Genomic DNA, 57,671 nt, shown 5'->3' on the forward strand with positions numbered 1-57,671 from the left:
AGCACCAGACCGCGTTCAACCTGGTCATCGCGCTCATCGCCTCGCTCGGCATCGTGCTGTTCCTGGTGGCGGTCGTCGTCCGGCCGGACACCACGGTCGACCGCACCGTCGACTACCAGCAGATCGCGGCGAAGGCGAACGTCGACGACGTCACCCTGGTGGCGCCGCCGCTTCCGGACGGCTACAGCGCCAACCGCGCGGACTTCGCGAGCAAGACCACCGACGGCGTGGACGTCTGGACCGTCGGTTTCGTGACGCCGGACAAGCAGTACCTCGGCATGCAGCAGGGCATCGACGCCAACGCCTCGTGGGTGTCGAACCAGCTCGACCAGCGGCCGTCCACCGGTGACCGCACGATCGGTGACACGGAGTGGACCGTCTACGACCGCCGCACCGAGGGCACCGACGCCGGCAACCACGCGTACTCGCTCGTCTCGACGTTCGGCAAGAACACGATCGTGCTCTCCGGCACCGCCGACGACAAGGCCTTCCGGACCGTCGCGACCGCCGTCTCCCGAGAACTGACCGAGTAGACGACGGGCACCGCCCCGCCAGTCACCACCCCGTCCCACCCGAACCGAGGAGTCCAATGCCCGACCGCGCCGCCTCCACCCCGTCCGACGCCCTGCGCCTGCTCGTCGACGGCAACGCCCGCTTCGCCGCCGACAAGCGCCGGATGGGCCGCGTGGACCCGGATCGCCGCACCGAGCTCGAAGGATCGCAGTCGCCGTTCGCGACCGTCCTCGGCTGCTCGGACTCGCGGGTGCCGTTCGAGCACGTCTTCGACGCCGGCATCGGCGACCTGTTCGCCATCCGCAACGCCGGGCAGATCGTCGACGACGTCGTGCTCGGCTCGATCGAGTTCGCGGTCGTCGCCCTGGGCACACCGCTGGTCGTCGTGCTCCGGCACACGCGGTGCGGTGCCGTCGCGGCAGCCCGCTCCGGTGAGCCCGTCCCCGCCCCGCACCTGCAGGCCCTCGTGGACGCGATCGCCCCGAGTGTCGAGAAGGTCCGGCTCACCGACGCCGAGCTCCCGCAGGAAGCCGTCGGCGCCGCACACCTCGAAGCCACCCTCCGCCAGGTGATCGAGCGCTCCGGCGCGGTCTCCGATGCCGTGGCCGAGGGTAGATTGGCCGTCGTCGGGGCGACCTACGACCTCGCCACCGGAGAAGTCACCATCGACACCGTCGTCGGCCAGGTCTGACCGACCCGACGAAGACCCAGCCAGACAAGACCCAGCCCGACGACGACCGCCCCGGCGACCCCGGGGCGCAGGCACGGGCCGGCGCGACCGCGACCGGCGAGCACCCCAGGAAGGACCACGACGACGTGACCGACACCACCCCGACCGAGTTCCGCATCGAGCACGACACCATGGGCGAGGTACGGGTGCCGAAGTCGGCGCTCTACCGTGCCCAGACCCAGCGCGCCGTCGAGAACTTCCCCATCTCGGGCACCGGGCTCGAGTCGGCGCAGATCGTGGCGCTCGCACGGATCAAGCGGGCGGCGGCCATCGTGAACGGTGAACTCGGCATCGTCGAGCCCGCCGTCGCCGACGCCATCGCCGGTGCGGCCGACCTGATCATTGTCGGCCAGCACCACGACCAGTTCCCGGTCGACGTCTACCAGACGGGCAGCGGCACGTCGTCGAACATGAACATGAACGAGGTGCTCGCGACACTGGCGTCCGACATCGCGGGTTCTGCGGTGCACCCGAACGACCACGTCAACGCCTCGCAGTCGTCGAACGACGTCTTCCCCACCTCCGTGCACGTCGCCGTGACCGAGGCGCTCCTCCGCACCCTCGTGCCCGCTCTCGAGCACCTCGCCGAGTCCCTCGAAGCGAAGGCCACGCTCTGGGCCGACGCCGTGAAGTCCGGCCGGACGCACCTGATGGACGCCACGCCCGTCACCCTCGGGCAGGAGTTCGGCGGCTACGCACGCCAGATCCGCCTCGGCATCGAGCGGGTGCAGGCGACGCTCCCCCGCGTCGCCGAGGTCCCGCTCGGCGGCACCGCGGTCGGCACCGGCATCAACACCCCCAAGGGCTTCCCGCAGCGGGTCATCGCCCAGCTCGCGAGCGACACCGACCTGCCGATCACCGAGGCCGTCGACCACTTCGAGGCGCAGGGTGCGCGTGATGCCCTGGTCGAGGCCTCCGGAGCGCTCAAGGTGCTCGCCGTCAGCCTGACGAAGATCAACAACGACCTGCGCTGGATGGGTTCGGGTCCGAACACCGGCCTGGGCGAGCTGCACATCCCCGACCTGCAGCCCGGCTCCTCGATCATGCCCGGCAAGGTGAACCCGGTGATCCCCGAGGCCACCCTGATGGTCGGTGCCCGGGTCATCGGCAACGACGCCACCATCACCTGGGCCGGGGCTTCGGGTGCGTTCGAGCTCAACGTCGCCATCCCGGTGATGGGCACGGCGCTGCTCGAGTCGATCCGCCTGCTGGCGAACAGCTCGCGCGTGCTCGCGGACAAGACCATCGACGGGCTCCAGGCGAACCTCGAGCGCGCCCGCGCCTTCGCGGAGTCCTCGCCGTCGATCGTCACGCCGCTCAACCGGGTCATCGGCTACGAGGCGGCGGCGAAGGTCGCGAAGTACGCCGTCGCCGAGGGCCTCACCGTGCGCGAAGCCGTCGTGGCCCTCGGCCACGTCGAGCGCGGCGAGGTCACCGAGGCGCAGCTCGACGAGGCGCTCGACGTCCTCAGCATGACCCACCCGAAGTAGCGCGACGCTCCTGACGCACCCCAGGACGGACAGGAGGCCCGGTGCCAGCTGGCACCGGGCCTCCCGTCCGTCCGATGGCGGCTCGACCCGCCTCACGCGCTGAGCGACAGGTCACGCGCCCGGAAGCGCGTGATCTGTCGGTCAGCGCGAAAGCCGACAGTGTCTGCCGCTACACCAGGTCGGGCGAGTCCAGCAGGTCCGTGACCAGGGCGGCGATCGCGGAGCGCTCGGACCGCGTCAGCGTGACGTGCGCGAACAGCGGGTGCCCCTTGAGCCGCTCGATGACCGACGCGATCCCGTCGTGCCGGCCGACCCGCAGGTTGTCGCGCTGCGCGACGTCGTGGGTGAGCACGACCCGCGAGTTCTGGCCGATGCGCGAGAGCATCGTGAGCAGCACGTTCCGTTCGAGCGACTGCGCCTCGTCGACGATCACGAAGGCGTCGTGCAGGGATCGGCCGCGGATGTGGGTCAGGGGCAGCACCTCGATCAGGCCGCGCTCGATCACCTCGTCGAGGACGTTGTCCGACACCACCGAGCCGAGGGTGTCGTAGACGGCCTGCGCCCACGGGTTCATCTTCTCGCCGGCGTCACCGGGTAGGAAGCCCAGGTCCTGCCCGCCCACGGCGTACAGCGGCCGGAACACCATGATCTTCTTGTGCTGCTGCCGTTCGAGCACCGCCTCGAGTCCGGCGCACAGGGCGAGCGCCGACTTGCCGGTGCCGGCGCTGCCGCCGAGCGAGACGATGCCGATCTCCGAGTCGAGCAGGGCGTCGATGGCGAGCCGCTGCTCGGCCGAGCGTCCGCGGAGTCCGAAGACCTCGCGGTCGCCGCGCACCAGGGCGACGGCTCCGGCGACGTGCACGCGGCCGAGGGCCGATCCGCGCTCGGAGTGGATGACGACCCCGGTGTTCACCGGGACGCCGTCGAGCTTCGCGGAGCGGATCTCCTCTTTCTCGTACAGGTCGGACATCTGCTCGCCGGAGACCTGCAGGTCGGCGATGCCGGTGTAGCCCGAGTCGACCGCGAGCTCGGCGCGGTACTCCTCTGCCGCCATGCCGATCGACGACGCCTTGACCCGGAGCGGCAGGTCCTTCGACACGACGACGACGTCGAGCCCGTCGTTCTTCAGGTTCGACGCGACGGCGAGGATGCGGGAGTCGTTGTCGCCGAGCTGCAGGCCCGACGGCAGGACGGACTGGTTGGAGTGGTTCAGTTCGACGCGGAACGAGCCGCCGTCGCCGATCGCGATCGGGAAGTCGAGCCGTTCGTGCTCGATGCGCAGTTCGTCGAGCAGACGGAGGGCCTGCCGGGCGAAGTACCCGATCTCCGGGTCGTTGCGCTTCGACTCGAGTTCGCTGACGACCACCACGGGCAGGACCACGGCGTGCTCGGCGAAGCGGAACAAGGCCCGCGGATCGCTGAGGAGCACCGATGTGTCGAGCACGTACGTGCGCTGGGCGACCGATGTGGACGAGTCCGCGGTGTGCTGCTGCTGTGCTCCGCGAGAGACGTTCTGAGAGGTCACGACCACTCCATCCCCGGGCCGCGACGGGCCCGGTCCTGTCCTCGAACGCGGCCACGGAGCGGGTCCCGAAGCACCGACTGTGGCCGCTTCGATCGGGCGCGGTGCCCGATGGGGACAACGTACGTCCGGCTCCCGACACGCTGACAGCGACACGCGGTTTCCGGAGTTACGGTCGCGTGAACAACGCGAGCGGGGCTCGCGACGCCGCTCGCGGCGGTGACGCCGGCTGGTCACGAACCGTCGGCTGCGACGGCTCCGGCCGACAGGTGGTGACCACTCGGCGGACGTGAGCGGGGTGTCGTGACCGCTCGCGTGCTGCGGACCGGAGGCCCGTGGCGGCCTGACACCGCGCCTCCAGGCCGTCCGTTGGTCGCGACTCGTCGCCCGGGCAGCGCCGGCTGGTCACGAACCGTCGGCTGCGACGACTCCGGCCGACAGGTGGTGACCACCCGGCGGACGTGAGCGGGGTGTCGTGACCGCTCGCGTGCTCCGGACCGGAGGCCCGTGGCGGCCTGACACCGCGCCTCCAGGCCGTCCGTTGGTCGCGACTCGTCGCCCGGGCAGCGCCGGCTGGTCACGAACCGTCGGCTGCGACGACTCCGGCCGACAGGTGGTGACCACTCGGCGGACGTGAGCGGGGCGTCGTGACCGCTCGCCGGCTCCGGACCGGAGGCCCGTGGCGGCCTGGCACCGCGCCTCCAGGCCGGCCGTCGGTCGCGACTCGTCGCGTGGGTGGCCCCGGCTGGTCACGAACCGTCGGCTGCGACGGCTCCGGCCGACAGGTGGTGACCACTCGGCGGACCTGAGCGGGGCGTCGTGACCGCTCGCCGGCTCCGGACCGGAGGCCCGTGGCGGCCTGGCACCGCGCCTCCAGGCCGTCCGTTGGTCGCGACTCGTCGCGTGGGTGGCCTCGGCTGGTCAGGAACCGTCGACTGCGACGACTCCGGCCGACAGGTGGTGACCACTCGGCGGACGTGAGCGGGGCGTCGTGACCGCTCGCCGGCTCCGGACCGGAGGCCCGTGGCGGCCTGGCACCGCGCCTCCAGGCCGGCCGTCGGTCGCGACGCCGCTCGCGGCGGTGACGCCGGCTGGTCACGAACCGTCGGCTGCGACGACTCCGGCCGACAGATGGTGACCACTCGGCGGACGTGAGCGGGGCGTCGTGACCGCTCGCCAGCCCCGGAACGGCTCCGGACTCCGGACGCCGGACAGCAGGCGCGCCGCTGCTACTGCATGGTGGCGTACGAGACGCAGGCGTCGCGGAACATGTCCAGGGTCTCGTCGGTGGTCGACGGGAACACGGACACCCGCGCGACCCCGAGCCGCGTGGTCGCGGTGACCCCGTGGTTGTGCATCGCGGCGGACAGGGCCGTCACGCGACCCTGCGTCGGCCGGAGCACCACGATGCCGGCGCGCTCGGCCGGGTCGCGGCTGGACTCGACCTCGAGTCCGAACTCGTCGGCGATGGCGAACACGCGCTCGACGCGGTCGGTGACCCGCTCCTGCACGGCGGCGACACCGACCGCGGTGAGGCGCTCGAGCGACACCGCGAGCCGGGCCTGCGCGACCGGGTCGATGCGGGACATCTGGAAGCCGGCAGCCCCCGGACGCACCGCCGGGACCTCGGTGGGCCAGCCGGACGTGCCGTGCGGGCCGGACAGTGCCGGACGGATCCGGTTCAGCGCACGGTCGCTGAAGGCCACGAACCCGGTGCCCCACCCGGCGTGCAACCACTTCTGCCCGCCGGTGGCGACGACGTCGGCGACCTCGTACGGGGCGTCGACGACGCCGAAGCCCTGGATCGCGTCGACGATGAGCAGGCGGTCGCCGATGACCTCGCGGATGGCGGCGAGGTCGGTCAGGTAGCCGGTCCGCCAGTCGACCAGGGACACCGCGACGGCGGTCACCTCGTCGGTCAGGCGCTCACGGATCAGCTCGGGGGTCACCCAGCCGGCACCCGACTCGATGACGACGGGCTGTACCCGTCCGCCCGTGGCCGAGGCGGCGCTGGCCAGTGCGAGCGGCAGCGACGGGTACTCGTCGGCAGACACGAGCACACCGCCGGTCAGGCCGAAGGCGGTGTGCAGCAGGCCCGGGGTCGTCGCGGCCTGCGAGACGACCTGGTCCTCGCGGCGGCCGACCAGGCGGGCGGCGACGGTGCGGACGCGGGCATCCTGCTCGTCGAGGGTCTCCATGGCGCCGAAGCGCATGTGTGCCTGGATCGTGCCGAGCACACGCTGCTCCTCGAGCACGGCGGTCTGCACGGGGCCGAACGCAGCGTGGTCGAGGTAACCGGGGTCTTCGGAGAAGCCAGCGGCGTACTCGTCGATGTTCACAGGTGGTGCACCTTTCACAGGGTTGAACCCTGAGAGCCTACTGGGACGCGGCTCTGCCGACGAACCCGGTGCGGGAGCTGGCTGCTCAGCCGCCGAAGCGACGCGACCGGAGCCCGAAGTCGCGGACCGCCCGGAGGAAGTCGACCTCGCGCAGGTCCGGGTAGAACGCCTCGACGAAGTAGAATTCGCTGTGCGCGCTCTGCCACAGCATGAAGTCGGACAGCCGCTGCTCGCCAGAGGTCCGGATCACCAGGTCGGGGTCGGGCTGACCCTGCGTGTACAGGTGGTCGCCGATGAGCTCCGGCGTCAGCACCTCGGCCAGGGTGTCGATGGTGCCGCCACCCGCGCCGTGCGCCTGCACGATGCTGCGCATGGCGTCCGCGATCTCACGACGGCCGCCGTAGCCGACGGCCAGGTTGACGTGCAGCCCGGTGCGGCCGGCGGTGCGCTGCTCGGCCTGTTCGAGCGCGGTCACCAGGTTCTCCGGCAGGCCCTCGTTCGACCCGACGTGCTGCACGCGCCAGTCTCGGTTGTCGGCCAGGACCCCGGCGAGGTCGGCGATGATCCCCACGAGTTCTTCGAGCTCTTCGCCGCCGCGACCCGTCAGGTTGTCGGCCGACAGCAGGTACAGCGTCACGACCTCGATGCCGAGGTCGTCACACCAGGTCAGGAACTCCGGGATCTTCGCGGCGCCGGCGCGGTGGCCGTGTGCGGCGGACTCGAGCCCGAGCTGCTTCGCCCAGCGTCGGTTGCCGTCCACGATCATGGCGACGTGCTTCGGCTTCGCTGCCCCCTCGAGCTGGCGGCGGATCCGGCGTTGGTAGGCGCGGTAGAGGATCCCTCGCCCTGTCCATCCCGCCGTCCCGGTCACGCACCGAGCGTAGTGCACCACCGACACACGCTCCCTGAGGCACCCGCTCTGCGGACACGTGGCTGTCGTTCGGGGTCAGGCCCTATGGTCGGGACCATGCAGGACGAGCACGAGACCGGAACACTCCCCCACGTCCCGTTCACGGAAGAGGCGTCGGCCACCACGACCGCTGCCGAACCCCGTCCGGCGTGGCGCGGCTGGATCCACCTCGGTGCGTTCCCGTTCGCGATCGCGATGGGGGTCGTCCTGATCACCCTCGCCGACAGCACCGCCGCGAAGGTCGGCAGCGCAGTGTTCATGGCGACGTCGCTGGCGATGTTCGGCGTCTCCGCGACCTACCACCGGTTCCCGTGGGGGCCGAAGGTGAAGGCCGTGCTGAAGCGCATCGACCACACCAACATCCTGCTGCTCATCGCCGGCACCTACACGCCCGTCGCGATCTGCGCCCTGCCGCACACGCTCATGGTCGTCGTGCTCTGGGTGATGTGGTCGGGCGCAGCGCTCGGCATCGCGTTCCGGGTGCTCTGGATCAACGCGCCCCGGTGGCTGTACGTCCCGATCTACCTGGTGCTCGGGTGCGCTGCCCTCGGGCTGCTGCCGCAGTTCTTCGCGGCGAGCGTGCCGATGACCGTGCTCATCCTGTCCGGCGGCGTCGCGTACATCATCGGCGCGCTGGTCTACGGCTTCAAGCGGCCGAACCCGGTGCCGACGCAGTTCGGGTTCCACGAGGTGTTCCACGCCCTGACCGTGGTGGCCTTCGGTGCGCAGTGGGTCGGCGTGCTCATCGTCGCGCTGGACCCGGTGCGCTGACCGTCGCACGTTCCTTCCCAGAACGGGTGCGATGCCTGGTGGTTCCGGGCGTACTCACCCGGAACTTCTGACCAGGTACGCCCGATTCGACCAGGTACGCCCGATTCGACCAGGTACGCCCGATTCGACCAGGCACGCCCGGTTCCGGTAGGTGCGCACGAGGCGGACTGGAGGCCCGTGGCGGGATCGCCACGGGCCTCCAGTCCGTACCCGGTCGCGTCAGCCGCGCTCGGTGTCGTCGCCGACGTCGGCCCGGCCGTCCTCGGCCGCCCGCCGCTCCGGCTCGTCCGTCGCGGTGCCGTCGCCCGCGGTGCCGTTCGCCTCGGCTTCGAGCCGCTCACGCACCTCGGCGCGGTAGCGGGTCCGGCGGATGCGTCGGGTCATGTCCACCACGAGCAGGATCGTCACGATCGCGACGAGTGCGATCGCGATGAACCCGACGACACCCGGGGTGACGTCGACGTCGGGGACGACCGAGGGGCTGGGACTGGGGGTGGCGGCGAGTGCCGCCGCGATGGTGCTCACGAGGTCGGTTCCTTGTCGGCTGGGATCCCGGCGAACAGGTCGGTCTCCGGGAGCTCGGTCGGCACGCGTGCCTCCACGAGCTGGTAGTCCTCGGTCGGCCACACCGTCGCGAGGAGGTCGTTCGGCCAGTAGAAGAAGGCGCTGTCCGGTGCGACCTGGCTGGCGTGCGCGCGGAGTGCGGCGTCACGCTGGTCGAAGTACTCGTGCACGTCGACGTGGGTGGTGGCGAGGTCGGGCCGGTCGGCGAACCGCTCGACCCACTCGCGCAGCTGCTCGATCGCGGGGCTGTCCGGGTCGCGCTCCTGCAGGGCTTCGAAGATCGTGCTGAAGCGGCGCGGGTTCATCGTGCGCTCGTAGTAGAGCTTCGCGATCGACCACGGGGCACCAGCGGACGGGTACGCCGACGGGTCGGCGGCGGCGGACCACGCGGCCATCGAGACCTCGTGCGTGCGGATGTGGTCGGGGTGCGGGTAGCCGCCGTTCTCGTCGTAGGTGACGAGCACGTGCGGGCGGAACCGGCGGATCACGCGGACGAGGGCCTCGGTGCTGTACTCGAGCGGCACCGTGGAGAACGTGCCCGGCCGGACCGTCTCGCCCTTCTCGGCGTCGGGCAGGCCCGAGTCGTGGTAGCCGAGCCACACGTGGTCGATGCCGAGCGCCTGCTGCGCCGCGGCCATCTCGGTGCGGCGGTACCCGGCCATGTCACGGTGGGCACGGCTCGTCGCCGGCTCACCGAGCTGGTCGTTCAGGATGTCGCCGGCCTCGCCACCGGTGCAGGACACGACGAGCACCTGGTGCCCGTCGGCCACGTACTTCGCGGCGGTCGCGGCACCCTTGCTCGACTCGTCGTCGGGGTGGGCGTGGACGGCCAGCAGACGGTAGGGCACGTGGGGTTCCTCACTGCGGGTGAGCGGCGTCGGACGCGGGCAGCGCACAGCATCGCGTGAACTACCCTGGGATCAGGATATCCACCCCGGGAGCCCCGAACTGTCCGAACAGACCCAGACCGCCACCCTCGACGAGCGCTACGGCCGCACCCCGGCCCGCAAGCGCCGCAGCCGCCTCTTCGCGATCGTCGCGGCCATCGCGGTCGTCGTGGTCTTCGGTGCGTGGGTGATCTGGGCCGGGCTCGACCAGTCCGACCGCGGCCTCGACCAGGACGTCATCGGGTACGAGGTGCTGTCCGAGCACAGCACCGTCGTCCACTCGCAGGTGTCCGTCGACCCGGGCGTCGAGGCGAAGTGCGCCGTGCAGGTCCTCGACAAGAGCTACTCGATCGTGGGCTGGAAGGAGATCACCGTCCCGGCGTCCGAACAGCGCAGCCGGAGCATCTCCACGCAGGTCACCACGACGACGCGGGGCGTTACCGGCTTGATCCACGACTGCTGGATTCCCTAGACTGTCCTGATTCGCCTCTCGAGACCGACCACTCGGCCGGTCTCGTTTTTTCATGGTCGAAGGGACAGAACATGAGCAACGACACGCAGGTCACCTGGCTGACCCAGGAGGCGCACGACCGTCTCAAGGCGGAGCTCGACGAGCTGAGCGGCGAGGGCCGTGCCGAGATCGCGCGCCGCATCGAGGCCGCTCGCGAAGAGGGCGACCTCAAGGAGAACGGCGGCTACCACGCCGCGAAGGACGAGCAGGGCAAGATCGAGGCCCGCATCCGCGTCCTCACCGAGCTCCTCAAGCACGCCACCGTCAGCGAGGCGGAGTTCGACGGGACGGTCGAGCCGGGCACCGTCGTCACGGCGGTCATCGCCGGCGACGAGTCCACCTTCCTGGTCGGCAGCCGCGAGATCGTCGCCGAGGGCTCGGACCTGACGGTCTACAGCCCCGTCAGCCCCGTCGGTGCGGCCATCGTCGGCCTCAAGGCCGGCGACAAGGCCACGTACACGGCGCCGAACGGCAAGGAGATCGCCGTCGAGGTCGTCAAGATCGAGCGTTACGAGCCGTAGACCCGGCCCACTGCAGACAGGAGGCCCGTGGCGACACCGCCACGGGCCTCCTGTCTGTCCGCTGGTCGCGCCGCCGCGGGGCGGACGCAGAACGACACCGTCGTTGTCGTACGACAACGACAGAGTCGCTTGCACACGGCCGCGACAATTGCACACCCGCACCAGCGACAGGAACGCCCTCGGACGACAGCGACATCGTCGCGTCAGAGCCCGTCGCGGACTAGTGCTCCAGGAGCTCCGGGCGGAAGCCGACCTCGTGCAGGCGCTGGATGACCTCCTGCGCGTGCTCGGGGCCGCGCGCCTCGATCGACAGGTCCAGCGCGACCTCGTTGATGACCAGGCCCTGGCCGTGGCGGGTGTGCAGCACCTCGACCACGTTCGCACCGGCGTCCGAGATGACCTGCGCGACGCGGGCGAGCTGACCCGGACGGTCCGGCAGCATGATGCGGATCCCGATGTAGCGCGAGGCCGCCACGAGCCCGCGGGTGATCACGCGTTCCATCATGAGCGGGTCGATGTTGCCGCCGCTCAGCAGCACCACGGTGCGGCCGGTGTCGCGGACGGCACCGGACATGATCGCGGCGACGCCGACGGCCCCCGCTGCCTCGACCACGAGCTTGGCGCGCTCGAGCAGGACGAGCAGTGCGCGAGCGGTGTCGTCGTCCGAGACGGTGACGATGTCGTCCACCAGGTCGCGGATGATCGGGAAGTTCAGGTCGCCGGGGCGCGCCACCGCGATGCCGTCGGAGATGGTCGGCTTCGTGGTGATGGTGACGGGCTCGCCGGCGGTGATCGACGACGGGTAGGCCGCAGCGTTCTCCGCCTGCACACCGATGACCCGGATCTGCCGTCCGAGCCGCTCGGCCATGCCCTTCACGGCGAGCGCGATGCCGGAGATGACGCCGCCGCCACCGATCGGCACGACGACGGTGTCGACGTCCGGCACCTGGTCGATGATCTCGAGGCCGAGCGTGCCCTGCCCGGCGATCACGGCCGGGTGGTCGAACGGCGGGATGAACACGGCGCCGGTGTGGGCGGCGAAGTCCTTCGCGGCGCTCAGCGCCTCTTCCACGGAGTGGCCCCGCAGCACGACGTCGGCACCGTAGTGGCGGGTGGCCTGCAGCTTGGGCAGGGCGACGCCGACCGGCGTGAAGATCGTCGCGGGGATGCCGAGCTCGCGGGCGGCGAGGGCGACACCCTGCGCGTGGTTGCCGGCGCTCGCGGCGACGACGCCCTTGGCACGCTGCTCGGCGGACAGGGTCGACAGGCGGTTGTAGGCACCGCGCACCTTGTAGGCACCCGTGCGCTGCAGGTTCTCGCACTTCAGGTGCACCGGCGACCCGAGCAGCTCGGCGAGGAACTGCGACGTCTCCATCGGGGTGACGCGTGCGACACCCTTGATGGTCTCGCGCGCCGCCTCGATGTCCGCGAGGGTCGGGATCGCGGTGAGCGTGTGCGGGGAGGCGCTGGTGTCGGTCACTCCCCCATCATCGTCGCTCACGGCCCCCGCGGCGAACTCGTGTGACGCTCAGTTGGTGCTGGCGGTGTCTTCTTCGGCCGAGGGACCCGAGTCGACGCCCGGTGCCGGCACGTCGTCGCCGACCTTGTGCCGACGGCGTCGGAGCAACTGGATCTGCCCGTGCTGCCCGCGCTTCGGCGTCGCTTCGAGGACGTGGTCGGAGTCGAGCCGCCGCCAGCGTCCGCTCGCGATGGTGGTGACCATGGCGTTCAGCGTCGCGATCAGCGGGACGGCGAAGAACGCTCCGGCGATGCCGGCGAGACCGGAGGCCGCGGTGACGCCGAGGACGACCGCCAGCGGGTGGACCTTGACCGCGTTGCCCATGACGAGCGGCTGCAGGATGTGGCCCTCGATCTGCTGGACCAGCAGCACGACCCCGAGCACCAGGACAGCCGCGAGGGGACCGTTGAAGATCAGCGCGACGAACACCGCCAGGAAGCCGGTGACGATGGCACCGACGACCGGGATGAACGCACCGAGGAACACGAAGGCTGCGATCGGGATGACCAGCGGCATGCCGCCGAAGAAGAGCCCGACGATGAAGGACCCCAGACCGATGCCGACCGCGTCGACGAACGCGACGAAGATCTGCACGCGGATGAAGCTCGTCAGGGTGATCCAGCCGGCGACACCGGCGCCGTCGACCGCAGCGCGCGCCTTCTTCGGGAACAGCCGGACGGACCAGCGCCAGACGTTCTTGCCGTCGATCAGCAGGAAGATCGTGGTGAACAGGATGATGAAGAGCGCCTCGAAGGCGTGCGTGGCGCCCGAACCCGCGCTGGCGACCCCGGACAGGATCGACGCGGAGTTGTCCTGCAGCCACTTCGTGCCGTCGTCGAGCCAGCCGTTGACGTCGGACTGGCTGATGCCGAACCCGGAGCTCAGGACGAAGTCCTTGATGTTCGCGTACTGGTCGACCGTCCGGTCACGCAGGGACGGGTAGGACGCGATGATCTGGTCGACGACGAGCCAGATCAGGCCACCGAGCGCCGCGATGCCGCCGAGCAGGCTCATCACGACGGCGAGCCACTTGGGCACGTGGTGCCGCTGCAACCAGTTCGAGATGGGGACGAGGAGCGCCGAGACCACGATGCCGACCAGGAACGGGATGAGGATCTCGCTGAAGACCGTGACGAGCCAGATGAAGACGGCGATCACGCCCACGACGACGAGCGCCCGCCACGACCACGCACCGGCGATGCGCACGCCGACCGGGACGGATTCCTCGACCACGGGGTCGGGGTGTGTCTGCTTTCTTCCCCATGCCATGCGCCCGAGTGTAGCGATGTGCTTCCCGTCAGGTGCCAGATACGGCATACGTTCGTGGACCCTCATGTCGGCGGGGTTCGGTAGCGTCGCGGCATGCCCAGGTCGACGCTCTCCGCCGCCGAGGCCCGCCGGGTCGCACTCGCCGCGCAGGGGTTCGGACGACCACCCGCCGAACCCGTCTCGACGCGTGCGCTGAACGCCGCGATCGGCCGGCTCGGGCTGCTGCAGATCGACTCCGTCAACGTGTTCGAACGCAGCCACTACCTGCCGCTCTTCGCCCGGCTCGGCGCCTACGACCGGGCGACGCTCGACCGGCTGACGCTCGGACGCTCGGGTCCGTACACCGAGTACTGGGCGCACGAGGCGGCGTTCATCCCCCGCGACGACCTGCGGCTGTTCCGGTGGCGGATGGACGCCCTGCGGGAGCGTGACGCCGGCCCGACCAGGGTCGACGGCGTCACCCGGACCGCTGCCGTCCGGCGCGAACTGCACGCACTGCTCCGAGCCGAGGGGCCGATGCGGGCGAGCGCGGTGGAGCACGAGTCGAACGTTCGGCGCGGCCCCTGGTGGGGGTGGAGCGACGTGAAGCTCGGGCTCGAGCAGATGTTCCGCTGGGGCGAGGCGGTGAGCGCCGGACGAGCCGGTTTCGAGCGGGTGTACGCCCTGCCGGAGCAGGTGCTGCCCGCAGGCTTCCTCGAGACCGCCCCGCCGCGTGCCGACGCCGTGCTCGAACTCGTGCGCCAGGCCACACGCGCACTCGGCATCGGGACCCGAGCGGACATCGCGGACTACTACCGGCTGCGCTCCGACGACACGGCCACCGCGATCGCCGAGCTCACCGACACCGGCGAGCTCCTGCCGGTGCGGGTCGAGGGCTGGGGTGAGCGGGCGTGGCTGCACGCGGGCGCTCGGGTCCCCCGGCAGATGCCCACGGACGCGGTGCTGAGCCCCTTCGACCCGGTCGTCTGGTTCCGGCGGCGGGCCGAGCGGATGTACGGCTTCCACTACCGGATCGAGATCTACACGCCCGCCCCGAAGCGGGTGTTCGGCTACTACGTGCTGCCGGTGCTGCAGGACGACCGGCTCGTCGGCCGCATCGACCTGAAGAGCGACCGGCAGCGCGGCGTGCTCCGCGTCCGGACCGCGTGGCAGGAACCGGGCGAGCACCTGGACCCCGAGCGTCTCGCCGACACACTGCGACGGACCGCGAGCTGGCAGGGCCTCGGCGCGATCGAGGTGACCGACCGCGGCACCGCTGCTGCGGCCGTCGCCGGAGCCCTCGGAGTACCCCTGGTGCCGCACGAGTCCGCTGACGACGCGGACGCCCCCGAACCGGTCGAGTCGGCCGAGTCGGCCGACGACTCGGCCGCCGACGGCGTCGGTTGACCCCTCAGAACCGGTCGGCGTTCGCCCGCAACCGCGCGATGCGGTCGGGCAGCGGCGGGTGTGTCGAGAACAGCCGGTCCATCACGCCCGGGCGCATCGGGTCGGCGATCCACAGGTGTGCCATCGAGGAGTTCTGCGTCTGCGTCGGCCGACCGTACGCACCGAGCTTCTCGAGGGCCCGCGCCAGGCCCTCCGGGTGACGGGTCGTCATCGCGCCCGTCGCGTCGGCCAGGTACTCGCGCTGCCGGGACACCGCCGCCTGGACGCCGGCCGCCGCGATCGGGGCCACGATGACGGCGACGATCCCGGCGATGAGCAGCACCGGGTTGGCGCTGCCACCGTTGTCCGAATTGCGGTTCCGCCCGCCGGACAGACCGCTGAAGATCGAGATGCGGAGCAGGACGTCGGCGATGAGCCCGACGGCCACGACGAGACCGAAGACCATCGTCGACACCCGGATGTCGTAGTTCCGGACGTGTCCGAGCTCGTGCGCCATCACGCCCTGCAGCTCCTGGTCGTCCATGAGCTCGAGCAGCCCCGTCGTCGCCGCCACCACCGCGTGCTCGGGGTCACGCCCGGTGGCGAAGGCGTTCGGCGCGGGGTCGGGGATGACGAACACCCGGGGCATCGGCATGCCGGTCGCGATGGCGAGGTTCTCGACGGTCCGCCACAGCCGTGGTTCGGAGACGCGGTCGATCTCGACCCCACCGGCGATCGCGGTGGCCTGCCGTGCCGCCAGGAAGTACTGCAGCACCGCGTACCCGAGGGCGACCACGAGGACGATGAAGCCGATCGAGACGTTGCCGGCGAGGTACCCGCCGAGGAACCCGAGCGCGCCGATGATCAGCAGGAACACCAGGACGATGACCACGGTGTTGCGCTTGTTCCGCGCGATGGCGCTGTACACGTCGGATCCGACGCTGTGGTCAGAACTGGACGCGCGGCGGCTCGGCGATGGCCGCCGGCTCGTTCGTCTCGAAGAACGGTGCCTCGGAGAAGCCGCGGTTCTTCGCGAACGTGGAGTTCGGGAACACCCGGATCTTCGTGTTCAGCTCACGCACTCCGCCGTTGTAGAACCGGCGGGCGGCCTGGATCTTGTCCTCGGTGTCGACGAGCTCGGACTGCAGCTGCAGGAAGTTCTGGCTCGACTGCAGCTGCGGGTACCCCTCGGCCACCGCGAACACGCTCTTCAGCGCCTTCTGCATGTGCCCCTCGGCGGTGGAGGCCGTGTCGGCGTCACCGGCGGACAGGGTCTCGGCGCGGGCCTTCGTCACGTCGTCGAAGACCGCCTTCTCGTGCGTGGCGTACCCCTTGACCGTGTCCACGATGGTGGGGATGAGGTCGGCGCGGCGCTTCAGCTGCACCGAGATGTCGCTCCAGGCCTCGTCGACCCGGACCTTGAGCGTGACGAGGGAGTTGTACGTCACCCAGAGGTAGATCCCGATGATCACCAGGACGACCACCACCACTCCGACGACGATGAGCGTCGTGACGAGTCCGGTGTCCATGCGGGCGTACTCCTTTGCGCGTCGGGATCCGCGGTGCTGCGTTGGCCTGAACGGCCATCGTGAAGTCTATCGACGCGCTGAGCATGCTCTGTTCCTCGAGCAGTGTTCACGGCCGATTCCCGAGTCACGCACACCGGGCTCCCGGACTGCGGCCCGATACCGAACCTCATCCGCGAGGTGTATTGACCGGAGGCCGCCGATCCCGTGGGATGGGTCCGGTGAACACGAGCGGGGAGAACGTGGAAGAGGGGGCTGTCGGGGGCGACAGCCCTCGTCGTCGTCCCCGCTTCGCCCTGCTCGCAGCGGCGACGACGGTCCTCGTCGCCGCCCTGCTCGGCGCCGCGGCAGCCCCGGCCGTCGCGGTCGCCGCGGGTGGCCCGTCGGTCGTCGCGGCCGCTGCGGACGCCCCGGCAGCCCCGGCTGCCGCCGCTCCCACCGCCACGCCCGGGACGAGCGAGATCGCCCCGCCGAACACCGGCCGTCCGGGCGCTCCGACGCCCACACCCACCCGTCCCGCCGTGCGGCCCACGATCGCCGATCCGGGTGACGTCACGACGGGGACGACGCGCTTCCACGGCACCGGTACCCCCGGGCACGCGGTCCGGGTGACGGGCCCGGGCGCGACGGGTTCGTCCGGGTGCACGACCCGGGTCGACCCGAACGGATCGTGGGCCTGCCTCGGAACCGTCCGCTCCGGTCCGCACCAGGTGTTCACGGTGCGCGACCTCACCGCCGCACTGCCCGTCGCGAGCGCACCGGCGTCGGACGTCATCGTCCCGCCGACCCTCGCGTCCGCCGGGCCCACCGGCGGGACGGTCTCCGGCACGGGGTACCCCGGATCGACCGTGACGCTCTCGGTGTCCGGGTCCTCGGCCCAGCAGACCGCCCGGGTCGGCGCAGACGGCCGCTGGGTCGCCGCCCTGGGGACCCGGGCCGACGGTCGGTTCACCGTCACGGCGTCGCAGACCGCCAGCACGGCCGACGGGTACCGGTCCGACCTGCGGAGCGCGGCCTCCGCTCCCGTGACGGTCACGGTCGACCGCACGGCGCCGGCCGCCCCGCGCATCACGACGCCGGACGACGGCCAGCGCATCGGCACCCGCTCGACGACGGTGGCCGGGACCGGTGAACCCGGCGCCCGCGTGACCGTGTACGTCGACCGTGCGCCGGTGTGCGGCGCGGTGGTGGGGTCGGACGCCTCGTGGTCGTGCTCCACCGCGGGGTCGACGTTGCGCGCCGGCGGGCACAAGCTCACCGCGACGCAGCACGACGTCGCGGGCAACTACTCCCGGTCGTCGGCCGCCGTGCGGGTCACGGTGCGGGCCACCACCACGACCCCGACCGCAGCACCGACGCCGGCCGCCACGGACACCCCGGGGACACCGGGCACGTCGACGCCGGGGTCCAGCGCGACGGCGGGCACCCCCGGCACGACCGGCCACGGCGGAACCGGCAACGCCAACGGCACGAATGCCGCCGGCCACGACGACGGCGGCGCAGCAGGCACCGGCAACGGCAACGGCAACGGGTCCAGCAACGGCGACGGCACCGGCACTGGCACTGGCACTGGCACCGGCACCGGCACCGGCAGCACCCCGGCCGGCGTCGGCAGCACCGGAGGCCACCCCGACTGGTCCGGACCCGCGGGCGACTGGACCGCGGCGACCACCTACGACCGCACCGTCCCGACCATCCAGGCCGCGTTCTCGTGGCGGACCGTCCTGGTCGCCACCGCCGTCGCCGCCGGGTTCCTCCTGCTCATCGCCGCGCCGCTCGCCCTCGTGGCCGCGGTCACCCGCGGCCGCCTCCGCTCGCCGTTCGCGGCGCTGCTCGGACGCAACCGCTCGCGGTCGGACCGCACACGGGGCGACGACGTCCTGCCGACCTGGGCGTCCATCGCCATCGCGGTGTCCGTCGCGGCGCTGTGCACCCTGCTCGGGGTCGGCGTCGAGCTCGAGGCCCGGTACGCCCGTCTGGCGATCGCCGTCCTCGCCGGCACCGGTGTCCTGACCGCCGCCGTCGTGTTCGCCACGCGGTGGGCAGCCGGCAGCGATCACCGCGCCGTCGGGTTCCGGGTGTCGCCGTGGCTCGTCCTCGCAGCGCTCGTGGCGTGCGGCGTCACCCGTGCGGCCGACCTCTCCCCCGCCCTCATCGTCGGTGTCGTCCTCGTGCCGTCCGGCCGCCCCGGACTGGGGACCGGCCCGCTCCGCCTCGGCACCGGGATCGCCACGAGCGCCCGGGGTGCGACCTGGCGGGTGCTGGCCCTGCTCGGCCTCGCCGCGGCCGGCTGGGTGCTGCACAGCCTGCTCGCCGGCGGAGGTTTCTGGGTGTCGCTCGGGTCGGAGTTCGCCATCACCCTGTGCGTCGGTGGCCTCGGCGCCGTGGTCGCGACCCTGCTGCCCGTCGCGGGGTCCGCCGGCAGCGCGCTGCTCGCCGCCTCCCGCGGTCGGTACGTCGCGCTCGCGGTGGTCGCCGTGGCGCTGACCACGGCGGTCTACTCGGGGACGACCGGCACGCACGCCGCACCGGCCCTGCTCGTCGGGATCGCCGCGGCCTGTGTGGTGGCCGCGATCGCGGCCCTGGTCTGGCTGCGCACCGACCGGCGTGCGGCACGCGTCTGAGCCGAGCCGGGCCTCCAGAGCGGCGCTCCGCACCGCCCCGGGACAGAAGACGCACATCCGGGCCGGTTCGCGGACAGCGGGCTAGTGTGACGATCGGACGACCACGCCGCACCGGACCAGCGGAGCAGCGGCGCCTCGTGACCGGTGCCCGCGCAGGACAGTCGGTGTGCACCGCACGACCGCGGCAGGAGCGATGATGACCGACACCCGACCCGACAGCCACCCCGACACGGACACCCGGTCCGACTACGACGCGACGCGCTTCCGCGAGGTGTTCGAGGGCAGCTTCACCTACGCCAACGGCTTCGCCCGCAACACCCGCCGCTTCGCCGGCCGACCCGCGCTGCGCGAGCCGGAGACGGACCGCTCGTGGACCTACGCCGAGCTCGGCGACGTCGTCGACCGGATCGCCGGGTGGCTCGTCCGGCACGGTGGCGGACGGGGTTCGGTCGTGATGGTCGAGCTGTTCAACACACCCGAGTTCGCGATGCTCTACCTGGCCTGCCACCGCATCGGCGCGGTGTTCTCGCCGACGAACTTCCGGCTCGCCCCGGACGAGGTCGCGTTCATCATCGAGGACTCCGCACCCGCCGTCCTGGTGCACGACACCGAGCGGACGAGTGCGATCGCCGCTGCGCTGGGGTCGTCGCCGCACCGGCCGGACCAGGTCGTCCCGGTCGGTGGCGACCACGACCGGTTCGCCGAGCTGCTCGTGTCCGAGCCCGTCTCCCCCGAGGAACTCGCGGCGATCGGTCCGCGCAGCACCTACGACGAGTCCACCCGGCTCTACACCTCGGGCACCACCGGTCGGCCGAAGCCCGTCCCGCTGCCGAGTCTGGTCGAGGTGCTCAGCGCGCACGACGTGGTCATGCACTTCCCGCTCAGTCCGTTCGACAAGACGCTCAACATGTCGCCGCTGTTCCACCGCGGCGGCCTGTACTCGGGCGGCCCGAACCCGGTGTTCTACGTCGGCGCGGAACTCACGACGCTGCGGCACTTCGACGCCGACCGGGTGCTCGACCTGGTCGAGTCCGAACGCCTGACGTTCCTGATCGGCGCTCCGCCGAACCTGGTGCAGCTCGCCGATGCGCAGGAACGCCGGGCGCGGGACCTGTCGAGTCTCAACGGCATCGTCACGATGGGCGCACCGCTCGACCGAGCCGCGGCACTGCGGTACCAGGAGCTGCTGTCGCCGCGGATCTTCAACGGCTACGGCACCACCGAGACCTTCTGGAACACGTTCCTGCGCCCGGAGGACTTCCCGGACGGCGCCGGTTCCACCGGTCGCGCATCGACCGACGACGACGTCGCCGTCGTCCGCGTGCACGAGGACCGCCTGGCCGACCCGACCGACACGGTGGCGAAGGACGGAACCGAGATCGGCGAGTTCGCCGTGCGCACCGTGAAGTCCGGCTACTCGTACCGGAACCCCGGGCTCGAGGCCGAGAAGTTCGCGAACGGCTGGTTCTACCCCGGTGACCTCGCCACGTGGGACGAGCACGAGCGGGTCACGATCGTGGGTCGCAAGGACGACATGGTGATCTCCGGCGGCGAGAACGTGCACCCCGTCCAGGTCGAGGCGGTGTTGCAGGAGCACCCCGGGGTCGCCGACTCCATCGTGGTGGGCGTGCCGGACCCGCGGTGGGGCGAGGTCGTCACGGCGTACGTCGTCCGTGCCGGCGACCGACTGCCGGCCGACGACGCCGAGGCAGCGGCCGCGCTCGAGGAGTGGACCGGCTCCCACCCGGGCCTCGCCCGGTACAAGCGTCCGCGGCGGTACCGCTTCGTCACGGACGTCCCCTACAACGCCACCGGCAAGAAGGTGCACTACCTGGCGAAGGACACGGCCGCGGCGGATGCGGCAGCCGGCCGGCTGATCGAGCCGTAGCGGGCCCGGAACGCGACCGGTGACGGCCTGGAGGCGCGTGGCGGCGCCGCCACGGGCCTCCAGGTCGTCAGCTGGTCGCGTCCACCGCGCGCCGGGGCGCGTTGCGGGCGAAGAGGCCGGGCAGGAGCCCGCCGATCTTCGTCCCGATGCACAGGCTGACGAAGGTCGCGAGCGGGGTCGCGAGCGCCTCCGGATCGAAGGTGGCCACCGCCACCAGCCCGACCGTCCCCGGCACGAGCAGCAGGAACGCCGGGAAGAACGACACCGTCGCCGGGATCGCCGGCACGAGCCGCTCGAGCAACCGGGTCGCGACGAACAGCAGCGCCGCTGCGGCCCCGGTCGCGACGACGCTGCCCCAGAGCGGCGTCGTCGTGCTCACCACGGCGTAGGCGGTGACCATGACCGCCACCGACACGAGCGTCAGGCGCCACCCGGACCGGAACACCAGACCGAGCCCGACCGCGAGCACCACGACGGCCACCCACGACACCCAGTACGCCGGCACGGACTCCCAGCCGGCCAGGTCCGTGCCGACCCCCGCGACCTCGCCGACGAGCGCGGCCGACGACGGGTCGACGTGCAACCCGGTCAGGGCGCTGCCGGACGCGATGCCGGCGGCCATGAAGCCGAGCATGATGAGCCCCTGGACCAGCCGCGACGACCCGGTGACGATGTCCGCGGCGGTGAGTTCGAGCAACGCGTTGGTGATGAGCGCGCCGGGGACGAAGACCGCGACCGGGGCGCAGACCGCGAAGAGCGGGACCTGCTCGAACCCGGTGCCCGCGGCGACGAGGCCGACGATCGCCGTCGACACGAACGCGGCCAGGAACGGGATGATCGCCACGGCTTCGCGGAACCGCCGGAGTACCAGTCCGATCACGCCGACCAGACCGCCGACGACGAGCGCCAGGACGATCGCCCACCAGGGGCAGCGGAAGACGACGGCCAGGCCGGCCGAGGTCAGGGCGTTGCCGAGGATCCACGGCAGGGCGGGCGGCGGGACGGTACCGGCGCGGATGGCCCGGACGCGGGCGGGGATCTCGGCGAGGGCGATGGAGCCGCTCTCGAGCCCGAGCACGACGCGGTTGGCGCGGGCGGCCTGGCGGGAGGACAGTTCGACGCCCTCGGCGTTGACGATCGTGGCGGCGCCCGTGGAGACCTCGCTCACCATCACCAGGGCGGGCAGGACGCCGATCGCGAGCGTCGGTCCGACCCCGGCGGCGTCACGGGCCTTCTCGAGCGCCGACCGGACGTCGGTCACGGAGCTGCCGGCGTCCAGGAGCAGGGCTCCGAGGGTGCCCAGGAGCATGCCGACCGGGACGCTCTCGCCGTCGACGACCTCGACGTGGGCCTCCGGTCGGCGGAGGGCGTTCTGCAGGTTGGCGAGTGCGCTTCCGAGTCCGACCACGATCGTCGATGCTACTGGGCCTGCGGGTTCCGCGGGGTCTGGTCTCGCACGGCCGCCGAGTCTCGGTGGTGCGGACAGAACTCGCGTCGTGACCGGCGCGAACTGTCCGCTCGGCCGAGTCTCGGCGGTACCCCCGGTGGGACTCGAACCCACAACTCGGCGATTTTAAGTCGCATGCCTCTACCGATTGGGCCACGGGGGCGGGCCGCAACAGCCTACCGATGCACGAAGGCGGCCACCCTTCGCGGGTGACCGCCTTCGTGACGAGTGGTGCTACTTGGCGTCGGCCGGGGCCGTCACCGGCTCGGCCGCGTTGGAGACGTCCTTCGCGGGCTCGCCGTACACGGGGCCGGCGGCACCGGCGACCTTGCCCTCTTCCGGAGCCGGGGCTGCGGCGGGCGCGGCCGGGGCCTCGGCAGCGGGCTTCGGACGGGACGCGAACGCCTCGAACGCGGCACGCGGGGTCTCGCGGTCGTCGAGCGACACGATGTCGCGGCCCAGGAAGAAGCCACCGACCCAGTCGCCGATGACGCGCCACTTGCGCTCCCACGACGGCATGGCCAGGCCGTGGTAGCCGCGGTGTGCACCCCAGGCCAGGAAGCCCTTCATGGCGAACTTGCCGGACTGGAACACGCCGGTGCCCAGGCCGAGACCCGCGACGGCACCGAGGTTCTCGTGCTTGTAGTCGGTCGTCGCCTCGCCACGGATGGTCGCGACGACGTTCTTCGCGAGCTGCTTGGCCTGGCGCACGGCGTGCTGGGCGTTCGGCACGCAGAACCCGCCGACACCGCCGCCGGTCAGGTCCGGCACGGCTGCGACGTCGCCGCAGGCCCATGCGTCGGCGATCACGCCGTTGTCGTCGACCACGCGCAGGTCGGGCTGCACGCGGATGCGGCCACGCTGCTCGAGCGGGAAGTCGGTGCCCTTGACCATCGGGTTCGCCATGACGCCGGCGGTCCAGATGATGAGGTCGGACGGGATGGTCTCGATCGCGCCGTCGCTCGTCTTGAGCTCGCAGACGCCACCCACGGCCGAGGCCAGCTGGGTCTCGAGGTGCACGGTCGCGCCACGCTCGGCGAGGTTCTTGAGCACCCAGTGCGACGTCTCGAGCGAGACCTCGGGCATGATGCGGCCCATCGCCTCGACCAGGTGGAAGTGCGTGTCGTCGAAGGACAGCTGCGGGTGGCTCTTCAGCAGGTCGGTGACGAAGGAGCGGAGCTCGGCGAACACCTCGATGCCGGCGAAGCCACCACCGACGACGACGACGGTGAGCAGGCGGTCGCGCTCGGGACCGGCCGGCAGGTTCGCCGCCTTGTGGAAGTTGCTGAGGATGCGGTCACGGATGGACGCGGCTTCCTCGATGGTCTTCAGGCCGATGGCCTCGTCCGCGACGCCCGGGATCGGGAACGTGCGGGACACCGCGCCGGCGGTCATGACGATCTGGTCGTAGGACTCCTCCCACGCCTCGCCCTCGGTCGGGGTGATCGTCGCCGTCTTGGTGGCGTGGTCGACCTTGGTGACCTTCGCCGTGACGACGCGGGTCTTCTTGAGGTGACGACGGTGCGCGACGACCGCGTGACGCGGCTCGATGGAGCCGGCGGCGACCTCGGGCAGGAACGGCTGGTACGTCATGTACGGCAGCGGGTCCACCATGACGACCTCGGCTTCGCCCTGGCGAAGGTGCTTCTCGAGCTTCCATGCGGTGTAGAAACCGGCGTAACCGCCGCCGACGACGAGGATCTTGGGCACGGGGGATGATCTCCTTGGATGGGGGTGTGCGGGAGTCGAGTCAGACTTCGCCGCCACCCGCCCCGACTCCAGCGTCTGCACCGTCATCATACGCCCGGCATGCACACCGGGAGGGCGACCAGTCCGCGCGCTCGAGCGCGAGGTCGCCGATGGGGTTGACGCCGGGTCCGGCGGCGAGGGCGTGGCCGACGAGGGCGTGCAGGCACTTCACGCGGGTGGGCATGCCACCGGCGCTGATGCCGTCGATCTCGTCGACGTGTTCGATCGACTCGCGATCGGCCAGGTAGGACTCGTGGGCCGCGCGGTACTGCGCGGCGACTTCGGGGTCCTCGAGCAGGGCTGCCAGCTCGGGCATCACCTGGTTGGCCTCGAGGGTGCTGACCGCAGCGGTGGCCGCGGGGTGGCACAGGTAGTAGAACGTCGGGAACGGGGTGCCGTTCGACAGCCGGGGCTTCGTGGAGACGACGGTGGGGTTGCCACAGACGCAGCGTGCCGCGATCCCGATGACGTCACGTGCCGGTCGGCCGAGCTGCGCCGACACGACCTGGACGTCGCGGTCGGAGGGCGGGTCGAAGGGAGGGGTCGTCACGGGAACGTGAGCCTACCGGAGAAGCGGAACCCCTCGCACCGTCGGGCCGGACGGCTCCGCGCCCTGCGGTCCGGGACTACTTGCTGTCGCCGGTCCCGGAGACGTCGGGGGCGACGAGGTCGGCTGCCCGCTCGTCGGTGAGCCCGGACTGCAGCACCGACGAGAGCATCGCCTGCACCCAGTCGACCTTGGGCGTCTGCACCTTCGCGCTCACGGGGGTGCCCGAGTCGGTGGTGGGGGTCTTGTCGGCGGCCTCGTCCTCGGCGCCCATCACGAGGTAGCTCTCCTCGCCCGGGTACACGTAGAGCAGTCGGTCGCGGGCTTGTGCCTCGATGTACGCCGGGTCGTCCCAGCGTGCGACATCCTGCTTCTTCTGCGCGACGTCGGCCTTCTGGCTCGCGACCTCGTGCTGCTGCTGGGCGATCTGCTCCTGCTGCTGGATGAGCGTCCGGAGCGACGGCGCGAGCACCACCACGAAGAGCACGATGATCGCGAGCATGAGCAGGCTGAACCCGGAGAAGTGTATCGAGCGGTACCAGGGCTGCGCGGGCGTGCTGCCGTCGGGCATCGCCACGGGGACGCGGCGGACGCGGGGCTTCTGGCTGGGCACGCTCCGACGATAACCCGGCGCGGTCGGTCCGGCCGCCCGGCACGCGGCCGTTCGGCGCCCTCTCAGCGTCTCGCGTCGTCACGTCGAGGCAGCCGGGAGGCGCGGCTTCGGCCCGCCCCTGCAGTCCCGCACCTGGAGTGGTCACCACACACCGCCCGGCGCACGTCCGGTGGTCACGTCCTGTCGGCCAAGCCCGGGCCAACCGACGACTCACGACCACTCGACGCGGCGCGCGTGGCACGTCCTGACCGCTCGGCAATCCGGGGAGGCACACACGACGAGACGCCGTCCTCGCAGAGGAGGACGGCGTCTCGGTGGTGCGAGTACTGCCGGCCGGGCTGGTTACAGCGACGCGGCGCGCGGGAAGGCCGAGCGACCGGCGTACACCGCGGCGTCACCGAGCTCTTCCTCGATGCGGAGCAGCTGGTTGTACTTCGCGACGCGGTCCGAGCGGGCCGGGGCGCCGGTCTTGATCTGGCCACCGTCGACCGCGACCGCGATGTCCGCGATCGTGGTGTCCTCGGTCTCGCCGGAGCGGTGCGACAGGATCGAGGTCAGGCCGTGACGGTGCGCGAGCGAGACCGCGTCGAGCGTCTCGGTGAGCGTGCCGATCTGGTTGACCTTGACGAGGATCGAGTTCGCGGCCTTCTCGTCGATGCCCCGCTGCAGACGCTTCGGGTTGGTGACGAACAGGTCGTCGCCGACGATCTGGACCTTGTCGCCGAGCTCGGCGGTCAGGTGCGACCAGCCTTCCCAGTCGTCCTCGGCCAGCGGGTCCTCGATGGTGACGAGAGGGTAGTTCGCGACGAGCTCGGCGAAGTAGGAGGTGAACTCCTGGCTCGAGAGCTGCTTGCCCTCGAACTGGTACTTGCCGTCCGAGAAGAACTCGGTGGACGCCACGTCGAGGCCGACGGCGATGTCCTTGCCCGGCGTGTAGCCGGCCTTCTCGATCGCGGTGAGCAGGAAGTCGAGCGCCGCGCGGTTCGACGCGAGCTCCGGCGCGAAGCCGCCCTCGTCGCCGAGGCCGGTGGCCAGGCCCTGCTTCTTCAGCTCCCCCTTGAGGGCGTGGTAGGTCTCGACGCCCCAGCGGAGTGCCTCGGAGAAGGACTCGGCGCCGTACGGCACCAGGAAGAACTCCTGGATGTCGACGTTGGTGTCCGCGTGGGCACCACCGTTGACGACGTTCATCAGCGGGACGGGCAGCGTGTGCGCGTTCGGGCCGCCGAGGTAGCGGAAGAGCGGCAGGTCGACCGAGTCGGCTGCGGCACGGGCCACGGCGAGCGAGGCACCGAGGATCGCGTTCGCGCCGAGGCGGGACTTGTTCTCGGTGCCGTCGAGCTCGATGAGCGCGGCGTCGACGAGGCGCTGGTCGGTGGCGTCGAAGCCCTCGAGCGCCGGGCCGATCTCGTCGAGGACGGCGTCGACGGCCTTGAGCACGCCCTTGCCGCCGTAGCGCGAGGCGTCGCCGTCGCGCAGCTCGTACGCCTCGAACGCGCCGGTGGATGCACCGGACGGGACGAGCGCGCGGGACACGACGCCGTCGTCGAGGAGGACCTCGACCTCGACCGTCGGGTTGCCTCGGGAATCGAGGACTTCGCGTGCGCCTACGGCATCGATCAGGGCCACGGGGTACTCCCTACACATTGGTTGTGGTGATTGCGGTGTCGATCCTAGTGAGCGGAGGTGAACACGACGTCGGCCGTGACGCCCCGCTGTGGACGAGTCCGTGCTGGAACGAGGACTGGGTGCTCAGTCGAGCGGGCGGAACGCGACGCCCTCGAGCGACGCGGTGTCCGCCGAGACGGTGGCGAACGCCGTGAAGCCCTGGGCGGCGAGGCCGGCGAGCAGGTTCTTCGTGTTCTTCGTGCGGCGCTCGAGCCGGACGCGTCGGTGGGACGCCAGCGCCTCGGTCTTCAGCGCGGCGAGCCGGACCGGGTCGACGTCCTTGTCGTACACGAGCACGACGGCGTCGGCCTCGGCGGACTCCGGGAGGGTCACGAGGTCGACGAGCCGCTCGAACCCGAGCGAGAACCCGACCGCGGGGACGTCCTGCCCGAGGAACCGGCCGATCATCCCGTCGTACCGGCCGCCGCCACCGAGGCTGTAGCCGAAGTCGGGGTGCGCGACCTCGAAGATCGTGCCCGTGTAGTACCCCATGCCGCGCACGAGCGTCGGGTCGAAGCGCAGGTCCACCCCGGGCAGCGCCTCGCGCAGGCGGAGCAGGTCGGCGAAGGCCTCGGCGTCGAGCCACGGCGCCCCCTCGACCGACGTCCAGTCGGCGGCCTCGAGCGCGCGGATGGTGTCCTCGAGCCCGGGCAGGTCGGCACCCACGGTGCCGCGGAGCTCCGCCGCGACGCCGTCCGCACCGATCTTGTCGAGCTTGTCGATCGTGATGAGCGCACGGTCGGCGTCGGCGGGCTCGGTGATCCCCCACGACGCGAGGAGCGCCAGCAGGATCCGGCGGTCGTTGATCCGGATCGTCGTGCCGCTGACCCCGAGGGCGTCGAGGGCCGCGGTCGTCGCGCGGATGAGCTCGATCTCGGCGAGCTGCCCGGGCTCCCCCAGGATGTCGATGTCGCACTGCACGAACTGGCGGTAGCGACCCTTCTGCGGGCGCTCGGCACGCCAGACCGGCGCGATCTGCACGGATCGGAACACCGACGGCAGCTCCGCACGGTGCGAGGCGTAGAACCGGGCAAGCGGGACGGTCAGATCGAACCGGAGACCGAGGTCGGCGAGGTCCAGCGGCGCTTCGGCTGCCTGCAGGTCCTCGGTGGTGAGCCCGCGCTTCATCACCGCGAACGCCAGCTTCTCGTTGTCACCGCCGAGCCCGGAGTGCAGCCGCGCAGCGTCCTCCACCACCGGGGTCTCGATCTCGTCGAAACCGTGCCGCGAGTAGACGTCCCGCACGACACCGAGCACGTGCTCGCGCCGGGCCTTGTCCGCCGGGAGGAAGTCACGCATGCCACGGGGTGCCGTCACGGTCGTTGCCATGGGGTCAATTCTGGCAGACGGGCGTCTCCGGCTTGCGCGCATGCCGACCCACTGGCATACTGCATGCAGAACCTCGGTCCGGATCGTGCCTGATCCACGCTCCGGACCGATTCGCGGGGCGACGTGCTGCAGTGCGTCCCGCGGTTCGAGCGGGCTTCCCTGTCGGCCCCTCTCCCTGGTGGAGCCGACGCCCGCTCACGGGCGCCCTCTCTTTTTCGGGTTGGGAGGGCGCCCGTTCTCCCCTGCCCGGAGCGATCTGCCGACCGGGGATCACTCCACAGCCCGACCGGCCTCCTCCAGCGCCGACACCGCGGCCCGCAGACTCGCGACCGGGTCCACCCCGCGTCGTGCCGCAGCCGCGACCTCCCCGAGCACCGCTCGCCCCCACTCGGCGTCGACCGTCCCCACCCCGTCGTCCGCGGGCGCGTCGGACGTGGCGGACGCACCACGGGCCTCCAGGCCGACGCCGGAACCGGCCCCGACGACGGACGCGACGACCGCGTCGGCGTCCCCACGTTCCTCCAGGCGCTCCAGCAGCTTCACCGCACGCTCAAGCGGCGGCATCGCCCGCGGCACCCCGTCGAACGCACTCCGCCGGCTCGCCTTCTCGGCAGCCTTGGCCGCACGCCAGACCCGCACGACGTCCTCGACGGTGTCCGCCGTCTCGTCGCCGAACACGTGCGGGTGCCGCCTGGTCATCTTGTCCCGCACCCCGGCGGCGACGTCCTCGAGGGTGAAGTCCCCCGCGCGGGCGGCGATCCCCGCGTGCAGGACCACCTGGTAGAGCAGGTCACCGAGTTCCTCGCGGACGTCGTCCGGGTCGCCGTCGTCGATGGCGTCGACGAGTTCGTACGACTCCTCGACGGCGTAGCGCGCGAGCGAGGCGTGGGTCTGCGCCCGGTTCCAGACGCACCCGCCGTCCTCGGCGAGCAGGCGGTCGACGACGGTCACGAGGTCCGGTACGGCGGTCATCTGGTCATCGTGCCACCCGCGTAGACTGGCCGTGGTGTGTCGGGAAGTCTGGTCGACGGACACTCACCCGACCCCTCGAGACGGAGATCCATGTCGTCCCTCGTCCGCTCCCCCCGCTTCAGCGCCATCGCGCTCCTCACCGCCGCCGTGCTCGGCCTGGTCGTGGCGAACTCCCCGATCGGCCCCGGCCTCGAGCGGTTGCTCGACGCGCACCTGCCGCTCGGTGCCCTGGGCCTCGACCTGTCGATCGCACACTGGATCAGCGACGGCCTGCTCGCGGTCTTCTTCCTGCTCGTCGCGATCGAGCTGAAGCAGGAACTCGTCGACGGCGAGCTGTCGAACCCCAAGACCGCGATCATCCCCGCCATCGCGGCGGTCGGCGGCGTGCTCGTCCCGGCCGGCATCTTCCTGCTCGTCACCGCGGGCACGCAGTACACGCACGGTTGGCCGATCCCGACGGCGACGGACATCGCGTTCGCGCTCGGGGTGCTCGCCATGTTCGGTCGCGGGCTGCCGAGCGGCATCCGGGTGTTCCTGCTCGCGCTGGCCGTGCTCGACGACCTCATCGCGATCATCATCATCGCCGTGGTGTTCGCCCACGACACGGACTTCCTGGCCCTCGCGGGCGCTGTCGTCACCCTCGCGGCGTTCTGGCTGCTCGGCCGGATGCTCCGTCCGGGGCGCAGCGGGCAGACGCTCGTCATCGTGGCGATGGTCGTGGTCGGGCTCCTGACCTGGTGGCTCGTCTACCACTCCGGTGTGCACGCCACGATCGCCGGCGTCGCCCTCGGGCTCGTGCTGCCCCGACGCCCGGGCCACACCCTGCACGAGAACGTCGAACCGTGGTCGAACGCCATCGTGCTGCCGGTGTTCGCGTTCGCGTCGGCCGCCGTCATCATCCCCTCGGTCGGCATCAGCGAGCTCTCCCCCACGTTCTGGGCGGTCGTCCTCGCACTGCCGGTCGGCAAGGTCATCGGCATCACGCTGTTCGGCACGATCGCCACGCGGATCTTCCGCTCGCCCGGCCGCTCGTCGCTGTCGTTCTTCTCGATCATCACCGTCGGCGTGCTCGGCGGCATCGGGTTCACGGTATCGCTGCTCATGAACGAGCTGGCGTTCGCCCGCAACGAGGAGATCCTCGACGAGGGCGTCCTCGCCGTGCTCGTCGGCTCGGGCATCGCCATCGTCGCGTCGGCGGTCGTCGTCACCCTGCGGGCGCGGGCGTACCGCGCGCGCCGCGAGCTGTCCGAGGCCGAGGACACCGAGTAGCGGGTCGCGGGCCGCGGCGCAGCCGACGCGGAGCGGTGGATCGTCGCGAACAGCGTGCGCGCCGTGGACGTGGCCGATGACGGCCTGGAGGCACGGTGCGGGCCCGCACCGTGCCTCCAGGCCGTCTCCGCTCGCGTCTACGCGGCCGGCGCCTCGGCCGGGGTCGTCGCCCCGTACACGGCGGTGAGGATGCTCTCCACCCACTGGATGAGGGCATCGTCCGGCAGCGCCTGGTCGTGCGGACGCGGCATCGGGATGCTCGTCGCGTTCTGCTGCGGGAACCAGCGCGCCCCCGGGAACATGCGCTTGAGCCGCACCTGCGACGAGTCGGCGAGCTCCTTGCCGGCGACCCGCAGGTTCGAGCCCATCACCACGACGTCGGACAGGCCGACCTGCTGCGCCATGCGACGGAGACGGGAGACCTCGACCAGGGTCTGCACGGCCTGCGGCGGCTGCCCGTAGCGGTCGGTGAGCTCGTCGAGCACCATGTCGATCGCGTTCGGCTGGGCCGTCGGGGCCGAGGCCGCCGAGAGCTTCTGGTACGCCTCGAGCCGGAGTCGCTCGGATTCGACGTAGTCCTCGGGGATGTGCGCGTCGACGGGGATCTCGAGCCGGAGCTCGGTCTGCCCCTCGGCGACGTCGCCACGGAACTGCGACACCGCCTCGCCGATCATCCGCAGGTACAGGTCGAACCCGACGCCCGCGATGTGGCCGGACTGCTCCCCGCCGAGCAGGTTGCCGGCCCCGCGGATCTCGAGGTCCTTCATGGCGACCTGCATGCCCGCGCCGAGCTCGTTGTTCGCGGCGATGGTCTCGAGGCGGTCCTGCGCGGTCTCGGACAGCGGCTTGTCGGAGTCGTAGAGGAAGTACGCGTACCCGCGCTCCCGCCCCCGGCCGACACGACCGCGCAGCTGGTGCAGCTGCGACAGGCCGTACTTGTCGGCCTTGTCGATGATGAGCGTGTTCGCGTTCGCGATGTCCAGGCCCGTCTCGATGATCGTCGTCGAGACGAGGACGTCGAAGCGGCGCTCCCAGAAGTCGACCATGACCTGCTCGAGGGTGGTCTCCGACATCTGCCCGTGCGCCACGGCGATGCGGGCGTCCGGCACGATCTCGGCCAGGTGTGCGGCGACCGACTGGATGTCCTTCACGCGGTTGTGCACGTAGAACACCTGGCCCTCGCGCAGCAGTTCGCGGCGGATCGCCGCCGCCACCTGCAGGTCGGACTGCGGCCCGACGAAGGTCAGGATGGGGTGGCGGTCCTCGGGCGGGGTCGCCAGGGTCGACATCTCGCGGATGCCCGTGACCGCCATCTCGAGCGAGCGCGGGATCGGGGTCGCCGACATCGCCAGGACGTCGACGTTCGTCTTGAACTTCTTGAGCTGGTCCTTGTGCTCGACGCCGAACCGCTGTTCCTCGTCGATGATGACGAGCCCGACGTCCTTGAAGGTGATGCCCTGCGACAGGATCCGGTGGGTCGCGATGACGATGTCGACCGTGCCGTCGGCGAGCCCGGCGATGGTCTCCTTCGACTCCTTCTCGGTCTGGAACCGGCTCAGGGCGCGCAGGTGCACGGGGAACCCGGCGAAGCGCTCCTGGAACGTCTCCATGTGCTGGCGGACGAGCAGGGTCGTCGGGACGAGCATGACGACCTGCTTGCCGTCCTGCACCGCCTTGAACGCGGCACGGATCGCGACCTCGGTCTTGCCGTAGCCGACGTCGCCGGACAGCAGGCGGTCCATCGGGATCGGGCGTTCCATGTCGCGCTTGATCTCGTCGATCGTGGTGAGCTGGTCGGCGGTCTCGGCGAACGGGAACGCCTCTTCCAGCTCGCGCTGCCACGGGGTGTCCGGGCCGAACGCGTGCCCCTTCGACGCCATCCGCGCCGAGTACAGCTTGACCAGGTCGACGGCGATGTCGCGGACGGCCTTGCGGGCCTTCGACTTGGCGGCGGACCAGTCCGAGCCGCCCATCTTCGACAGGGTCGGGGACTCACCACCGACGTAGCGCGACAGCTGGTCGAGCTGGTCGGTCGGCACGAAGAGCTTGTCGCCCGGGTAGTTGCGCTTCGACGGCGCGTACTCGAGCACGAGGTACTCGCGCTGCGTCTTCACGGCGTTGCGGCCACCGCTGGAGACCTCGCGGCTGACGAGCTCGACGAACTTGCCGATGCCGTGGGTCGCGTGCACGACGACGTCGCCCGGCTTGAGCTGCAGCGGGTCGACGACGTTCTTGCGCCGGCTCGCGAGCTTCTTGACGGTGCGGGCGCCCTGCTGGACGCTGCGGCCGTAGAACTCGGCTTCGCTCAGGACCGCGATGCGGGGGTCGGGGATCGCGAAGCCGTGCTCGACGGTCGCGGTCGTCACGACGGCGACGCCGGGCTCGGGCGGCGCGGTCACGGCATCGGCACGGGCGGCGACCCCGGCGTCGGCGAGCACCTGCACCGCACGCTCCACGAGGCCCTGGCCCTGCGCGGTCACCACGACGGCCCACCCGTCGTCGGTCAGCGACTTGACGTGCGCGATCGCCCCGTCGGCACTGCCGGCGAAGCTCGGGACGGCCTCGGCCCGGACGCGGATGTACTCACCGGCCTCGGCAGCGGCCTCGGCGTCGGTGAGGACGCGCTCGGTGTCCCCTTCGTCGAGGCCGGAGTCGAACGGCGACACCGTCCACCAGGTGCGCTGGCCGCGGGTGTTCTTGAGCTGCTGCACGGTCAGGAAGTTGCCGGCGTCGAGGTCGATCGGGGCCTGGGCACCCGCGACCGCTGCGCTCCATGCCGCCTGCAGGAACTCGGTGTTCGTCTCGGCCAGGCTGTTCGCGCGGCCGTTCACCCGCTCGGGCGAGAACACCGCGATGGTGGCGTCGTCCGGCAGGTAGGAGGTCATCGGCACGAGGTCCTGCACGAGCGCCGGAGCGAGGGACTCCATGCCCTCGACCGGGATGCCCTCGGCGATCTTCGCGAGCATCTGGGACAGGTTCGGGAACTCGTGCAGCATCTCGCGCGCCCGCTGCCGGACGTCGTCGCTGAGCAGGAGTTCGCGCGAGGCGGTGAGCTCGACCGAGCCGAGGTCGTCCTCTGTCGTGCGCTGGTCGGCGACCGAGAACGCCTTGATCGCCTCGATCTCGTCGCCGAAGAAGTCGACGCGTGCCGGGTGGTCGGCCGTCGGCGGGAAGACGTCGAGGATGCCACCGCGCACCGCGAACTCACCACGGCGGGTGACGAGGTCGACGCGGGAGTAGGCGAGGTCCACCAGCTGGGACGCGATCGCCGCCAGGTCGTTGCCCCGCGAGTCGGTCCGCAGCACCACCGGCGCCAGGGACGTCAGGTTGCTCGCGATCGGCTGCAGCGCGGCGCGGACGCTCGCGACGACGATGGTCCGGCGACGCTGGACCGGGTCCGCCGCCTGCCACGCCGCGAGCTTCCGGAGCGTCGCGATGCGCGTGCCGACGGTCTGCGCACTCGGGCTGAGGCGTTCGTGCGGCAGGGTCTCCCACGCCGGGAACTCGAGCACGTCGGCGTCGGGGACGTAGCTGCCGAACGCTTCGCGGACCGCCTCGGCTTCACGCCCGGTCGCCGTGATGACGAGGACGCACTGCGGACCGTTGCGCTCGGCGAGCAGCGCGCCGAGCAGCGGCACGCGCAGGCCGTCCACGACGGAGAAGTCGGCGTCGCGCGGTGCGGCGCGCAGCACGCGATCGAAGGCGGAGGCGCGCGAGAGCGCAGGGATGATGCCCGAGATCGTCACTCAGGAGATGGTACCGGCCGCCACCGACACCGGCCGCGGCGTGCGCGACGGGCGAACAGCGCCGAGCCCTCAGGACGGAGCGTGCACGCGCTGCTGTGCGGCGAGCAGCCCGACCTCGGCGATCGCTTCCACCGCGTTGGCCGCGTCGGCCAGCAGGATCGGCAGCGTCTTCTTCTCGGCCGCGGAGAAGTCACGCAGCACGTAGTCGGCCGGGTCCTGCCGACCGGGCGGACGCCCGATGCCGACCCGGACGCGCATGAACTCGTTCGTGCCGGTGGCCTTGATGATGTCGCGCAGCCCGTTGTGCCCGCCGTGCCCGCCGTTGCCCTTCAGGCGGACCGTGTCGAACGGCAGGTCGAGCTCGTCGTGCACGACGACGAGGTCGGCCGGGGTGGCGCTGTAGAACCCGAGCACCGAGGAGACCGGTCCGCCCGAGGTGTTCATGAACGACCCGGGCTTCGCCAGCACGAGTCGTGTGCCGCCGGGCACCAGGCGCCCCTCGGCGACCTGGTTCGGCGTCTTGTGCTTCTTGAACGACGCTCCCATGCGGGAAGCGAGTTCGTCGAGGACCATCTGGCCGACGTTGTGGCGGTTGCCGGCGTAGTCGGGCCCGGGGTTCCCGAGCCCGACCACCACCAGGATGCTGCTGCCGTTCATGAGCGCAGTGTCACAGCGTCGACCAGATGTCTTCGAACGGGTGTTACTCGGAGTCCGCGGCGCCCTCGGCACCCGACTCGGCGCCGGCCTCGGCCGAGGCCTCGTCCGCGGCGTCGTCGTCAGCGGTGCCACGCGGGGTGACGATCGCGACGACGAGCGCCTCGGGGTCGGTCTCGAGCTCGGCGCCCTCGGGGAGCTCGAGCTGCGAGGCGTGGATCTGCACGCCGTCCTCGAGGCCCTCGACGTTCACGGAGACGTGCTCCGGGATGTCGGTGGCGAGCACGAGCAGCGAGATCGTGTTGAGGTCCTGCACGTGGATGGTGCCGGAGAAGGACTCGCCCTCGACGACGACGGGCACGTCGACCGTGACCTTCTCGCCGCGGCGGAGGACCACGAGGTCGATGTGCTCGATGATCTGGCGCACCGGGTCACGCTGGACGTCCTTGACGAGGGCGAGCTGCGCGGCGCCATCGATGTCGAGGTCGACGACCGCGTTGGCGGTACGGACGAGCAGCATGGTCTCGTGACCGGGCAGCGAGATGTGCATCGGCTCGGTGCCGTGGCCGTAGACGACCGCGGGGATCTTGTCGGCCGCGCGGAGCTTGCGAGCAGCGCCCTTGCCGAACTTGGTGCGGACTTCCGCTGCGAGCTTGGTGTAGTCGGCCATGGTGCCTCCTGGTGTCGGGGACGACGCCGGGGTGCCGGCATCGTGGGGGTCTGTGGTGTTGCAACTCGAACGCGTGCACGCGTGAGGAACGATCCCAGGGTCTTGCCGGGTATCCCACCGCGTCGATCACGGCCGCGCGTACGCAGCCCTCGCCGAAGTCAGGGACTGAGTCTAGCAGCACCGGTCCGGGCGTGTCGGACCGCGGGTGCAGGTGCGGTCAGGACGGGACCGGCTCACGTCGCGGCCGACCTCCGCGTGTGAGACTTGTCCACCGTGATCACCTCCCACCGTGCCCGCCGAACGCTCGACCGTCCGCGGGTCGTGCGGATCGTCGCGTTCCTGGTCGTCGTCGCCGCCGCGGTGGTCTTCGCCTACTGGCACGTGGGCCGGCAGCGCGTGGACGTCGACGAGGACGTGTACGTGGTGTCCGGCTGGGAGTACCTGCACGGCGTCTTCATCCGCAACCTCGAGCACCCGCCGACGGCGAAGTACCTGTTCGGCCTGGCGGAGGTCGTCCTCGGCGCTCCGGGGCCGCTCGGTCCGCGCTACGTCGCGGCGACCGCCTCGCTGGGCACCGGGCTCCTGTTCTTCCTGTGGTTCCGCCGTCCGGTCGGGTACTGGGCGGCACTCATCGCCGCCGCCCTCTGGTGGCTCACCCCACGGGCGAACGGCATCGCCTGGGGTGACCCGGGCTCCGGTGTCGCCACCAGGATGGACCGCACGGCGCTGCTCGAACCGGTCATGGTGTTCTTCGCGGTCGCCGCGCTGTACGCCGCGTGGCGGTGGGTGAACGGCGCCGACCGCCGACGCTGGCTCTGGGCCGCTGCGTCCGGCCTGCTGCTCGCCCTGTCCGTGACGTCGAAGATGACCTCCGCCGTGCTCGTCGTGGCGATCATCGCGTTGCCGATCCTGTTCCGCCGGTGGTGGGACCTGTTGACCGGCGGGCTGATCGCGGCCGGGTCGTTCGTCGTCGCGTTCGTGCTGCTGTACGCGCCCGTGGGCTTCGAGCGCGGCTTCGTGCACATGCTGCAGTTCCAGACCGGGCACGCGGAGCTCGGCCACTCCATCGAGCTGCTCGGTCGCGAGTACCTGTTCGCCCCGTGGTGGGCGAACTTCGTGTACTTCACGCAGGGCACCAGCCGCTGGGTGGTCCTCGTGCTGGTCATCGGGCTGGTCGCGGCGTTCGTGTTCCGACCCGACCGGCTCGTCGCCTACCTCGGCATCGGCCTCGGTGCGCAGGTCGCCTTCCTGACCGCGTCGGACGTCGCACTCGCGCACTACTACTACGCGTGGATGCCGCTCCTCATCGCCCTCGCCGGCATCGGCCTCGGACGTGCCGGCTGGCCGTCCAGGCCCGTCAGCCGTCGGCAGCGGGCGCTGCGGGTCACGGCGGTCTGCCTCGTGCTCGCCCTCGCCGTCGTGCCGGTGGTCCGGCTCGGCAGCGCGGTGGCGCAGGCGCGTCCGGCTGGTGTCGCCCGGCTCGACGCCGAGTTGCGGGCACGTGGCGTCGACGACGGCACCGTCCTGTTCAGCGGGTACAACCTGGTCGCGTGGCGGCCGTACTTCTTCGAGCGCGGCACCTGGGAGCCGGACGCCGACGACGTCGTCGCCGTGGTGCAGGGGATCGACCCGCGGTTCCCGATGAAGCCCGGGATCGCCTCGTTCCTGGCCGCACACCGCGACGACCTCGAGCACTTCACCGTCGACGAGTTGCAGGTGTGGGTCCCGAAGCACGGCGCGCTCCGCGAACGCGACGGGGTCCTCGAAGCCGTCCCGGGCTGACACGGGTCGACACGCGACGTCCCCGGGCAGCGGGACGGACGGGAGGCCCGTGGCGGTCCTGCCACGGGCCTCCCGTCCGTCGTCCCCACGCGGCGGGCGCGGGGCGCTCCCCCCAGGACCGCTCCCCGCGACCGCCGCGTCAGTCGACGTCCCCCGGTGCCGCCGGGGCGAGCCGCGCGATCACCCGGTCGAGGCGGGCGTCCACCTGCGGCTGCCGCATCGAGCCCTTCCGGAGCGCGGCCGCGTCGGTCGCGGTGACGTGCAACAGCCGTTCCCACTCCGCCGCGTACAGCGCGCTGCGGTAGCCGGATGACTCCTGGCACGCGACGTCCCGTCCGGCGACGGCGACCTCGGCCCTCCCCGGATCGTCCGAGAACAGGACGACCTGGTCGCCGTCACGGGCGCTGACGTGCATCGAGGGGGTCGGCATGCCCTCCGGACCCGCCGGCAGGTCCGGCACACCGGACGGCGCCATGCAGGTGCGCCACCCGGCCGCGGCCGTGCGGACCGGGTCGTCCTGGCGTGCGTCCAGCGCCGCCAGGTACGTCAGGCGCTGGGCCAGTTCGGACGCGGTCTGCTCGGTGCCGCGCAGCGTGGTGCCGAGGGTCTTCCGGGCTGCGTTCCAGCAACGGGCGGCCACGTCGTCCGGAAGCGCGGCGAACGCGGCCTGGCGGTCCGGGTCGTACCCCCACTGCCGCAGGCCCTCCTGGTTCGCACCGGCGGCGGACGGCCCGTGGTAGCCGCGGGTCTCGGCGAGCGCCGCGGTGAGGGGCCGGGTGGTCGCGAGTGCGGGTGCGGGGTTCGCCCGAGCGGCGGTGTCGGCCGCGTCGTCGTCGGCCTGCAGCCCGGCCGCGGTCGCCCAGGGAGCCGGGTCGTCGATGCCGGCCTTCCGCAGGCAGGGCTGGGCCACGAGGTCCTCGGCGTACGTGGTCTTCGACGAGGCCGGCGCGACGAAGGCGTCGAGCGGCATCGCCCACGCCGTGCTGTCCTGTTCGACGGTGGGGGCGACCGCGACGTCGGCGCGTTCGGGCAACCCGTGGACGACGGCGGTGGCCAGTCCGGCGAGGACGACGACGGCGGTGCCGGTCTTCGCGACGCGGTTCGTGATCTGCATGGTTCCCCCTAGGCGCGGACGAGGCCGCGTTCGTGTGCGGTGATGACGACCTGGATCCGGTTCCGGAGTCCGAGCTTCGTCAGGACGGCGCGGACGTGGGTCTTCACGGTGGCGTCGCTCAGGAAGACCGACTCGGCGATCTCGGCGTTGCTGAGCCCCTTCGCGACGAGCAGGAAGACCTCGCGCTCGCGGGCCGTCAGCGCGTCGAGGACCTCGTCGCGTCGGTCGGTCACGGCCGGGGTGCCCTGCGCGCGCAGCAGGTCGAGTGCCTCGGCTTCGGTCGGTGCCGGTCGACCGGCGTGCACGTCGCGGATGGTCGCGGTGACGACGTCGGGCAGGGCGTCCTTCGTCAGGAACGCGGCGGCGCCGGCGCGGAGTGCGGCGAGCACGGCATCGTCGCGGCGGATGGTCGTGAGCGCGACGACCCGCGGGCGGTCCTGGGTCGAGGCGACGAGACGCGTCAGGCTCTCGATGCCGTTCATGACCGGCATCCGCAGGTCGAGCAGCAGCACGTCGGGGTGCTCGGCGGCGCAGAGCTCGAGGGCGGCGGCACCGTCACCGGCGGTCCCGACACAGGTCATGTCGTCCTGGGCGTCGACGAGCATCTGCATCCCGGTGGCGAACAGTCGCTGGTCGTCGACGACGGCGACGCGGACGGCGCTCATCGGACGTGCTCCGACAGGACGGCCTCGGTGTCGGTGTCGGTGTCGGTGTCGGTGTCGGTGTCGGTGTCGGCCGTCGCCGTGGTCGGCACGGCCGCGGTCGTCGGCAGCCACGCGGTGACGACCCACTCGTCCGGGGTGTCGCCGACACCGGCACGCAGCCAGCCGCCGGCCAGCCGGGCACGCTCCTGCATCCCGGCGACACCGGACCCCGCGCCGTCGAGCTCGACGAGGGGTTCGCTCCCCCGTGACGTCACGACGACGCCGAGCCCCGGGCCGCGCCAGTCGAACGCCACCCGGGCCGTCGCTGTCCGCCCCTGGTGCTTCAGCACGTTCGTCAGGCTCTCCTGCACGGTCCGGTGCACCGCGCTGGCGCTGCCCGCGGGCAGGACCCCGGCGCCGTGTTCCTCGAACGTCGCGGTCATCCCGAGCTCCCGCATGTCCTCCACCAGGTCGGGGACGTCGGCCAGCCCGTGACGGTCGGCGTCGTCGCTCGCCTGGATGCGTTCCACCAGCGCCCGGACGTCACCCAGTGCCGAGCGGCTCACGTCGGCGATGTCCTGCAGCGCCCGGGCGGCGTGTTCGTCCCGCACGGCGATGGCCGCGGCACCCTGGGCCTGGGACACGACGACCGCCAGCGAGTGGGCGAGCGAGTCGTGCACGTCGCGGGCGATCCGTGCGCGCTCCTGCTCGGCCCGGAGCTCGGTCGTGGTCACCTCGGTGCGGCGTTGCGCCTCGACCACCCGGACCCGGGCGAGGCCGATCCGCCACGCGGCACCGATGGCCACGCCGACCGCCCAGGTGACACCGCTGACACCGACGAACGCGAAGGTGATCGTGACGAGGTCGGACCGGGTCCCGCCGGAGTTCCCCACCCAGCTGCCCCAGACGTCCTGGTCGGCAGCGGTCGGGACCGCCATCGCCCAGGCGGCCGCCGCGCTCGCGAGCAGGAGCACGGGGACCGCCAGGTAGCGGAGCAGATCGGACCGACCGGCGCCGACGACGCCGACGACGATCGCGATCGCCAGGTACTCCGGCCAGGTCGTGTCGGTCGGCCGGGTGAGCAGCCGGGCCGCCTGCAGGAGCGGGATGCCGACGACCAGTCCGAGCGCGGTCGCGGGCATCCACGCGGCGAGGCCGATGGCGACGGCGAAGGCCGACACCACGACGACGTGGTCGGCGAGCCCCGCGCGTCCGGCCTCGGCGACGATCCAGAGCACGAGGTACACGGCGCCGGCGGCGGGGGCCAGCAGGTGCTGGTACCGGCGGAGGAGGGAGGTCATGACGCGAGCGTATGGGCCGCGCCGGACGGGGACCGAGCCGTTCGGCCGCTTTTCATCCGAGGTGATGAGGTCCGACCGGACGGCTCAGCGGCCGACCTTCCGGCGGTGTTCCTGCGCAGCGCGGAGGACGTCGCGCGCCCGGTCGCTCGCCGCCTCGGCCTCCTCGCGGGCTGCCTCGAGCGTGGTGATCTCGGACTCGGCCTCCTCGAGGGCACGCTGGAGCTCCGCGCGGCGCTCCTCCGCCTGTTCGAGATCGGCCTCGGCGGCGTCGAGTGCTGCGTCGGCGTCGCGGGACTCCGTGCGCGCTGCGGTCTCGGCCTGGCGCGCGGCCTTCCGGTCGGCGGCCGGGTCGCGCTTCGGTTCGGGTTCGGCGTCCGGTTCCGGAGCATCGCGCTGCGCGGGCCTGTAGGCACGACTCGCCTTCCGCGCACCCCTCGCCTGGGAGATGGGGATGGGTGGGGCATCGCTGCCGGACCAGGCATCGGGGACCGCGTCCGGATCCGCGAGCGCCCCGTCGAGGTCGACCGCGTCGAACCCCACGCTCTCGAGCGCCGTCACGAGCAGCCCCGACCGGACGGCCGCGCCGGCGTGCGGGTCTGCCATCGCCGCCTCGATCGTCGACCGGACCAGCTCGAGCACCGCCGGGGTGACGGGGTGTCCGGCGTCGGACGCCAGGTCCGCACCGGCCTGCGCGAGGGCGTCGACGACCTCGGCGCGCTGCCGGCGGAGGGTCCGGATCGCGTCGGGGTCGGCGTCGGCCTGGGCCTTGCGGAGCGCCGGTCCGAGGTCGACGGCGTCGTCGAGGGCACCGTCGTGGGCGAGCAGGTCGATCACCCAGGCCGCCGGGGCGGGCTTCCGGAGCTTCCCGATCGCCGTGGCGAGGGCACGGTCGTCCTTCCGCGCCGCGCGTTGTCGTGCGGTGCGTTCGGCGACGAAGTCCTGCGGCGCGACGAGCAGCAGCTCTCGGGCGACGTCGGCGAACTCCATGCCACCACTGTGCCTGCTCACACCGTGCCTGCTCAACACCGTGCCCGCCACGGCGTCGGGGACTACCAGTCGTGGACGGTGCCGTCGGCCAGGCGGTTGAACGGCAGGTACGCCTGCTCGTAGGGGTACTTGCCGGCTTCGTCGACGTCGAGGCTGACCCCGAGGCCCGGCTCGTCACCCGGGTGCAGGTAGCCGTCGGTGAACGTGAACGTCTGGTGGAACACCTGGTTGGTCTGCGGCCCGTGCTGCATGTACTCCTGGATGCCGAAGTTGTGGATCGCGAGCCCGAGGTGCATCTGCGCGGCGAGCCCCACCGGGGAGATGTCGGTCGGTCCGTGGAACCCGGACCTGACCTGGTACAGCGCCGCGTACTCCATCGTCTTCTTGAGCGGGGTGACGCCGCCCATGTGCGTGACGGCACCGCGGACGTAGTCGATGAGCTGGTCGCGGATGATGTCCTTGAAGTCCCAGATGGTGTTGAAGACCTCGCCGATCGCCAGCGGCGTCGTGGTGTGCTGCCGGACGAGCTTCAGGGCCTCCTGGTTCTCGGCGGGGGTGCAGTCCTCGAGCCAGAACAGGTCGTAGGGCTCGAGCGACTTGCCGAGCTTGGCGGCCTGCAGCGGGGTCATCCGGTGGTGGCCGTCGTGCAGCAGGGGCAGTTCGGGACCGAACTCGTTGCGGACGGCCTCGAACACGGTGGGCACGTGGCGCAGGTAGGCGCGGGTGTCCCAGTCCTCCATCGCCGGGTACGCGCCGCGCTGGGCGGGCTCGAAGTCGTAGCGGACGCCGGCGTTGCCCTCGGTGGTCCTGTTCGACGCGATGCCGTAGATGGACTCGAGGCCGGGGACACCGGTCTGCACCCGGATCGAGCGGTAGCCCTCTTCCTGGTGTTCGCGGATGGAGTCGAACAGTTCGGGCAGCTCCTTGCCCGAGGCGTGGCCGTACGCCATGAGCCCGGTGCGCGATGCCCCGCCGAGCAGCTGGTAGAGCGGCATCCCTGCGACCTTCGCCTTGATGTCCCAGAGGGCCATGTCGACGGCGGCGATCGCGGCCATGGTGACCGGACCACGGCGCCAGTACGACGACCGGTACAGGAACTGCCAGGCGTCCTCGATGCGGCTGGCGTCACGGCCGACGAGCAGCGGGACGACGTGCTCGGACAGGTAGGCGGAGACCGCGAGCTCGCGGCCGTTCAGGGTGGCGTCGCCGAGTCCGGTGACGCCGTCGGCCGTGGTGAGCTTGAGCGTCACGAAGTTCCGGTTCGGGCTGGTCACGATGACCTCGGCCCGCTCGATCAGCTGGCCGCGGTCCGCCGAGGCCCAGGTGTCCGGACGGCCGGCGGTGGTCTCGGCCGGCCCGCTGTCGGCGGTGCCGGGGACCGGGGCCGCGGGGTTCGTGGTGTTCGTGTCGGTCATGCGTGGACTCCTCCGTTGGAGCGTTCGCGGGCGCGTGCCGCGGCGGTGCGGATGCGGTCGGCCGCCGCCGTCACGGCGGCGACCACGGGGGTGGTGTCGAGTTCGGGCGCGACGACGGCCAGGACGTCGTGCAGGTCCGAGTCTGGCCCGGGGGCACCGGGGTCGTCCACCAGGTCGGACTGCTCGGTGACGTGCAGCCACCACGCGGCGAGTGCGGTGGCCGCTCCGGTGCCGATGCCGGCCGAGGGGTCGCGGGCGAGCCGGTGCCGCACGACGTCGACGACACGGACGGGCAGCTTCTGCGAGCCGCCGGACGCGATCTGCCGCAGCGTGTGCCGGATGCGCGGGTTGGCGAACCGCTCGACCAGGGCTGCGCGGGCGTCGGTGACCTCGGCCTCGGGCAGCGGGAGCTCGAGCGCGGCTTCGTCCCAGAGCTGCTCGACGGCGGTGCGGCAGACCGGGTCGTCCATCGCCTCGGCCACCGTGTCGTGGCCGAGCTGCAACCCCAGGTAGGCGAGGAGCGAGTGCGAGCCGTTCAGCAGCCAGAGCTTCCGCTGCTCGTACGGGGTGACGTCGTCCACGATCCGGACGCCGGCCGTCTGCCACGCGGGCCGGTCGATGCCCGCGAAGGCGTCCTCGAGCACCCACTCGGCGAACGGTTCGGTGACGACGGGGACCCGGTCTCCGGCGAGCGCACCCGGCAGGTCCGACAGGTGCGCGACGTCGGCGTCGGTGGTCGCGGGGGTGATCCGGTCGACCATCGAGCTCGGGAACGCGACGTTCACCTCGATCCAGTCGCGCAGGTCGTCGTCGGTGACGGCGTCGAGCACGGCGCCGCGGAGGACCACCCCGTTGTGCGTCAGGTTGTCGAGACTGACCAGCGCGATGCGCCCGGAACCGGCGGCACGGCGGGCGTCGAGCCCCGCGACCAGCCGCGCCGGCACGTCGGAACCGGGCCGGTAGCCCTGCTCGGTGACCGTCAGCGTGACGATGGCTGTCTCGGGGGACGCGACCACGTGCCTCCAGGCCGTGTCGTCGCTGCCCGGGTGGGCGGCCACGATGGTGTCGACCACCTCGGCTCCGTCGCCGGACGCGGCTCGCGTGACCAGCGTGTACCGGCAGTCCTGCGCGGCCAACGCGTCCGCGGCCGCGGGCGAGCGGCCGGTGAAGGCGGTGATGCCCCACGGCTCCCCCGTGGTGTGGGCGGTGTACCAGGCGAGGTGGGCGCGAGCGAACGCACCCACCCCCACATGGACGATGCCCGGACGCCGGTCGGTCATGCCGACACCGGAACGAGGGAGCGGAGGTACGCCAGGTTGTCGGCGGTGCGGGTCTCGAGCGGGAGGTCGGTGGAGAAGTCCTCGATGGTGACCCACCCGTCGTACCCGACCTGGCGGAGCGCGTCGAGGTACTCGGACACCGACGCCTGGCCGGTGCGCAGGGGTGCCCACTCGTGCTGCCAGATCGAACTGCCGTCGGCCCGGGTGTCGCCGGTGTCGACCCAGCGGGCGTTCTTCACGTGGGCGTGTGCCAGGTACGGCCCGAGCAGTTCGAACGCGGCGAGGTGGTCCTCGTCACCCTCGATCACGAGGTTGCCGAGGTCGTGGATGACGCCGACGTGTGCGGGGTCGAGACCGTCGATCAGCCGCAGCGCTGCGGAGGCCGACGGTGTGATCGTCATGTGGTGCAGCTCGACCAACACCTTGACGCCGAGTTCGGCCGCGCGGTCCGCCGCCCACTCGAGGTCGGTGCGGGTGCGGTCGAAGAGCTCGGGGTAGGTCTCGCCGGTGCGTTCCTTCTCGGCCCGGTAGTTCGGCATCGTGACGCGGACCTGCCGGGCACCCAGTTCGCTGGTCACGCGCAGCATCGTCTCGACGCCGTCGTGGTCGGCGGCCGGCTGGTAGCCGCCGATGCCCGAGTAATCGAGCCCGGCGGCGTCGGTGACCCGGGCGATCTCGCCGACCCGGTCGCGGATGCCGGTGTACTGCCACGTCGAGTTGTTGCCCGCCCAGAACGACCGTTCGGCGGGGACCTCGGCACCGTCGGCCGGGCGGTCGTCGACGATGCGCCACTCGATGCCGTCCCAGCCCTGTGCGGCCAGGGTCTCGGCGGCTTCGGACGGGGTCCAGTCGGGGGTGGAGGCGGTGAACACGGAGAACTTCATCGGGTGGCTCCTTCGGTCGCGCTGGCGGTGGCGGGTGTGCCGACGACCGGCACCACGTCGTCGTACTTCCCGTCGATCACGTCGTCGATGCGCACGGGGTGCCCGAGCGTCGCACTGACGTAGAGCCCGCGGACGGTGGCGAGCGACACGAGGGCCGCGTCGACGGTGACACCCGGTTCGCGTCCCTGCCGGATCGCGTCGACGATGTCCGTGTACTGCCGAGCGTGGCCCGCGGCGAAGTGGTCGGGTTCAGCCGGGCCGCCGACGACGTGCTCGGGCGGGACGACCTGGTCCTTCTGGTCGACCGCGCCGGCGACCGCGGTGGCGTTCGACGTGGTGGACGCCGACTCGAGCGTGGCGGTGTCCGGGGCGATGTGGAAGTACGCGAGCCGGTCGTCGTCGACGATGGCGGAACCGTGCGTGCCGTACACGGCGTACCGGGCGGAGAGCCCCGGGTACGCCGCGGTCGTGCAGTGGACGACCCCGAGCGCCCCGCCGGCGAACCGGACGGTGGCGACGGCGGTGTCCTCGACCTCGATGCGGTCGTGGGCGAGGAGCCCCGTCTGGGCCGAGATCTCGACCGGACGACCGAGCGCCCAGACGAGCAGGTCCACGGTGTGCACGCCCTGGTTCATCACGGCGCCGCCGCCGTCGAGCGCCCAGGTGCCGCGCCAGTCACCGGAGTCGTAGTACCCCTGCGACCGGTACCAGGCGACGCTCGCGAGCCCCGAGGTCACGGTGCCGAAGCCGCCGTCGTGCGCGGCCCGGGCGACGGCTGCCGACGCAGGGTCGAAGCGGTGCTGGCTGATGACGCTCGTGACGAGCCCGCGGTCGCGAGCGGCTGCGGCGAGCGCCGCGATCTGCCGTGCCCGGGGCATCGTGGTGTCGAGCGGCTTCTCGATGACGACGTGCTTGCCGGCGGCCAGGGCGGCCTCGGCGAGCTGCACGTGCATGCCCGAGGGCGAGCAGATCGCGACGACGTCGATGTCGGTCTGTTCGATCGCTTCCTCGATGGTGGAGGTCGTGATCGGGCGGGCGGCACCCACCGCTTGCACCGCGTCCGCCGCGCTCGTGGCGGCTTCGGGCACTGCGTCGACGAGGGCGACGACCTGCAGGTCGGGGTGGTGCACCGCGACGGTGGCGTGGTGGCGTCCGATGACACCGGCGCCGACGACGGCCAGGCGGAGCGGGTTGGTGGGTTCGGTCATCGCAGGGTGACTCCGATCTGGTCGGTGAGGGTGCGGAAGGCCCGGCCGGCACGGCCGAAGGCCGCGGGGCCGGAGAACCCGCCGAGGGAGGTGAAGTCGCTGAGGTGCGGCTCGAGCGAGGCGTACCCGGAGTAGCCGGCGTCGCGGAGCGCGGTGAGGGTCTCGACGAGTTCGCCGTCGCCCTCGCCCGCTGGCACCACCGACGAGTCGGCGGCGAGGGCGTCCTTGACCTGCAGGTAGTCGACGTACGGGGCGAGCTGCTCCCACCCGTCGGTGAAGGGCCGGACGCCGCACTGCACGTAGTTCGCGTTGTCCCAGGCCAGGCGGAGCGCGGACGAACCGACGCTCTCGACGATGTCGAGCACGCGCGCGGGGACATCGCCGTAGATGTCCTTCTCGTTCTCGTGCAGCAGGGTCACGCCTTCGCGCTCGGCGAGGTCGGCCAGCGCCCGCATCCGGACGAGGACGTCGTCGCGGACGTCGTCGGGCGTGCGGCCCTCGAAGTAGAACGAGAAGATCCGGATGTTCGTCGTGCCGAGGGCGTGCGCGGCACGGATCGCACGGGCGAGCCGTGACACCTCGTGCTCGACGGGTTCGTCGACGGACACCTTGCCGATCGGCGAGGCGATCGCGGACACGGTCTGCCCGCGCTCGTCGAGCAGCCGGTGGAGTCCGGCGAGCTGGTCCTCGTCGAGGTCGACGACGTTGACGCCCCAGGCGCTGCGGACCTCGATGGCGCTCGCGCCGAGCGCCTGGAGGACCGCGACCTGGACGACCGGGTCGGCGTCGATCTCGTCGCCGAAACCGGAGAGTTCCCAACTGGGCTGGTCGGTCATGGTGTCCTTTCGTTCGGACTGGAGGCGCGTGGCGGGGCCGCCACGGGCCTCCAGTCCGGTTCTGGGTTGCGGCCTACTTGACGGAGCCGGCGGTGAGCCCGCCGACCAGGTAGCGCTGGAAGATCAGGTACAGGGCGACGACGGGGACCGCGCAGACGATCGAGGCGGCCATCATCTGGCCGTAGATCGGGACCGCGCCGCCCTCTTGGGTGGTGCCGAGCACCTGCAGGACCACGGCGACCGTCCGGGTGTTCGGGGTCGTCATGATCGTGGAGAACAGGACGTCGTTCCAGCCGAGCAGGAAGGCGAAGATCGCGGACACGACGATGCCGGGCCACGACAGCGGGAGCACGATCTTCGTCAGGATCTTCGTCGAGCTGGCGCCGTCGATGCGCGCCGCTTCCTCGAGTTCCTTCGGCAGGCCGCGCAGGTACGTGACCATCACCCACGTCGAGAACGGCAGGGCGAAGGTCAGGTAGGTGACGAACAGGCCCCAGCGGGTGCCGATGATCTGCACGCCGGTGGCGCTGGCGATGTTCGAGAACACCACGAAGACCGGCAGGAGCAGGAGCGTGCCCGGGATCGACTGCAGGGCGAGGAGCCCACGCAGGATCGTCAGCCGCCCGAGGAACCGGAACCGGACGAGCACGTAGGCCGTGGACACGGCGAGCGCGGCACTCGCGACGGCCACCGCACCGGCGGTGAGCATCGAGTTCACCAGTCCCTCGCCGAGGGCGACGGTGGACCAGATCTCGACGTAGTTCGACAGCGTGAACTCCGACGGGAAGTACTCGCCACGGGCCACGGCGACGTCGGAGTTGACCGAGCCGAACAGGATGTAGAGCACGGGGACGGCGATGAACGCGATGATCACCGCGATGACGGTGACGAGCAGCCAGCGCGGCAGCAGCCGGGTGACGTCGGTGTCGTACGGGCGCTTGTTCCGTCGCCCGCCGTTGCCGGTCGTGATGCTCTCGGTGAGCGTCGCGGTGGGGCGGGTGCGGGTGCTGAAGGACGTGCTCGGGGTGGTCATGCGCGTGCTCCGTCGATGTCGGCGGCGGTCGGGGCGGCGGCGAGCGTGGCGCGGTCGGCGCGACGCTGCTTCCGGTTGGGGCCGGCGTCGTCGCCGGTGTCGAGCTTGACCGCCCGCAGGTAGACGAACAGCGGGATCGCGACGATCACGAGCGAGCAGATCGCCATCGCTGCGGACAGGCCGAAGCGGAACGACTGGAAGCTCGCGATGTACGTCAGGACGGGCATCACCTCGACGCTGGACGGCAGCGGGATGCCGAACAGCACGAACGGCAGCGTGAAGTTGTTGATGTTGTGCAGGATCGAGATGATCACCGCGAGGCTGAGGGGTCCGCGCAGGTACGGGAAGATGATGTACCGCAGCTTCGCCCACCAGGTCACCCCGTCGAGCGCGGCGGCCTCGTGCACCTCGTTGTCCACGGCCTGCAGCCCGGCCAGGGACAGCAGGTAGACGAAGGGCCAGCTCGTCCAGATCATCACCCCGGCGAGCGCCCAGTACGACGCCGAGCCGTTCAGCCACAGCACGTCGGTGTGCAGGATCGAGTTCACGACGCCCTGCGGCTGGAGCATCGTGCGGAAGAACGTGCCGACGACGAATGCGGGGAGCACGTACGGGATCAGGTAGATCGAGCGGACGAGCCCGCGACCGGGGAACCGGTTCTGGGTCGAGATCGCGGCGGCGACCCCGATCGGCACGGTCACGGCCGTGACGAGCACCGACAGCGACACCGAGATCCAGATGGAGTGCAGCAGCGGCGAGTTCGTGAACGCCTCGGTGAAGTTGGCGAACCCGACGAACGGGGCGCTGAACCACTGGCGGAGCGTGTACTGGTCGAGGTCGAGCATCGCGATCCAGAAGCCCACCAGGAGCGGCACCACGATGACGGCGAGCATGAGGACGCCGCCGGGCAGGAGCATCCACAGTGGACGCTCCCGTTTGTAGAGGGGCGTCTTGCCGGCGGGGCGGACCGGCGGCGGCGGCGGCGCGTCGGTGCGGGGCCTGGTCTGCGTGCTGGTCATCACAGACCTCCGTTCTTCTGACGGTCGAGGGTGGCCTGGGCGTCCTTCTGGGCGTCCTGCAGTCGCTTGCGGAGCTGGTCGTCGGTGACCTCGCCGGACTTCAGCGACGGGATCGACTGCACGACCACGTCGACCAGGGCGAGCTGGATGTCGGACCAGGCACCGGTGAACGCGGTCGGCTTGGACAGGCGGCCGGCGTCGATGATCGGCTTGAGCTGCGGGTTGTCGGCCGCCAGGTCGGCGGCGGCGGACGCGTTGGTCGGCAGGTTGCCGAACAGGTCGTAGTACTCGAGCTGGGCCTTCGGCGCGCTGAGCTGCTTGACGAACGCGAACGACAGCTCCTGCTTGGTGCCGTAGTCGGCGACGACCCAGTTGTCGCCGGACAGGATGCTGGCCGCCTCGATGCCGTCGGACGGACGTTCCGTCGCACCCGGCGGGACGGTCGGCAGCAGCGCGAACTCGTACTTGCCGTCGACCTTGGTGTCCTGGAACGAGTTGATGGCGGTGGTGGTCGTCATCGGGAAGAACGCCGCCTTGCCCTCGGTGAACTGCGCGAGGGCCTGGGCGTTGTTCCAGCCGATCGCGGCCGGGTCGACGACACCGTCCTTCGTCACCCAGTCGAAGTAGGTGCGGTAGGCGTTCTCGACGGCCTCGCTGTCGATCTCGGCCTTCGAGCCGTCGACGATCGTGTTGCCGGCGTTCTGGGCCATCCCCCACACGAACTTCCAGGGGTCGAAGCCGTCGGCGTAGGCGATCGCCATGCCGTGGCGTCCGTCACCCGTCGTGGCCTTCGCGTCGGCGGTCAGCTCGTCCCACGTCGTGGGCATGTCGGTGATGCCGGCCTTCGCGAGCAGGTCCTTGTTCACCGCCATCACGAACGGACGGCTGGCGAACGGGATCCCGATCTGCTTCGACGCACTCGGACCGGAGATGCCGAACGACGCGGGGTCGAACTGGTCCTTGCCGCCGATCGCGTCCCACTCCTTCGTGCCCATCTCGACGAAGGCACCGGTGGCGTAGGCGGTCGGGGTGAAGGTGGTGCCGATCGCGTAGACGTCGGGGCCCTGCCCGGAGATGACGCTCGTCTGGATCGCGGTCAACTCCTCCTGCGCGGACGAGTAGGTCTCCCACTGGATGTCGGCACCGGTCGTGCGCTTGAACTCGGCGGCGGTCTCCCGCTGCCACTGCTTGCGTTCCTTGGGGTAGGTGGTGTCCGCGCCCATCATCACGCGGAGGGTGTTCGGGTCGTCGCCGCTGCCGTTCACCACGGCACATCCCTGCAGGGACAGTGCGGCGAGGGCGACCACGGCGACGGCACCGACGAGGGTGCGGACTTGCAGTCTTCGCGTCTTCACGGGGGTTTCCTCCTCGAGACCTCCTCCGAGCGGCGCTGCTCGGTGGCACCACTGTTCCGCCGTTGGCAACATGCGGCAACCGGTTGCCACTTGTTGCCAGACGCGAATACGTTCGGCCTCGTGAAGGACCTCTCGACGGACGGCGGCGGGCGCACGGGCGGTGCTGCCGGCACCGCCGCTGGTGCCGCGCGTCGCGTCACCATCCGCGACATCGCCGACGCCACCGGGGTTGCCGCGTCCACCGTCTCCCGCGCCCTGTCCCTGCCCGACCGGGTCAACCCCGTCACCCAGAAGCGCATCCAGCGGGCGGCCCGCGAGCTCGGCTACGTCGCCAACTCGCAGGCCCGGGCGCTGACGTCCGGGCGCACCCGCGCCGTCGCCGTGCTCGTGTCCGACATCACGAACCCGTTCTACTTCGACGTCATCCGGGGCACCCAGCACCAGCTCGCCGGCGCCGGCTGGACGCAGCTGCTCGTCGACACCGAGGAGTCCGCCGACGCCGAGATGGCCGCACTCACCGCCGTGGGGGCGAAGGCCGACGGGGTCGTGCTCACGGCGTCACGACTGTCCGACGCGCAGATCGCACGGTTCGCCGAACGGATCCCCCTGGTCGTCGTGAACCGCCGACCCACCGGCGTGCCCTCGGTGCTCATCGACACCCCCGGCGGGGTGGAGCAGGCGGTGCAGCACCTGGTGTCGCTGGGACACCGGGAGATCCTGTACGTCGCCGGGCCGGACAGCTCGTGGTCGAACGAGCGTCGGTGGCGCGCGCTCGTGCAGGTCGCCAAGCGCCTGGGGATCCGCGTCGCCCGGGTCGGGCCGCACGCACCCTTCGTCGACTCCGGCGCGGCGGCCGCCGACGCCGCCGTGCACGCCGGTGCGACCGCGTGCATCGCCTTCAACGACCTGATCGCCATCGGGATGCTCGCTCGACTGCGGGAGCGCGGGGTCCGCGTCCCCGAGGACATGAGCATCGTGGGCTGCGACGACATCTTCGGCGCCGACTTCTGCAACCCACCGCTCACCACGATGACCTCGCCGATCGAGCGCGCCGGCCGGGTCGCGATCCGGATGCTGCTCGGACGGCTCGGCGCCCTGCCCGCCGACGAACTGCCCGGGGAGCACATGTCCGGCGCCGTCGCCCTGCCCACCCACCTGACCGTGCGCGAGTCGACCGGGCCGGCGCCCCGTGCCGGCACCGGCACCGACTGATCCCACACGAGCAGCCCCCGCACTCGCCACCGGCGAACTCGCCGCCCCCGAAGGAGTCGATGATGACCCGAACCAGCACCCCCACCCGGCTCGCACCGCACCCCGACCGGCTGTTCCCCGCCGACCCCGGGGCTCGAGCCGTGGCACGCACCGTGTACGAGGCGGTGAAGGACGCCCCGATCATCTCGCCGCACGGGCACGTCGATGCGGCGCTGATCGCCTCGGACCAGCCGTTCAGCGACCCCGCATCGCTGCTCATCACGCCCGACCACTACGTGCTCCGCCTGCTGCACGCGAACGGGGTGGACCTGGCCGCGCTGGGACGCGCGGACCTGTCGGGGCCCCGCCCGGGCTCGCAGGCTCGCCCGGCGGCGTCGGCGCATCGCTGGCGCGATGCCGCTGAGCCGACGCCGCCAGGCCGCGCCGTCTGGCGGCAGCTGGCGGAGCACTGGGACGACTTCCTCGGGACCCCCGTGCGCTACTGGTTCGAGACGGAGCTGCACGACGTGTTCGGGCTCGACCAGGCGCCGTCCGCCGCGAACGCGGACGACCAGTACGACCACATCGCCGGCCTGCTGGCGTCCCCCGCCTTCCGGCCACGCGCGCTCTTCGACGCCTTCGGCATCGAGGTCCTCGCCACCACGGACGGGCCGGCGGACGACCTCGCTGCGCACGCGCAGCTCGCGGCGGACCCCGGCTTCACCGGCCGGGTGCTCCCCACGTTCCGCGCGGACGCCGTGTTCGACCCGACGCGGTCGGACTGGAGGCCCGTGGTCGCGTCGATCGGCGAGGCCGCCGGCATCGACACGGGCACCCACGCAGGGCTGCTGGCGGCTCTCCGCGCACGTCGCCACTACTTCATCGAGCACGGCGCGACCGCCACGGACACCGGGGTGCTCGACGCGGGCTCCGCTCCCCTGCCGTCGAGCGAGCGGGAACGCATCCACGCGGCGGCGCTGCGCGACGCGTCGTCGGTCACCGAGGCCGAGGCGACGGCGTACCGGCACGACATGCTCTACCGCTGGGCGGAGATGAGCGTGGAGGACGGCCTCGTCATGCAGCTGCACCCCGGGGTGATCCGGAACCACCACACCCCGACGCTCGAGCGCTTCGGGCCGGACACCGGGCACGACCTGCCGGCCGTCGGGTCCTTCACCGAGCCGCTCCGACCGCTGCTCGAGTCCTTCGGGACCGCTCCCGGGTTCCACCTGGTGCTCTTCACCGTCGACGAGGCCGTGTTCTCGCGCGAGATCGGGCCGCTCGCGGGCTTCTACCCCGCCGTGTACGCGGGCGCACCGTGGTGGTTCATCGACACCCCGGCGGCCATCGGGCGCTACCGGTCGGCCGTCACCGACTCCGCGTCGTTCACCAAGACCTCCGGGTTCATCGACGACACCCGCGCGTACTGCTCCATCCCCGCGCGGCACGACATGGCGCGGCGGGCGGACGCGGCGTACCTGGCGTCGCTCGTGGTCACGCACCAGATCTCCGAGGAGGACGCCGTCCGCACCGCCCGGCGCATCGTGTCCGACATCCCGCGGGCGACGTTCAAGCTCTGACGCGGGCGGGTGCGGCGCGGGTGGTGCTGCTACTTGGCGCAGCGCGGTGTTGCTGCTTGGTGCGAGGTTCCGTTCTCGGTGCGAGGGTTGCCGGGTTGCACGGAACACGGAACCTCGCACGGTTCGGCGCTGCGGCGGTACGGTCGGGCGCATGACGGAGCGGGTGACGGCGGCGTACAGCGCTCGGGCCGACGAGTACGCGGCGCTGCTCGGGTCGATGGACGCCGTCCACCCCGACGACCGAGCCCTCGTCGACGCCTGGGCGGCCGGTCAGAGCGGTGCCCTGGTCGACGCCGGGTGCGGCCCCGGTCACTGGACGGCGCACCTCGCACAGCAGGGGCACCGGGTCAGCGGCATCGACGCGGCGCCGGAGTTCGTCGAGCACGCACGACGGACGCACGGCGCCTCGGTCGACTTCCGGGTCGGGTCGCTCGACGCGCTCCCGCTCGCGGACGGCAGCGTCGACGGGGTCCTGGCCTGGTACTCGGTGATCCACCACGAACCGTCGCGGATCGGTGGGCCACTCGACGAGTTCCGTCGGGTGCTCACCCCCGGCGGTGGGCTGCTGCTCGGGTTCTTCGAGGGCGCTGCGGTCGAAGCCTTCGACCACGCGGTCATCACCGCCTACCGCTGGCCGGTCGTGTCCCTGGCGGCGCTGCTGGACGAAGCGGGCTTCGACGTCGTGGACGTCCACACCCGCACGGACCCGGGGCACCGGCCGCACGGGGCGATCAGTGCGGTGCGCCGCTGATCGCTGACCGTTCCCCGTCCAAGCCGCCGTTCAGGCGTCCGAGACCATCGAGCTCAGAGCCGCAGCGATCTCCGGTACGGCGTCGAGTTCCCCTTCGGCGATCGCGACGATGAAGTCGTACGCCTGATCGTTCGAGGCGTGGAGCCGGACCCCGTTCACGCCGAGGAAGACCACGAGCAGCATCAGCCCGAGGCGCTTGTTGCCGTCGACCAGGGCATGGTTCCGGACGGCGGAGTGGACGAGCGCCGCCGCCTTCTCGACCAGCGTCGGGTAGGCATCGTTCCCGCCCACCGACGCGGCGGGTCGCGCGACCGCCGCGTCGAGCAGTCCGACGTCGCGGATCGCGTAGTCAGCCCCCAGGGTCCGACGAGCGACGTGCAACGCCTCGTCGGTCGTGAGGTGGATCACTTGCCGAGTCGTTCGAGCGCCTCTGCGTAGCGCGGGAGTTCTCGGTCGAGGACGCCGTCGATCAGATCGCTGCGGCTGTGCTGCTCGACGTACTCGCGGATGGCGGCGCGGGCGACTTCCTGCATCGAGCGCTCCTCGAGGTCAGCACGCTTGCGCAACGCCGCTGCCTCGGCATCGTCGAGTCGGAGGGTCATGGCCATGGGGTCGATGGTACCAAGAGTGGTATCTGAACGGGCTGCAGTGATCGTGGTCATGGAACGACGGTACGAGCGTCCGCCTCGAAGTAGACGGGACCGGGGATCGGTTGGGGATGGCGACGGCCGTGCTGCGCCCTGTGGAGGAACCGCCAGGATCCGTCGCAAGTCGTCGACGCTCGTCAGTCGGTGGTGACCGCGAGCGCGGCGAGGATCTCCCGCACGGTGTCGTCGACCGATCCGTCGATCGACACCGCGACGGCGGCCTCGTCGGGCTGCGGCCGCTCGAGGGTCGCGAACTGCGAGTCGAGCAGCGTCGTCGGCATGTACTCGTGCTGGCGGTGGGACTGCCGTTCGGCGATCAGGTCGCGCGACCCGTCGAGGAAGGCGATGACGAGACCCGGCGCCGACTCGCGCAGACGGTCCCGGTAGGCGCGCTTGAGCGCCGAGTTCGCCATCACGCACCGGGAGCCGTCCGATTCGACCGCGGCGATCCGCTCGGCGCAGGCGTCGAGCCACGGCCAGCGGTCCTCGTCGGTGAGCGGGGTGCCCTGCCGCATCTTCTCCTTGTTGGCGACCGGGTGCAGGTCGTCGGCGTCGACGAAGACGCACGGTTCGCCCTGCGCGACCAGGGCGTCGGTGAGCGCCTGGCCGATGGTGGACTTGCCGGAGCCGGAGACCCCCATCACGAGGACGGGCGGGTGGACAGCGAGCTCGCTCATCCCTCCACAGTATTGATCCGGTGAACTCTGGTCCCCAGTTCCCGGAACACCTGTGCGGTCCCAGACCACCGGTCGTAGGTTGGGCGCCAACGTCAGGACAAAGGAGGCCCCCGTGGCAGACAACAACGGTCAGGCGAACATCGGAGTCGTGGGACTCGCAGTGATGGGCTCGAACCTCGCCCGCAACCTCGCATCGCGCGAAGGCAACACGGTGGCGGTCTACAACCGCACGTACGCCCGCACCGAGGAGCTGATCCAGGAGCACGGCGACGCCGGGTTCATCGCGTCCGAGGACATCGACGGGTTCGTCGCCTCGCTGTCGAAGCCGCGCACCGCGATCATCATGGTGCAGGCCGGCAAGGGCACCGACGCCGTGATCGGGCAGCTCGCCGAACGGTTCGAACCGGGCGACATCATCGTCGACGGTGGCAACGCGAACTTCCACGACACCATCCGACGTGAGCACGATCTGCGCGAGAAGGGGCTGAACTTCGTCGGCACCGGCATCTCCGGTGGTGAAGAGGGCGCGCTCAAGGGCCCGTCGATCATGCCCGGTGGCTCGAAGGAGGCCTGGGAGACGCTCGGGCCGATCCTCAAGTCGATCGCCGCGGTGGCCGAAGGCGAACCGTGCGTGACCCACATCGGCACCGACGGCGCCGGGCACTTCGTCAAGATGGTGCACAACGGCATCGAGTACGCCGACATGCAGCTCATCGCCGAGTCGTACGACCTGCTCCGGCGCGTCGGCGGGCTCTCGGTCGAGGACCTGGTGCAGGTCTTCGACGAGTGGAACAAGGGCGACCTCGAGTCCTACCTGATCGAGATCACCGGGGAGGTCCTCAAGCAGCGCGATGCCGACACCGGCAAGCCGCTCGTCGACGTCATCCGCGACGCGGCCGGCTCGAAGGGCACCGGCGTCTGGACCGTGCAGAACGCCGTCGGCCTGGGCATCCCCGTATCGGGCATCGGCGAAGCCGTGTTCGCCCGCGCCGTCTCGTCGAAGCCGACGCAGCGTGCCGCCGTGCAGAAGTCGGTCAAGAACCGCCCGCAGATCGCCGAGGTGCCGGACACCTTCGCCGACGACGTCCGTGCGGCGCTCTACGCCTCGAAGGTCGTCGCGTACGCACAGGGGTTCGACCTCATCATCGCCGGGGCGAAGGAGTACGGCTGGGACATCGACCTCGGCAACGTCGCGAAGATCTGGCGGGGCGGCTGCATCATCCGTGCCCAGTTCCTGAACCGCATCGTCGAGGCGTACGCCGAGAACCCGAAGCTCGAGTCGCTGCTGGTCGACCCGTACTTCGCGAACGCGGTGGCCGAGGGCGAAGCCGCCTGGCGCCGCATCGTCGGCATCGCGGCCGCGTCGGGCGTCCCCGCGCCGGGCTTCTCGTCCGCGCTGTCGTACTTCGACTCGCTCGCGTCCGACCGTCTGCCGGCGTCGCTGATCCAGGGCCAGCGCGACTTCTTCGGTGCACACACCTACCAGCGCATCGACAAGGACGGCACCTTCCACACGCTGTGGTCCGACGACGACCGCCGCGAGGTCGAGCAGGAGCCGTCCACGCACTGACGACCGCCCGCTGCCGCTGCCGCGCTCGCTGCCGACCACCGTGGTCCGTGCGGGGCATCGCGAGGAGGGCCTCGTTGAACCCGGGGCCCTCCGCTGCGTCAGGCGACGATGCGTTCCCGTGCCAGGTCGGCGACGAGTCGGTCCAGCCGCGGACCGCGCCCGAGCAGCCGACGCGAACCCGGGGCGCTCCGGACGAAGAAGGTCGCCACGGCGGGGGTGTCGTCCGGTCGCACGTGGTGGATCGCCACCGCACACGCGCGGCGAGCACCATCGGGACCGCCAGGTCGCGGCGAGCCGCCGGGTCGCCCCGCGCCGTCGGCTGCTGCTGCACCGCCGAGTCGTCCCCAGCCGTCGAAGCCGTCCGCCACGTCCTCGAGTCCGACGTGCACGACACGACTCCACCGGATCACGAGCAGCCGGGTCGCCCGTCGTTCGTCGAGTTCCCACAGGGAGGCCTCGGTGGCGCCGAAGGCCCAGGTCACGCGCGAACCGAGGTGGGTGTCCGGACGGACCTCGTCGACGATGCCACGGAGTTCCGGTGTCGGCGCCGCCGGCACGAGCCACACCGTCGGGTCGATCCGCCGGATGGCGAGCGCGAGGGCCTCGTCCGCCTGCCGCCGCCGTGCCGTCGCGGTCCGCACGACGGCGACCACGATGACCACGACGCCGAGAGCGATCGCGCCGAACTCGACGATGCCGTACCAGGAGAGGTCGACGCCCGGCGCCGTCGAGACGACGACGATCCGGGTGATCAGGAGGACCAGCCAGACGGCGACGATCACCCAGC

Annotated in this window: 50 protein-coding genes and 1 tRNA gene (2 of these 51 only partly in view); 15 read left to right on the forward strand and 36 right to left on the reverse strand. The window is 71.5% G+C overall.

Annotation, left to right across the window (positions count from 1 at the left end):
- The 3 genes from HQQ79_RS17160 to HQQ79_RS17170 form a co-directional block, all read left to right on the forward strand.
- A protein-coding gene (locus HQQ79_RS17160) for a DUF4245 domain-containing protein (protein ID WP_173035847.1) crosses the window boundary here: on the forward strand, positions 1-533 show its 3' portion. The gene continues 103 nt to the left of window position 1, outside the view; only the last 533 of its 636 coding nucleotides appear in the window; its start codon lies off the left edge, out of view; it ends in the stop codon at positions 531-533.
- Between the two features lie 56 nt (positions 534-589).
- Entirely contained in the window at positions 590-1,204 is a 615-nt protein-coding gene (locus HQQ79_RS17165) for a carbonic anhydrase (protein ID WP_027464510.1), read from the forward strand.
- Between the two features lie 125 nt (positions 1,205-1,329).
- Positions 1,330-2,733 carry a class II fumarate hydratase gene (locus HQQ79_RS17170; protein ID WP_173035849.1) on the forward strand — a complete coding sequence of 468 codons (1,404 nt, stop codon included), beginning with the start codon at positions 1,330-1,332 and terminating at the stop codon, positions 2,731-2,733.
- A gap of 169 nt (positions 2,734-2,902) precedes the next feature.
- On the opposite strand, the gene HQQ79_RS17175 is transcribed toward HQQ79_RS17170, so the two are convergent.
- The 3 genes from HQQ79_RS17175 to HQQ79_RS17185 form a co-directional block, all read right to left on the reverse strand.
- On the reverse strand, positions 2,903-4,264 hold the full coding sequence (locus HQQ79_RS17175; protein ID WP_173035851.1) for a PhoH family protein: 1,362 nt from the start codon (positions 4,262-4,264) through the stop codon (positions 2,903-2,905).
- Between the two features lie 1,220 nt (positions 4,265-5,484).
- Positions 5,485-6,594, reverse strand: coding sequence for an aminotransferase class V-fold PLP-dependent enzyme (locus HQQ79_RS17180; protein WP_110860697.1), 1,110 nt, complete (start codon positions 6,592-6,594; stop codon positions 5,485-5,487).
- An 85-nt stretch (positions 6,595-6,679) separates the two neighbouring features.
- Entirely contained in the window at positions 6,680-7,465 is a 786-nt protein-coding gene (locus HQQ79_RS17185) for an isoprenyl transferase (RefSeq protein ID WP_027464506.1), read from the reverse strand.
- Positions 7,466-7,561: 96 nt separating this feature from the next.
- Here HQQ79_RS17185 and HQQ79_RS17190 point away from each other — a divergent pair, with 96 nt between their 5' ends.
- Positions 7,562-8,275 (forward strand): hemolysin III family protein, encoded by a 714-nt coding sequence (locus HQQ79_RS17190; protein ID WP_232536596.1) that lies wholly within the window; start codon positions 7,562-7,564, stop codon positions 8,273-8,275.
- A gap of 219 nt (positions 8,276-8,494) precedes the next feature.
- Here the strand turns inward: HQQ79_RS17190 and HQQ79_RS17195 are convergent, their stop codons facing one another.
- On the reverse strand, positions 8,495-8,800 hold the full coding sequence (locus HQQ79_RS17195; RefSeq protein ID WP_017886736.1) for a hypothetical protein: 306 nt from the start codon (positions 8,798-8,800) through the stop codon (positions 8,495-8,497).
- Positions 8,797-9,687 carry a mycothiol conjugate amidase Mca gene (mca, locus tag HQQ79_RS17200; protein ID WP_027464504.1) on the reverse strand — a complete coding sequence of 297 codons (891 nt, stop codon included), beginning with the start codon at positions 9,685-9,687 and terminating at the stop codon, positions 8,797-8,799. Before mca ends, HQQ79_RS17195 begins: the two co-directional genes overlap by 4 nt.
- Before the next feature lie 19 nt (positions 9,688-9,706).
- Here mca and HQQ79_RS17205 point away from each other — a divergent pair, with 19 nt between their 5' ends.
- Together HQQ79_RS17205 and greA are read left to right on the forward strand one after the other, a co-directional pair.
- Positions 9,707-10,198 carry a DUF4307 domain-containing protein gene (locus HQQ79_RS17205; RefSeq protein WP_051596498.1) on the forward strand — a complete coding sequence of 164 codons (492 nt, stop codon included), beginning with the start codon at positions 9,707-9,709 and terminating at the stop codon, positions 10,196-10,198.
- Between the two features lie 71 nt (positions 10,199-10,269).
- The gene (gene greA, locus HQQ79_RS17210) at positions 10,270-10,758 is read left to right on the forward strand and encodes a transcription elongation factor GreA (protein WP_017886739.1); all 489 of its coding nucleotides are present in this window, start codon (positions 10,270-10,272) and stop codon (positions 10,756-10,758) included.
- A gap of 220 nt (positions 10,759-10,978) precedes the next feature.
- Here the strand turns inward: greA and ilvA are convergent, their stop codons facing one another.
- Positions 10,979-12,238 carry a threonine ammonia-lyase gene (gene ilvA, locus HQQ79_RS17215; RefSeq protein WP_027464502.1) on the reverse strand — a complete coding sequence of 420 codons (1,260 nt, stop codon included), beginning with the start codon at positions 12,236-12,238 and terminating at the stop codon, positions 10,979-10,981.
- A gap of 48 nt (positions 12,239-12,286) precedes the next feature.
- Positions 12,287-13,546: an AI-2E family transporter gene (locus tag HQQ79_RS17220; RefSeq protein ID WP_216852643.1), complete on the reverse strand. Its 1,260-nt coding sequence runs from the start codon at positions 13,544-13,546 to the stop codon at positions 12,287-12,289.
- A gap of 93 nt (positions 13,547-13,639) precedes the next feature.
- On the opposite strand from HQQ79_RS17220, the gene HQQ79_RS17225 reads away from it, so the two are divergent.
- A complete protein-coding gene (locus HQQ79_RS17225; protein WP_173035858.1) occupies positions 13,640-14,932 on the forward strand; it encodes a winged helix-turn-helix domain-containing protein in 1,293 nt (430 codons plus the stop codon).
- A 4-nt stretch (positions 14,933-14,936) separates the two neighbouring features.
- Here HQQ79_RS17225 and HQQ79_RS17230 read toward each other — a convergent pair whose 3' ends face one another.
- Positions 14,937-15,839 carry a M48 family metalloprotease gene (locus tag HQQ79_RS17230; protein WP_111056961.1) on the reverse strand — a complete coding sequence of 301 codons (903 nt, stop codon included), beginning with the start codon at positions 15,837-15,839 and terminating at the stop codon, positions 14,937-14,939.
- A gap of 19 nt (positions 15,840-15,858) precedes the next feature.
- Entirely contained in the window at positions 15,859-16,440 is a 582-nt protein-coding gene (locus tag HQQ79_RS17235; protein ID WP_027464499.1) for a LemA family protein, read from the reverse strand.
- 218 nt (positions 16,441-16,658) lie between these two features.
- Between HQQ79_RS17235 and HQQ79_RS17240 the strand changes: the two genes are divergently transcribed.
- Together HQQ79_RS17240 and HQQ79_RS17245 are read left to right on the forward strand one after the other, a co-directional pair.
- Complete coding sequence (locus HQQ79_RS17240) at positions 16,659-19,061, forward strand: Ig-like domain-containing protein (protein ID WP_173035860.1); 2,403 nt, start codon at positions 16,659-16,661, stop codon at positions 19,059-19,061.
- 196 nt (positions 19,062-19,257) lie between these two features.
- Positions 19,258-20,949: a class I adenylate-forming enzyme family protein gene (locus HQQ79_RS17245; RefSeq protein WP_173035861.1), complete on the forward strand. Its 1,692-nt coding sequence runs from the start codon at positions 19,258-19,260 to the stop codon at positions 20,947-20,949.
- Between the two features lie 67 nt (positions 20,950-21,016).
- Here the strand turns inward: HQQ79_RS17245 and HQQ79_RS17250 are convergent, their stop codons facing one another.
- The 8 genes from HQQ79_RS17250 to HQQ79_RS17285 all read right to left on the reverse strand — a co-directional run bounded on the left by HQQ79_RS17250 (position 21,017) and on the right by HQQ79_RS17285 (position 29,271).
- Positions 21,017-22,357 carry a threonine/serine exporter family protein gene (locus tag HQQ79_RS17250; RefSeq protein ID WP_027464496.1) on the reverse strand — a complete coding sequence of 447 codons (1,341 nt, stop codon included), beginning with the start codon at positions 22,355-22,357 and terminating at the stop codon, positions 21,017-21,019.
- 128 nt (positions 22,358-22,485) lie between these two features.
- Positions 22,486-22,559 (reverse strand) — tRNA-Leu (locus HQQ79_RS17255).
- Positions 22,560-22,630: 71 nt separating this feature from the next.
- Entirely contained in the window at positions 22,631-24,106 is a 1,476-nt protein-coding gene (locus HQQ79_RS17260) for an NAD(P)/FAD-dependent oxidoreductase (RefSeq protein ID WP_071246022.1), read from the reverse strand.
- A 40-nt stretch (positions 24,107-24,146) separates the two neighbouring features.
- Positions 24,147-24,695, reverse strand: coding sequence for a DUF501 domain-containing protein (locus HQQ79_RS17265; RefSeq protein ID WP_027464495.1), 549 nt, complete (start codon positions 24,693-24,695; stop codon positions 24,147-24,149).
- A 76-nt stretch (positions 24,696-24,771) separates the two neighbouring features.
- Positions 24,772-25,305 carry a septum formation initiator family protein gene (locus HQQ79_RS17270; RefSeq protein ID WP_111056958.1) on the reverse strand — a complete coding sequence of 178 codons (534 nt, stop codon included), beginning with the start codon at positions 25,303-25,305 and terminating at the stop codon, positions 24,772-24,774.
- A 342-nt stretch (positions 25,306-25,647) separates the two neighbouring features.
- Complete coding sequence (gene eno, locus HQQ79_RS17275) at positions 25,648-26,931, reverse strand: phosphopyruvate hydratase (protein WP_027464494.1); 1,284 nt, start codon at positions 26,929-26,931, stop codon at positions 25,648-25,650.
- Between the two features lie 123 nt (positions 26,932-27,054).
- Complete coding sequence (gene hisS, locus HQQ79_RS17280) at positions 27,055-28,299, reverse strand: histidine--tRNA ligase (protein WP_173035864.1); 1,245 nt, start codon at positions 28,297-28,299, stop codon at positions 27,055-27,057.
- A 270-nt stretch (positions 28,300-28,569) separates the two neighbouring features.
- A complete protein-coding gene (locus HQQ79_RS17285) occupies positions 28,570-29,271 on the reverse strand; it encodes a MazG family protein (RefSeq protein WP_173035866.1) in 702 nt (233 codons plus the stop codon).
- 90 nt (positions 29,272-29,361) lie between these two features.
- On the opposite strand from HQQ79_RS17285, the gene nhaA reads away from it, so the two are divergent.
- Positions 29,362-30,540: a Na+/H+ antiporter NhaA gene (gene nhaA / locus HQQ79_RS17290; protein WP_111033598.1), complete on the forward strand. Its 1,179-nt coding sequence runs from the start codon at positions 29,362-29,364 to the stop codon at positions 30,538-30,540.
- 137 nt (positions 30,541-30,677) lie between these two features.
- Here the strand turns inward: nhaA and mfd are convergent, their stop codons facing one another.
- The 3 genes from mfd to HQQ79_RS17305 form a co-directional block, all read right to left on the reverse strand.
- Positions 30,678-34,286 (reverse strand): transcription-repair coupling factor, encoded by a 3,609-nt coding sequence (gene mfd / locus HQQ79_RS17295; protein ID WP_173035868.1) that lies wholly within the window; start codon positions 34,284-34,286, stop codon positions 30,678-30,680.
- A 69-nt stretch (positions 34,287-34,355) separates the two neighbouring features.
- Positions 34,356-34,943 carry an aminoacyl-tRNA hydrolase gene (gene pth / locus HQQ79_RS17300; protein ID WP_173035870.1) on the reverse strand — a complete coding sequence of 196 codons (588 nt, stop codon included), beginning with the start codon at positions 34,941-34,943 and terminating at the stop codon, positions 34,356-34,358.
- A gap of 43 nt (positions 34,944-34,986) precedes the next feature.
- A complete protein-coding gene (locus HQQ79_RS17305; RefSeq protein ID WP_111056952.1) occupies positions 34,987-35,610 on the reverse strand; it encodes a 50S ribosomal protein L25/general stress protein Ctc in 624 nt (207 codons plus the stop codon).
- Between the two features lie 273 nt (positions 35,611-35,883).
- Here HQQ79_RS17305 and HQQ79_RS17310 point away from each other — a divergent pair, with 273 nt between their 5' ends.
- The gene (locus HQQ79_RS17310; RefSeq protein WP_173035872.1) at positions 35,884-37,392 is read left to right on the forward strand and encodes a phospholipid carrier-dependent glycosyltransferase; all 1,509 of its coding nucleotides are present in this window, start codon (positions 35,884-35,886) and stop codon (positions 37,390-37,392) included.
- Between the two features lie 139 nt (positions 37,393-37,531).
- On the opposite strand, the gene HQQ79_RS17315 is transcribed toward HQQ79_RS17310, so the two are convergent.
- From HQQ79_RS17315 to HQQ79_RS17370, 12 genes are all read right to left on the reverse strand, one after another.
- The gene (locus tag HQQ79_RS17315; protein ID WP_173035874.1) at positions 37,532-38,506 is read right to left on the reverse strand and encodes a hypothetical protein; all 975 of its coding nucleotides are present in this window, start codon (positions 38,504-38,506) and stop codon (positions 37,532-37,534) included.
- Between the two features lie 8 nt (positions 38,507-38,514).
- A complete protein-coding gene (locus HQQ79_RS17320) occupies positions 38,515-39,171 on the reverse strand; it encodes a response regulator transcription factor (RefSeq protein WP_173035876.1) in 657 nt (218 codons plus the stop codon).
- Positions 39,168-40,451: a sensor histidine kinase gene (locus tag HQQ79_RS17325; protein WP_173035878.1), complete on the reverse strand. Its 1,284-nt coding sequence runs from the start codon at positions 40,449-40,451 to the stop codon at positions 39,168-39,170. The genes HQQ79_RS17320 and HQQ79_RS17325 overlap by 4 nt, the downstream gene beginning before the upstream one ends.
- A gap of 84 nt (positions 40,452-40,535) precedes the next feature.
- A complete protein-coding gene (locus HQQ79_RS17330; RefSeq protein ID WP_173035880.1) occupies positions 40,536-41,438 on the reverse strand; it encodes a hypothetical protein in 903 nt (300 codons plus the stop codon).
- A 62-nt stretch (positions 41,439-41,500) separates the two neighbouring features.
- The gene (gene manD, locus HQQ79_RS17335) at positions 41,501-42,853 is read right to left on the reverse strand and encodes a D-mannonate dehydratase ManD (protein WP_254066337.1); all 1,353 of its coding nucleotides are present in this window, start codon (positions 42,851-42,853) and stop codon (positions 41,501-41,503) included.
- Positions 42,850-44,133, reverse strand: coding sequence for a mannitol dehydrogenase family protein (locus HQQ79_RS17340; RefSeq protein ID WP_173035882.1), 1,284 nt, complete (start codon positions 44,131-44,133; stop codon positions 42,850-42,852). The genes manD and HQQ79_RS17340 overlap by 4 nt, the downstream gene beginning before the upstream one ends.
- A complete protein-coding gene (locus HQQ79_RS17345) occupies positions 44,130-45,017 on the reverse strand; it encodes a sugar phosphate isomerase/epimerase (protein ID WP_173035884.1) in 888 nt (295 codons plus the stop codon). Before HQQ79_RS17345 ends, HQQ79_RS17340 begins: the two co-directional genes overlap by 4 nt.
- Positions 45,014-46,225 (reverse strand): Gfo/Idh/MocA family protein, encoded by a 1,212-nt coding sequence (locus HQQ79_RS17350; RefSeq protein WP_173035886.1) that lies wholly within the window; start codon positions 46,223-46,225, stop codon positions 45,014-45,016. Before HQQ79_RS17350 ends, HQQ79_RS17345 begins: the two co-directional genes overlap by 4 nt.
- Positions 46,222-47,061, reverse strand: a complete 840-nt coding sequence (locus HQQ79_RS17355) for a sugar phosphate isomerase/epimerase (RefSeq protein WP_173035888.1) — start codon at positions 47,059-47,061, stop codon at positions 46,222-46,224. Before HQQ79_RS17355 ends, HQQ79_RS17350 begins: the two co-directional genes overlap by 4 nt.
- Before the next feature lie 73 nt (positions 47,062-47,134).
- A complete protein-coding gene (locus HQQ79_RS17360) occupies positions 47,135-48,094 on the reverse strand; it encodes a carbohydrate ABC transporter permease (protein WP_027464480.1) in 960 nt (319 codons plus the stop codon).
- Positions 48,091-49,113 (reverse strand): carbohydrate ABC transporter permease, encoded by a 1,023-nt coding sequence (locus tag HQQ79_RS17365; protein WP_173035890.1) that lies wholly within the window; start codon positions 49,111-49,113, stop codon positions 48,091-48,093. The genes HQQ79_RS17360 and HQQ79_RS17365 overlap by 4 nt, the downstream gene beginning before the upstream one ends.
- Positions 49,113-50,468: an extracellular solute-binding protein gene (locus tag HQQ79_RS17370; protein WP_173035892.1), complete on the reverse strand. Its 1,356-nt coding sequence runs from the start codon at positions 50,466-50,468 to the stop codon at positions 49,113-49,115. The genes HQQ79_RS17365 and HQQ79_RS17370 overlap by 1 nt, the downstream gene beginning before the upstream one ends.
- A gap of 120 nt (positions 50,469-50,588) precedes the next feature.
- Here HQQ79_RS17370 and HQQ79_RS17375 point away from each other — a divergent pair, with 120 nt between their 5' ends.
- From HQQ79_RS17375 to HQQ79_RS17385, 3 genes are all read left to right on the forward strand, one after another.
- Positions 50,589-51,680, forward strand: coding sequence for a LacI family DNA-binding transcriptional regulator (locus tag HQQ79_RS17375; protein WP_173035894.1), 1,092 nt, complete (start codon positions 50,589-50,591; stop codon positions 51,678-51,680).
- A gap of 62 nt (positions 51,681-51,742) precedes the next feature.
- The gene (uxaC, locus tag HQQ79_RS17380; RefSeq protein ID WP_173035896.1) at positions 51,743-53,239 is read left to right on the forward strand and encodes a glucuronate isomerase; all 1,497 of its coding nucleotides are present in this window, start codon (positions 51,743-51,745) and stop codon (positions 53,237-53,239) included.
- 151 nt (positions 53,240-53,390) lie between these two features.
- Positions 53,391-53,990, forward strand: coding sequence for a class I SAM-dependent methyltransferase (locus HQQ79_RS17385; RefSeq protein WP_173035898.1), 600 nt, complete (start codon positions 53,391-53,393; stop codon positions 53,988-53,990).
- A gap of 30 nt (positions 53,991-54,020) precedes the next feature.
- On the opposite strand, the gene HQQ79_RS17390 is transcribed toward HQQ79_RS17385, so the two are convergent.
- The 3 genes from HQQ79_RS17390 to HQQ79_RS17400 form a co-directional block, all read right to left on the reverse strand.
- A complete protein-coding gene (locus HQQ79_RS17390; RefSeq protein ID WP_173035900.1) occupies positions 54,021-54,398 on the reverse strand; it encodes a type II toxin-antitoxin system death-on-curing family toxin in 378 nt (125 codons plus the stop codon).
- The gene (locus HQQ79_RS17395; protein ID WP_173036022.1) at positions 54,395-54,598 is read right to left on the reverse strand and encodes a ribbon-helix-helix protein, CopG family; all 204 of its coding nucleotides are present in this window, start codon (positions 54,596-54,598) and stop codon (positions 54,395-54,397) included. The genes HQQ79_RS17390 and HQQ79_RS17395 overlap by 4 nt, the downstream gene beginning before the upstream one ends.
- A gap of 176 nt (positions 54,599-54,774) precedes the next feature.
- Positions 54,775-55,314 (reverse strand): gluconokinase, encoded by a 540-nt coding sequence (locus tag HQQ79_RS17400; protein ID WP_173035902.1) that lies wholly within the window; start codon positions 55,312-55,314, stop codon positions 54,775-54,777.
- Between the two features lie 112 nt (positions 55,315-55,426).
- Between HQQ79_RS17400 and gndA the strand changes: the two genes are divergently transcribed.
- Positions 55,427-56,884: an NADP-dependent phosphogluconate dehydrogenase gene (gndA, locus tag HQQ79_RS17405; RefSeq protein WP_173035904.1), complete on the forward strand. Its 1,458-nt coding sequence runs from the start codon at positions 55,427-55,429 to the stop codon at positions 56,882-56,884.
- 98 nt (positions 56,885-56,982) lie between these two features.
- On the opposite strand, the gene HQQ79_RS17410 is transcribed toward gndA, so the two are convergent.
- Positions 56,983-57,671: the 3' portion of a hypothetical protein gene (locus tag HQQ79_RS17410; RefSeq protein ID WP_173035906.1), read on the reverse strand. 94 nt of this gene lie beyond the right edge of the window; only the last 689 of its 783 coding nucleotides appear in the window; its start codon lies off the right edge, out of view; it ends in the stop codon at positions 56,983-56,985.

This window comes from Curtobacterium sp. VKM Ac-2852 (genome assembly GCF_013205045.1).
Taxonomy (GTDB): domain Bacteria; phylum Actinomycetota; class Actinomycetes; order Actinomycetales; family Microbacteriaceae; genus Curtobacterium; species Curtobacterium flaccumfaciens.

What these genes read in the sequence shown, in the direction of transcription:
- HQQ79_RS17285 (WP_173035866.1), bottom strand. Translation starts at nt 29,271, where the DNA reads ATGACCGCCGTACCGGACCTCGTGACCGTCGTCGACCGCCTGCTCGCC.
- HQQ79_RS17355 (WP_173035888.1), bottom strand. Translation starts at nt 47,061, where the DNA reads ATGACCGACCAGCCCAGTTGGGAACTCTCCGGTTTCGGCGACGAGATC.
- uxaC (WP_173035896.1), top strand. Translation starts at nt 51,743, where the DNA reads ATGACCCGAACCAGCACCCCCACCCGGCTCGCACCGCACCCCGACCGG.
- HQQ79_RS17345 (WP_173035884.1), bottom strand. Translation starts at nt 45,017, where the DNA reads ATGAAGTTCTCCGTGTTCACCGCCTCCACCCCCGACTGGACCCCGTCC.
- HQQ79_RS17385 (WP_173035898.1), top strand. Translation starts at nt 53,391, where the DNA reads ATGACGGAGCGGGTGACGGCGGCGTACAGCGCTCGGGCCGACGAGTAC.
- HQQ79_RS17305 (WP_111056952.1), bottom strand. Translation starts at nt 35,610, where the DNA reads ATGGCCGACTACACCAAGCTCGCAGCGGAAGTCCGCACCAAGTTCGGC.
- HQQ79_RS17225 (WP_173035858.1), top strand. Translation starts at nt 13,640, where the DNA reads ATGCCCAGGTCGACGCTCTCCGCCGCCGAGGCCCGCCGGGTCGCACTC.
- HQQ79_RS17320 (WP_173035876.1), bottom strand. Translation starts at nt 39,171, where the DNA reads ATGAGCGCCGTCCGCGTCGCCGTCGTCGACGACCAGCGACTGTTCGCC.
- HQQ79_RS17165 (WP_027464510.1), top strand. Translation starts at nt 590, where the DNA reads ATGCCCGACCGCGCCGCCTCCACCCCGTCCGACGCCCTGCGCCTGCTC.
- HQQ79_RS17360 (WP_027464480.1), bottom strand. Translation starts at nt 48,094, where the DNA reads ATGACCACCCCGAGCACGTCCTTCAGCACCCGCACCCGCCCCACCGCG.
- HQQ79_RS17330 (WP_173035880.1), bottom strand. Translation starts at nt 41,438, where the DNA reads ATGGAGTTCGCCGACGTCGCCCGAGAGCTGCTGCTCGTCGCGCCGCAG.
- HQQ79_RS17220 (WP_216852643.1), bottom strand. Translation starts at nt 13,546, where the DNA reads ATGGCATGGGGAAGAAAGCAGACACACCCCGACCCCGTGGTCGAGGAA.
- HQQ79_RS17395 (WP_173036022.1), bottom strand. Translation starts at nt 54,598, where the DNA reads ATGGCCATGACCCTCCGACTCGACGATGCCGAGGCAGCGGCGTTGCGC.
- HQQ79_RS17325 (WP_173035878.1), bottom strand. Translation starts at nt 40,451, where the DNA reads ATGACCTCCCTCCTCCGCCGGTACCAGCACCTGCTGGCCCCCGCCGCC.
- HQQ79_RS17340 (WP_173035882.1), bottom strand. Translation starts at nt 44,133, where the DNA reads ATGACCGACCGGCGTCCGGGCATCGTCCATGTGGGGGTGGGTGCGTTC.
- greA (WP_017886739.1), top strand. Translation starts at nt 10,270, where the DNA reads ATGAGCAACGACACGCAGGTCACCTGGCTGACCCAGGAGGCGCACGAC.
- HQQ79_RS17315 (WP_173035874.1), bottom strand. Translation starts at nt 38,506, where the DNA reads ATGCAGATCACGAACCGCGTCGCGAAGACCGGCACCGCCGTCGTCGTC.
- nhaA (WP_111033598.1), top strand. Translation starts at nt 29,362, where the DNA reads ATGTCGTCCCTCGTCCGCTCCCCCCGCTTCAGCGCCATCGCGCTCCTC.
- manD (WP_254066337.1), bottom strand. Translation starts at nt 42,853, where the DNA reads ATGACCGACACGAACACCACGAACCCCGCGGCCCCGGTCCCCGGCACC.
- pth (WP_173035870.1), bottom strand. Translation starts at nt 34,943, where the DNA reads ATGAACGGCAGCAGCATCCTGGTGGTGGTCGGGCTCGGGAACCCCGGG.
- HQQ79_RS17235 (WP_027464499.1), bottom strand. Translation starts at nt 16,440, where the DNA reads ATGGACACCGGACTCGTCACGACGCTCATCGTCGTCGGAGTGGTGGTG.
- hisS (WP_173035864.1), bottom strand. Translation starts at nt 28,299, where the DNA reads ATGGCAACGACCGTGACGGCACCCCGTGGCATGCGTGACTTCCTCCCG.
- HQQ79_RS17365 (WP_173035890.1), bottom strand. Translation starts at nt 49,113, where the DNA reads ATGACCAGCACGCAGACCAGGCCCCGCACCGACGCGCCGCCGCCGCCG.
- HQQ79_RS17245 (WP_173035861.1), top strand. Translation starts at nt 19,258, where the DNA reads ATGACCGACACCCGACCCGACAGCCACCCCGACACGGACACCCGGTCC.
- HQQ79_RS17400 (WP_173035902.1), bottom strand. Translation starts at nt 55,314, where the DNA reads ATGAGCGAGCTCGCTGTCCACCCGCCCGTCCTCGTGATGGGGGTCTCC.
- HQQ79_RS17190 (WP_232536596.1), top strand. Translation starts at nt 7,562, where the DNA reads ATGCAGGACGAGCACGAGACCGGAACACTCCCCCACGTCCCGTTCACG.
- HQQ79_RS17350 (WP_173035886.1), bottom strand. Translation starts at nt 46,225, where the DNA reads ATGACCGAACCCACCAACCCGCTCCGCCTGGCCGTCGTCGGCGCCGGT.